The organism is Allomesorhizobium aridi, from assembly GCF_043769475.1.
Classification (GTDB): domain Bacteria; phylum Pseudomonadota; class Alphaproteobacteria; order Rhizobiales; family Rhizobiaceae; genus Allomesorhizobium.
On sequence record NZ_CP171729.1, the window covers coordinates 4,937,429 to 4,993,570 of the forward strand.

A 56,142-nucleotide genomic window follows, 5' to 3' on the forward strand; every position below is an offset into this window, starting at 1 on the left:
TCTCGACCGCGCCGGCCAGAAGGGTACCGGCAAGTGGTCCGTCATCGAAGCGCAGACGCTCGGCGTGTCGGCGACCGCGATCGAGGCCGCCGTTTCGGCGCGCATTCTCTCCTCGATCAAGAACGAGCGGGAGGCGGCGGAGAAGGTTTATGGCACAGGCGGCTTCTCGGGCTTTGCCGGCGAGCGCGAAACGGTGCTGCGCGACCTCGAACTGGCGCTGTTTGCCGGCAAGATCGCCGCCTATGCGCAAGGGTTTGCGGTGATGGACGCCGCCTCACGCGAATTCGGCTGGAACCTGCCGCTGCCGACAATCGCCAAGATATGGCGGGCCGGCTGCATCATCCGCTCCCAGTTTCTGGGCACCATCGCCGAGGCTTTCGATGGCGGGCCGGTCTCCAATCTCCTGATGGCGCCGGCCTTCATCGGCATGATGAAGGAGGCGCACCCGTCGCTGCGGCGTATCGTGGCGCGAGCGTCAGAAGTCGGCCTGCCGATGCCGGCCCTGTCGTCGGCTCTCGCCTATTTCGACCTTTATCGCCAGGGCCGCGGCACCTCGAACCTGATCCAGGCGCAGCGCGACTTCTTCGGCGCGCACGGTTTCGAGCGCATCGATGCGCAAGGCGCGCATCACGGCCCCTGGGGCAGCGGCGGCTAAACATCATTCCGGGTGCTTTCTCGTCAGGGGACGCTGAGGCCCTGAATCGGTCTAGTCTTTTGTATAGTCAGGCCCAAAACGGGTCGGCAGGTTGTCGGCGAGTTTCAACCAAGGGAGCTTCTCCTCAAAAGCGACATGCAGCGTAGGTGCAAATTTTTCTGGCTCCTCCATCGCTGCCGAAAAAAAATGCATGACACCAGACATTTTCTTTGAGCGGAAGGACAGCGGCGTGCCACAGTGATCGCAAAATGTTCTTTCCACACCGGGAGAAGAGTTGAATACTTTCGGTAGCTTGCCCAGCCATCGCCATTGGCCGTTCAAGACGCCAATATAGGTGGTCATCGGCGCAGAACATTGCCGCCGACAACTTTCACAGTGACAGACCACGCAGGCCTGTGCCGGGCCATCGACCTCAAAAGCAATAGCGCCACATAAGCAATGACCACGCATGCAAGTTCTCCTTGAGTCAACAAGGACAGCTTCATGCCTGGGCGTGAGGGAGGCGCCATGAAATGCGCCGAGCTGGCGCCCAATTCCGACATTCGGCGCTAGCGATTGTCCTCGCGTGCGCGGCGTTGCCTCCAAGCTGCCTTCACTACCGCCTTTGCGGCATATTGAATGTTAGTAGAGTTTCTCCGCCGGGCCGCTGGCGCCAAAGCCCGTCATACCGACGAAAGTGCCAGCGGCGCCTTCTTGTCGAGCCCGGCCTTGGCGGTCATCAGATCGTCGCTTCGCTTTTATGAGTCCGCGGCCTAGGTTGAGAACTCATACAATCGACTGATTTCCATTGGTATTCTTCGCCTTCAATGAGTCGCTGGAGGCAGGACTGATGTCGAAGAGCTTATTTTGGTTGTCGGATGAGGCGTGGAGGGCGATGGAACCGCATCTTCCTCGCGGCAAAGCGGGGAAACCTCGGGTTGATGACCGCAGGGTGATTTCGGGCATCCTGCATGTTCTCAAGACCGGCTGCCGCTGGCGCGACGTGCCTACGGCTTATGGTCCGCCAACCACAATCTACAATCGCTACAACAGGTGGTCGCAGCGCCGTATCTGGCAGCGTATCTTCGAGAAGATGGCGGCTGCCGGGCCCGTTCCGGATGAGCTGTCCATCGATAGCAGCCACGTCAAGGCGCATCGCTCTGCGGCAGGCTCAAAAAGGGGGAATTCTCGGAAGCGATTGGCCGCTCGCGTGGTGGAAGAACGAGCAAAATCCATGCTTTGGCCGATGATCGCGGCCGACCGGTCGCCTTCGCGCTGACGCCGGGCAACATCGCCGACATCACCATGGCCATTCCCTTGATCGGCATGGTGGCCAAGCCCAAAAGGCTACTGGCCGACAAAGCCTATGATGCCGACAGTCTGCGCAATTGGCTGAAACGGGCCAGGATCAAGGCAATCATTCCATCAACCGCCGCACGGCGCACGCCCTATCCGCTCGATCACAAGGCATATCGCCGACGAAACCTTATCGAGCGCATGTTCTGTAAGCTGAAAAACTGGCGCCGCATCGCAACACGATACGATCGCCATGCACAGAACTACCTCTCAGCCCTCGCTCTCGCTGCAATCATTTCAGCCTGGATCTGAATGAGTCCTCAACCTAGCTTGGCTGGTTAGCCGCCCCGGCGCTGGATTCGACCGCCGCAGGCGCGCTCAGGCTTTGCAGCGACCGCGGATCCTCCCCGTTGATCCAGCCCAGCACGGAACGCGCGAGTACGCGGCCTGCAAGCCGGAAATCCTCGTGGACGACATAGAGTTCCGGCCGGAACAGATGCAGGATTTTCGACGACTGCTTGGACACCACGTCGACGTCGCGCCCCAGCGTCAGCCCCGCGTCTTCGATGCCGGCGACAAGCGCCAGCGTTGCCGCGGCCGCGCTGCTGACGAAGCCGTCCGGCCGGTTTTCGCGGCGCATAAGCTGCGCGGTGCGGCTGCGGATCTGATCGAGCGAATGATCGATTGAAACCGTGTTGAACGGGATTTCGCTGGCCCCTGTCTCCGACAGCGCATCGGAAAACCCGTCCAGAGTATGTTGATGGTAGGTCAGGCCCTGTGGCGGGGTAAGAAGGGCGAGCCTGCGCCGGCCGAGGCTCGCCAGCCGGCGGACTGCGTCGGCCGCGAAGGCATAGTTGTCGAAATCGTGGAACGGGTGCGCGAGGCCGGTTGCGGTGCGGCCGTGCGTCGCGAACGGGATATTGTGCTCGATCATGTAGCGCACACGCGGGTCGTCCGGCTCCGTGCGCGAGATGATGATGCCGTCGGCGGAACCAGTCTCGACGACATAGCGGACCGGATCCATCGGATCCTGGACATGCGAATAGGGCGTCACGATCAGGTGGTACGGCGTGGCGGCCAGCGCTTCGGAGACACCGTAGATGATGTCCGATACGAAGCTCATGATCTGCTCGTCGGTGTCGAGCACCAGGCTGATGACGTTCGTCTTGCCGGTCCTGAGGCGCACGCCAGCCCGGTTCGGGCGGTAGCCGACCTGGCGCGCGACGAGTTGCACGCGCCGCCGGGTCTCCTCGCCGATCTCGGGTGCGTCCTTGAGCGCACGCGAAACGGTGGTGACGCCCAGCCCAGTCATGAAGGCGATCGTCTTCAGGGTCGGCCGGCCGGCCTCTTCAGCCCGCGATGTCTCTTCGTTCGGCTTGTCCATTGCCTCGCCTGTTCAGCCGTCCGGAAAAACAATACGGCGCCACCCGCTCGCACATTGGACCTGAAAAACCAAGCCTGCAAGCATCTGAAACGTTACAGAATGTGAAGCGATTATTCCAGAGGATGGAGCGGCCTTTGCCGAAACGCCGACGACGTCGAAGCTGGACGGGTCGGATAGTGCAGCGCAAAAAGAAACGGAATCAGCAGCTTGGCCGGCGGAAATAGCCGACTAAGTTGCATTGCAGCACGGAAAATTGCGCGGCAAAGGAGCCCAGAAACCTCTCTCCGTTTAATTCGCGACTCGAAAAAAATGCGCACAGGTGCCGGTTTGGGATTGCGGAGTCCTGCCAATTCCAATATCAAAAAATCTGTAACGTTTCAGATTCTGGGAGGAAGCCAAATGCGTTATCAGTTTATGACCGCCGCGTTCGCGGCGACAGTCGCACTTCAGTTTACCGCCCCGGCCGCGGCCGTGGACCTCGAGGTCACCCATTGGTGGACCTCCGGCGGTGAGGCGGCCGCCGTTGGCGAATTCGCCAAGGCGTTTGATGCCACCGGCAACAAATGGGTCGACGGCGCGATTGCCGGCGGCGGCAACACGGCTCGTCCGGTCATGATCAGCCGCATCACCGGCGGCGACCCGATGGCCGCCACCCAGTTCAACCATGGCCGCCAGGCGGAGGAACTCGTCGAGGCGGGCCTGATGCGCGACCTCACCGAGCTCGCCACCAAGGAGAAGTGGGCGGAGATCGTCCGGCCGAAAAGCCTGCTCGACGGCTGCACGCTCGACGGCAAGATCTACTGCGCGCCGATCAATATCCACTCCTGGCAGTGGCTGTGGCTGTCCAACAAGGCCTTCGAGGAAGCCGGCGTGCCGGTGCCGAAGAACTGGGATGAATTCGTCGCGGCCGCGCCGGCGCTCGAAAAAGCCGGCAAGATCCCGCTCGCCATTGGTGGCCAGCCCTGGCAGAACTCCGGCGCCTTCAACGTGCTGATACCGGCGATCGCCGGCAAGGATGTCTTCCTGAAGGTTTACCAGGACAAGGACGAAACAGTGGCCGCCGGCCCCGAGATCGCCAAGGTGTTCAAGGCCGCCGACGACGCGCGCAAGATGGCCGCGAAGTCGAATGTGCAGGACTGGAACCAGGCCACTAACCTCGTGATTACCGGCCAAGCCGGCGGTCAGATCATGGGCGACTGGGCGCAGGGCGAGTTCCAGGTCGCCGGCCAAGTGGCCGGCAAGGACTACACCTGCCTGCCGGGACTCGGCGTCAACGAGCTCATCTCGACGGACGGCGATGCTTTCTACTTCCCGAAACTCGACGATCCGGAACAGTCCAAGGCCCAGGAGGTGCTTGCCTCGACCATGCTCAACCCGAAAACGCAGGTTGCCTTCAACCTGAAGAAGGGCTCGGTGCCGGTGCGCGCCGACGTTGACCTCACGGCCGCCAACGACTGCATGAAGAAGGGTCTCGACATCCTCGCCAAGGGCAACGTCATCCCCGCTGTCAACCAGTTGAACACCGAGGACACCAACAATCAGCTAAACGATCTGTTCGTCGAATTCTTCAAGACGCCATCGATGACGCCGGAAGACGCGCAGAAACGCTACGCCGATATCATCGCAGCCGCCGAATAAAGGTCAGCCAGGGGCCCGACCCCGCCTGGCGGGGTCGGCTCTTGCGCGTCAGGAAAGCCGCATGACGACCAGACAAAACGGCCGCCCGAGCCAGCTTTTCAGGAATCTGAACGCCAAGATCGCTTCGATTCCTATGGTCCTCACCGCGCTCGTCGTCTTTCTCGGCGGCACCGCATGGACCGTTCTCTACTCCTTCACCAGTTCGAAGCTGCTGCCGCGCCTGAATTTCGTCGGGCTCGATCAGTATGAGCGCCTGTGGGCGGCGCCGCGCTGGATGACAGCGATCGAAAACCTGGCGATTTACGGCTGTCTGTCGCTCATTTTTTCGCTGGTGATAGGCTTTCTGCTGGCCGCGCTCCTCGATCAGAAGATCCGTTTCGAGGACACGTTCCGCACGATCTTCCTCTATCCCTTCGCGCTGTCCTTCATCGTCACCGGCCTTATCTGGCAGTGGCTGCTCAATCCTGATTTCGGCTTCCAGGCCGTGGTCCGCGGGCTTGGCTGGGAAAGCTTCGCGTTCAATCCGCTCTACAATGCCGATATCGTCATCTACGGCATCCTGATCGCCGGGTTGTGGCAGGGCACCGGCCTCGTCATGTGCCTGATGCTTGCCGGCCTGCGCGGTATCGACGAGGATATCTGGAAGGCCGCGCGGGTGGACGGCATCCCGATGTGGAAGACCTACCTGTACATCGTCATCCCGATGATGCGGCCGGTCTTCATCACCACGCTGGTGATCATCGCGTCAGGCATCGTCCGCGTCTACGACCTTGTCGTCGCACAGACCAGCGGCGGGCCGGGGATCGCATCCGAGGTGCCGGCAAAGTACGTCTATGATTACATGTTCGCAGCCCAGAACCTTGGCCAGGGTTTCGCCGCTTCGACCATGATGTTGCTGACCGTGGCGATCGTGATCGTGCCCTGGGCGTATTTCGAGTTCGGGAGGCGCCGGCATGTCTGATCACGCTGCCCTCAATGTTGCCGCGGCCGGGTTCGACGCCGTCGCCAAGGAAGTCTCCGGTCCACGCGGTGCGAAACCGCGCCGCATTCTTTCGCGCCGAAACATCTTTCTCTATGGCACGCTGATCCTGATCGCGGTCTATTACCTGCTGCCGCTCTACGTGATGTTCGTGACGTCGCTCAAGGGCATGCCGGAAATCCGGCTCGGCAACATTTTTGCGCCGCCGGTCGAGATCACCTTCGAGCCCTGGGTCAAGGCCTGGGCCACCGCCTGCACGGGTTTGAATTGCGACGGCCTTTCGCGCGGCTTCTGGAACTCCGTGCGCATAACAGTGCCGTCGGTGATCCTCTCGATCGTCATCGCTTCGGTGAACGGCTACGCGCTCGCCAACTGGCGCTTCAAGGGCGCAGACATCTTCTTCATCATCCTGATCGTCGGCGCCTTTATCCCCTATCAGGTGATGATCTATCCGATCGTCATCATCCTGCGCGAGATGGGGCTGTACGGCAGCCTGTGGGGTCTCGTCATCGTGCATTCGATCTTCGGCATGCCGATCCTGACGCTGCTCTTCCGCAACTATTTCACCTCGGTGCCGGAAGAACTGTTCAAGGCGGCGCGCGTCGACGGCGCGGGCTTCTGGGCGATCTATTTCAAGATCATGCTGCCGATGGCGCTGCCGATCTTCGTCGTCGCCATCATCCTGCAGGTGACCGGTATCTGGAACGATTTCCTTTTCGGGGTGATCTACACCAAGCCCGAATTCTATCCGATGACCGTTCAGCTCAACAACATCGTCAACTCCGTGCAGGGGGTGAAGGAATACAATGTCAACATGGCCGCGACCATCCTGACGGGCCTCGTGCCGCTCATCGTCTACTTCGCGTCCGGCAGACTTTTCGTGCGCGGCATCGCCGCGGGCGCGGTGAAAGGCTAGCAGTATATGACCAGCGTTTCCGTCAAGGACCTGTCGCTCAATTTCGGCCACATCTCGGTACTGAAGGACCTGAACCTCGACATAGCGGAGGGCGAGTTCCTGGTGCTGCTCGGGCCTTCGGGCTGCGGCAAGTCGACCCTGCTCAACTGCATCGCCGGCCTGCTCGACATCTCCGACGGGCAGATATTCATCAAGGGCAAGAACGTCACCTGGGAAGAGCCCAAGGACCGCGGCATCGGCATGGTGTTCCAGTCCTACGCGCTCTATCCGCAGATGACGGTGAGGGCAACCTGACCTTCGGTCTGAAGAATGCAGGCGTCGCCAAGGACGAGATCGAACGGCGCGTCGCGCGCACGGCCGACATCCTGCAGATCCAACCGCTGCTCGAACGAAAACCGTCGCAGCTCTCCGGCGGCCAGCGCCAGCGCGTCGCCATCGGCCGGGCTCTAGTGCGCGACGTTGACGTATTCCTGTTCGACGAGCCGCTGTCCAACCTCGACGCCAAGCTGCGTTCGGAACTGCGCGTCGAGATCAAGCGGCTGCACCAGAAGCTAGCCAACACCATGATCTACGTCACCCACGACCAGATCGAAGCCCTGACGCTGGCCGACCGCATCGCGGTCATGAAGGGCGGGCTGATCCAGCAGCTCGACACGCCGCATGCGATCTACAACCACCCGGTCAACCGCTTCGTCGCCGGCTTCATCGGCTCGCCGGGCATGAACTTTCTCGAGGGCCAACTGGAGACCGGAGCGGGCGCCGTCGTCAAGATCGGCAATTTGTCGGTGCCGGCCGACCGCTATACTTTCAATGGAAGCGGCCAGCACGCCGGGCCGGCGGTACTCGGCATCCGGCCAGAACACATCGCCTTTGGCGACAGCGCCGGCGCGATGCCGTTTTCCCACGAGGTCGACGTCGAGATCGTCGAGCCGATGGGATCTGACACGCTGGTCTGGACAAGGCTCGACGGCCAGAACCTCTCGTTCCGCGTCGAGGCTGAACGGCCGCTGCGAACCGGCGACCGCGTCAGGATCGGCTTCGATCCCGCGCGCGCCTCGCTGTTCGACAGCGCCACGGGCAACCGCATCTGACATTCACCCCAAAACCAAAGCAGCACACGGAAAGCCAAAATGGACTGGTCATTTCAACTCTACAGCGCGCGCAATTTCCAACCTTGGAGCGGGGTTCTCAAGACTCTGGCCGAACTCGGCTACAGGCACGTCGAAGGCTTCGGAGGCGTCTATGACGACCCGGCCGGGCTGCGCGCCGAACTCGACCAAAACGGGCTGACCATGCCCAGCGGCCACTTCTCCATCGACATGCTGGAGAATGATTTCGACGGCGCGGTGGCGCTCGCCCAGACACTGGGCATGGATATCATGGCGTGTCCCTATCTGATCGCCGATCAGCGGCCTTCGGACGCGGCCGGCTGGCAGGCGTTCGGCAGGCGCCTCGGGGCCGTCGGCAAGAAGGCAACCAAGGCGGGCTTCCAGTTCGCCTGGCACAATCATGATTTCGAATTCGCGCCGCTGGCCGACGGAAGCATTCCGCAGCAGCACATACTCGACGCCGCGCCTGATATCGGCTGGGAGATGGACGTGGCCTGGGTCATTCGCGGCGGCGCCGATCCATACGAATGGATCGACCGCTACGCGTCGCGGATCGTAGCCGTGCACGTCAAGGACATCGCGCCAAATGGAGAGGCCGCCGACGAAGACGGCTGGGCCGATGTCGGTCACGGCACAGCCGGCTGGCGCAACCTGATGGCGGCATTGCGAAGCAAGACCAAGGCTACGGTCTATGCCATGGAACACGACAATCCGAGCGACTTCCGGCGCTTTGCCAAGCGCTCGATCGACGCTGCAAAGACATTCTAGGAGCATTCGGAAATGGCAAGAAAACTGGGGGTCGGGGTCATAGGCTGCGGAAACATTTCCAAGGCCTATTTTTCCCTCGCGCCATTGTTCAAGGGCGTCGAGATGCGTGCCTGCGCCGATATCAATCAGGAATCGGCCAAGGCACGCGCCAAGGAATTCGGCGTGCGCATGGAAACGGTGGACGGGCTCTTGAAATCGGACGATGTCGATATCGTCGTCAATCTCACTATTCCCGCGGCGCATTACGACGTGTCGAAGCAGATTCTCGACGCAGGCAAGCACGTCTATTCCGAAAAGCCTTTCGTGCTTTCGGTCAAGGACGGACTGGATTTGAAGAAGCGCGCCGAGAAGAAGAACCTCCGCATCGGCTCGGCTCCGGACACCTTTTTCGGCGGATCGCACCAACTCGCGCGAAGCCTCGTCGATTCCGGAAAGCTCGGGAAGATCACCAGCGGCACCTGTCACGTGATGAGCCACGGCATGGAGCACTGGCACCCCAATCCGGACTTCTTCTTTGTCGAAGGCGGTGGGCCTATCCTCGATCTCGGGCCGTATTACATCTCAAACCTGATCCAACTCATCGGCCCGGTGAAACGGGTCGCGGCACTGACCTCCATTCCCGCCACCGAGCGCACGATTACTTCGAAGCCGCGGGCCGGCGAGAAAATTCCAGTCACCACGCCGACGACAATTCACGCCCTGATGGAGTTTGCCTCCGGCGCTGCAATAACCTTCAACGCCAGCTGGGACGTCTGGCTGCACGGCCACTCGCCGATGGAACTGTATGGGGAACTGGGCACCATGCACGTGCCTGATCCGAATTTCTTCGGCGGCGACGTGCGCTTCAGCAAAGGTGCGAAACCGGTCCAGAAATTGCCGAAGTGGGAGCATCCGTTCGGCGTACCGAACCAGATGCACTCGATGGGCATGATGGCGAACTACCGGACGGTCGGCTTGGCCGACATGGCCATCGCCGTCATGGAAGGCCGGCCGCATCGCTGCTCGCTGGACGCCGCCCTGCACGCCATCGATGTAATGACCGGCATCCTGAAATCGGGGGAAACAGGAAAATTCGTCGAGATGCAGACGAGTTGCGAACGCCCGGCTGCGGTCGGCATAAAGGAAGCGAAGGCGCTTCTCGCCAAGCCGAAATAGCGCTATCGGAGGGGGCGCAAACGCGCTCCCTCCCCGCTATTTACCGAGGACACAACCATGACATGGCATCCCGCCGAAAACCGCTATGAGACCATGCGCTACAATCGCTGTGGCCGGTCGGGACTGAAGCTGCCGGCGATCTCGCTCGGCCTATGGCACAATTTCGGCGGCGACACGCCGCACCGGACGAAGCAGGCGATCTGCCGCAAGGCCTTCGACCTCGGCATCACCCATTTCGACCTCGCCAACAATTACGGCCCGCCTCCGGGCTCGGCCGAGACCGCCTTCGGTGAAATACTGCGCACTGATTTTGCCGGCTATCGAGACGAGATGATCATCTCCACCAAGGCCGGCTACGACATGTGGCCGGGTCCCTACGGGGAATGGGGCAGCCGCAAATATTTGCTCGCGAGTCTCGATCAGAGCCTGAAGCGAATGGGCCTCGACTATGTCGATATCTTTTATTCGCACCGTTTCGATCCCGAGACGCCGCTGGAAGAAACCATGATGGCGCTGGACCGGGCGGTCCGGTCCGGCAGGGCGCTCTATGCCGGCATCTCATCCTACAATTCGCAGCGCACGCGCGAAGCGGCCGCGATATTGCGCGATCTCGGCACCCCCCTGCTGATCCACCAGCCCAGCTATTCCATGCTCAATCGCTGGGTCGAGGATGACGGGCTGCTCGACACGCTGGACGGGCTCGGCGTCGGGTCGATCGTGTTCTCGCCGCTGGCGCAGGGCATGCTGACGTCCAAATATCTCGACGGCGTTCCGCAGGAAAGCCGCGCTGCGCAGGGCAAATCGCTCAGGCAGGCCTTCCTCAACGACCAGACGCTCGCCAATGTCCGCGCGCTCGACGCCATCGCCAGCCGGCGTGGCCAGACGCTGGCCCAGATGGCACTGGCCTGGGTGCTGCGCAGGGGCCGCGTCACCTCCGCGCTGATCGGCGCCAGCCGCCCCGAGCAGATCGACGATTGCGTCGGCGCGCTCAAGGCTCCGGATTTCAGCGATGCCGAACTCGTCGAGATCGATCAGCACGCGCGCGACGCCAACATAAATCTCTGGGCAAAATCAGCCGAGCGGGAAGGACCGCCCCGGAAATAGCGCGGGCTGCCTTGCAGCCTGCCGCCGTGCGTCAGGCGGGAAAGCGCCGCCTGTAATGCTCGACCGCCTCGGGATTGCGCAGATTGACGGGCAAAAGCCCGCCGAGCACCCGGATCGCTTCGTCGGCCGCGCCGACGCCCATGTGCATCATGCTTTCCTCGGTGAGGCCGGCCTGATGCGGCGTCACGATCACATTGTCGAAGGAAAAATACGGGTGGTCGGGCGGCAGTGGCTGTTGGGCGAACACGTCCAGCGCCGCGCCGCCGATTTGTCTGCCGGCAAGCGCCCTGAGAAGCGCGGTGTCGTCGATGACAGGGCCGCGCGCAACATTGACGAGCAATGCGTCCGGCTTCATCTGCGCGATGCGATCCTCGCTGATCAATCCGGTCGTTTCGAGAGTCAGCGGGCAGCAAAGCACGATGATGTCGCTTTGCCGGACCAGATCGTCGACGGGGGCGAAAGCCACGTTTTCGGGCAGGTTTCTCCGGTCGCGGGTGTTGCCGATCACCTCCAGGCCAAAGCCGAAGCGTGCGATCCGCGCGACTTCCTTGCCGACATTGCCCATGCCTATGATGCCCATGGTACGGCCGGCAAGTTCATGCCCCGAATTGGCGTGGTCCCGCCCGGCGGACCAGCCTTTTGCCCGCAGGTCGCGGTCCATGGCGCGAAACCGCCGAAGCAGGGCCAGCGTCACCAGAAAAACGTGCTCGGCGACGGAACGCGCATTGACGCCCGGCACATTGGCGACCAGCACGCCCGCTTTGGTAGCGGCCTCGATGGGGATCATGTCGAACCCCGCGCCGTGCCGGATCGCCGCGCGCAGCCTCGGCGTATGTTCGAACAATTCGGGCGGCAGCGGCGCGCGCACGACGACGATCTCGGCGTCCGCCGCTTCCCGTACAAGCGTCGCGGCGTCCAACGCCGAAGCGACGACGAACTCGCCGGCATTCGCCAGCAAGGCGGTCGCCCGCGGATGCAACTCGTGCGTTGAGAAAATCACGGCCACAGGCTTATGCCGGTTCCTTCGTCGGGTCGGGCTGTTCGGCTCCCATACCGCTGATCAGGCCCTTCCAGTAGCTCTCCGCGCCCTGCAGGTGGGCGCTCATCAGCGCCTGCGCCAGGTTTCCGTCGCGCCTGAGCAGCGCGTCGAAAATCTGCAAGTGCTCGGCATGCGATCTGTGCCCACGCGCCGGATCATTGAAATAGATCGGCAATCTCTGCTCGCCCATGACGTAGTAGACGCTGCAGACTTTGTGGAAGACGCTGTTCTTGGTCGCGCGCACGATCTCAAGGTGAAAGTCGCGGTCCTCCTTGGCAAGACCCTCGCCTGCGGCGAGCCGCTCCTCGGAGGCGCGCAGGATTTCGCGCAGACGCTCATAGTTCTCCTCGGTCGCCCTGCTGCAGGCGAGCTCCGCCGCCTTGATCTCGTGGATCTTGCGCAGCTCCACCGTCTCGTAGATCTGGATCGGATCGAGCGGCAGGCCCGCCTTGGCAAACAGCGCCATGGCCTCGACGCTTGCCTGGCGCGTCGTCAGGTAGATGCCGGATTTGGCGCGCCTTTCGACGATACGCATGGCCTCCAATATCGCCAGCGCTTCGCAGATCTGGCCGCGGCTCACCGAAAAATGGTCTGCGAGTTCCCGCTCCGAAGGGGTGCGTCCGGTCTCGGCCCTCGAGCAGGAGAACAGGTAGGCGGCCAGTTCGGCGAGCAGGTTCTTGTCTTTCATAACCGGGCATCCTGTGCATGAGCCTGCAGGAACCCTTCGCGAATGGTGAATCCCAACCCCGGCGAATCCGGAATGGCGATCATGCCGTCCTGCGGACGAACCGTCTCCTCGATCAGGTCGTGAATCATCGGATTGGCGCCGAGCGAATATTCGATGGTGAAGCTGGCGGGCGACGCGGCGCAGACATGCAGTCCGGCGAAGAAGCACGGCGCGCCGGCCCAGAGATGCGGCGCCAGGCGCAGATTGAAGGCGCTGGCGATCGTCCCGATCTTCATCGCCTCGCTTATGCCCCCGCAGAAGGCCGGGTCGGGCTGGAAGACGTCGGCCGCCTTCATGACAGCCAGGTCGCGGAATGCGTAGCGCGTTGCCTCGCTTTCCCCGGTGGCGACTGGAACGCTGGAGGCGGCGCGTACCTCCGCCATGCCGGCCTTGTCGTCGGCGATCACCGGCTCCTCGAACCAGGCCAGATCGCAGTCCGACACCAGTTGGATGAAGCGCTTTGCCTCGGCGACCGTGTAGGTGCCGTGGGCGTCGACCATAAGCTCGATCTCCGGTCCGAGCGCGGCTCGGGCGGCGCGCACCCGTGCGGCCGACACTTGCGGCGCGCCGTCCATCGCGCCGACACGCATCTTGACGGCCTTGAAGCCGGCCTCGTCGATATAGGACTGAAGCTGGTTGCCAATCGTTTCGGCGGGAGCCCAGCCGCCGGAAGCGTAAACCGGCATGCGATCCAGCTTGCGCCCGCCAAGCAATCGCCACACCGGCTGGCCGAGCGACTTGCCGAGAATGTCCCAGAGCGCGATGTCGACGGCGCTGATCGCAGCGATCGAGAGACCGCGCCGCGCGAGTTGCGGCATGGCATGACCCGACGCCGCCGCAGTCTCGTGGCGCGTGCCGTTGTAGAGCATCTCCCAGATGACGCCGATGTCGCCGGCGTGCCGCCCGATAAGCTGGGGACCAACCTCGTGGTTGAGCATATGGACGAGCGCGCCGTACGACCCGGCGCTGCCCGCGGCATTCTTGCCCTCGCCCCACCCGACCAGCCCGTCATCGGTTTCGATGCGCAGGATGGCGGCGTCGAACGTCCGCACCTGCCCGAAATCGCTCCGGTGCTGGCGGCTGGCTTCGATGGGTACCCTGACCCACCAGGCTTGGACCTGCTTGATGCGCATCCCGGATGCCGGACCCTTCGGCCTTACCTGATCAACGGCAGGATCGTTTCCGCCGTGATGCGCATCTGGTCGGTGTAGAACTCTTCCGTCAGCACGCTGGAGCCGTGGTCCTGGATGAACTTCAGCTGCTCGGGCGAGATGTCAACGGGATTCCGCTCGACCATGTCCGGGTAGCGGTTGGCCGGTGTACGATCGACCGGAGCGACGAATTCGTTGGTGAGGGCGCCGTCGTAGCCGACGTCCTTCAATACGCCGACGATCTTCTTCCAGTCGATCGTGCCGAGCCCGGCGGCAAAACGGTTGTTGTCGGCGATGTGGAAATCGTACAGCCGCTTGCCCGCCTTGCGGATGGCCTCCTCGACGTCGAACTCCTCCATGTGGAGGTGGTAGGCGTCGAGGCAGACGCCGCATTCAGGGCTGACCGCGTCGGCCAGCGCCAGCGCCTGTTCGCCACGGTTGAAGAGGTAGGTTTCGAAGCGGTTGAGCGGCTCGACCGCGACGCGCACGCCGACCTTTCTGGCATGGCCAAAACACTCGCGGGTGGCGTCCACCACCCACTTCCACTCTTCTTCCTCGGTGCCGTCGGGCACCACCTTGCCGACGGTGGCGGGCACGAGCGTGATGATCTCGCCGCCCAGTTCGCTCACCATGGTCAGCACGTCCTTGACATACTGCACCGAACGCTCGCGCTGGCCCTGATCCCTGGCGGCAAGGTTGCGCTCACCGAGCATCAGCGTGACTGCGCCCCAGCAGCGTATGCCGTGTTCCTTCAAAAGTTTGCGCGTCTCGGCCGGCTTGTACTGTTCGGGCTCGCCGGAAATCTCGATCGACTCGTAACCGAACTTCTTGATCCGCTTGAGTGTCACTTCCAGCGGTTCGGCTCGCATCCAGTTGTGCGTCGAAAGATGCATGGTAATTCTCCCAGAATTCGGCTGCCATCGCTTCACCTTGCGGTGAAAGCATGATTTCCTCCCCGAACGGCGCGCCAGCCGGTCAGACGAACTGGTTCTACCAATTGGGTATGCGGCGATATCTAACGTATTTCTAATGCTGCCGCAAGGAGAGCCAAAGCCGGCTGCTAGCCTATCATCAAGTGCCTGATAACAAAGGCAAAGAGTCCAGCGGCGCTTATCGCTGTGGCGTAATTTTGGAACAGCAGCCGGCTTGACCGGCACGCTGGATTTGGTATTACCAGAGAGGTAATCGAGAACGGCATTTAATCTCATTGTTGCGAATGGTCCGGCCTGTTGCGGCCGTCAAGGAAATTCGCTGGCTTGATTTGGAAGGGAGCGAGACATGGCGGCGACGATGAAGGGTCCGGGGATTTTTCTGGCGCAGTTCGCGGGTGACGCGGCCCCCTTCAATTCTCTGAAGAGCATAACCAAATGGGCCGCAGGGCTGGGCTACAAAGGCGTCCAGATCCCGACTTGGGACGGGCGGCTTTTCGACCTGAAGAAGGCGGCCGGTTCGAAGGATTATTGCGACGAGGTGAAGGGCGTATGCGCCGAGGCCGGCGTCGAGATCACCGAACTGTCGACGCATCTCCAGGGCCAACTCGTTGCCGTTCACCCGGCCTATGACAGCCAGTTCGACGGTTTCGCCCCTGCCGAGGTGCATGGCAATCCGAAGGCCCGCCAGCAATGGGCCGTCGAGCAGATGCTGTTCGGAGCGAAGGCCTCGAAAAATCTTGGCCTAAAGGCGTCGGTGTCGTTCACCGGCGCGCTGGCGTTTCCCTATCTCTATCCCTGGCCGCAGCGTCCGGCCGGCCTGATCGAGGAGGCTTTCGCCGAACTCGGCAAACGTTGGAAACCGATCCTCGATGCCTATGAAGATGCCGGCGTCGACATCGGCTACGAGATCCATCCCGGGGAGGACGTGTTCGACGGCGCGACGTTCGAGATGTTTCTCGATGCGGTCGGCGGCCACAAGCGCTGCAATATCAACTACGATCCTTCGCATTTCCTGCTGCAGCAGCTCGATTATCTCGCTTTCATCGACATCTACCACGAGCGCATAAAAGCCTTCCACGTCAAGGATGCCGAGTTCAATCCCGACGGACGGCAGGGTGTCTATTCGGGCTATCAGGGCTGGGTCAACCGCGCCGGCCGTTTCCGCTCGCTCGGCGACGGACAGGTGGATTTCGGCGGCATTTTTTCAAAACTCGCGCAGTACAATTACGACAGCTGGGCGGTGCTCGAATGGGAATGCTGTCTGAAGCATCCCGAGGACGGCGCGGCTGAGGGAGCGCCTTTCATCCAGCATCACATCATCCGGGTAACGGAAAGAGCGTTCGACGATTTCGCCGGCGCGAAGCCCGACCGGGCGGCGCTGAGAAAAGTGATGGGTATCGAAGGCTAGGCGAGGGGGCGCCGGGCGGCGGATGAGGAGGTTTGCCGGGGGGCGCCTCCTCATCCGGCCCTTCCGGTTGGGGGATTCTTTCGAGGGAAATCGATTGCAGCAGGCTGCAGCTTTCGGCCGAGATAGGTCGGGGATAAGAAGCAGCGAACAGCCTTACTGAGAGGGAACACCATGGTCGGCGCATCCAAGACTGAAACCGCATCCGGACCAATCCGCTACGGCATGGTCGGGGGCGGGCAAGGCGCCTTCATCGGTGCGGTGCATCGGATAGCGGCCAGGATGGATGGCGAGTTCCAGCTCGTGGCCGGCGCGCTGTCTTCCGACCCGGAACGTGCAAGAGCCTCCGGCGCCGAGATCGGCCTCGATCCGGCGCGCAACTATGCCTCGTTCCAGGAGATGGCAAAGGCCGAGGCAAAACGGCCTGACGGCATCGAGGCCGTCGCCATCGTCACGCCGAACCATGTCCACTATCCGGCTGCGAAGGCGTTCCTGGAAGCCGGCATCCATGTGATCTGCGACAAGCCGCTAACCTCGACGCTGGCCGATGCGAAGAAGCTCGCGGCGCTGGTGGAAAAGACCGGCAAGGTGTTCGTGCTGACCCACAATTACACCGCCTATCCGATGGTGCGGCAGGCGCGCGAGATGGTCCAGAAAGGCCTGCTCGGCGACATACGCGTCGTCCAGGCGGAATATCCGCAGGACTGGCTGACCGAGGATCTTGCCGCGACCGGCCAGAAGCAGGCGGCATGGCGGTCGGACCCCAAGCAGTCGGGCGCCGGCGGCGCGACCGGTGACATCGGCACGCACGCCTACAATCTGGCCCGCTTCGTCACCGGGCTCGAACTCGACAGCCTGTCGGCCGATCTCGACGCATTCGTGCCTGGCCGCAAGCTCGACGACAACGCCCATGTCATGCTGCGCTTTGCATCCGGAGCCAAGGGCATGATCTGGGCGAGCCAGGTCGCGCCGGGCCACGAGAACGGGCTGAAGCTGCGCGTCTATGGAACCAAGGGCGGCATCGAATGGGTGCAGGCCGATCCCAACTATCTCTGGTACACGCCGTTCGGCCAGCCCAAGCAGCTGATCACCCGCGCCGGCGCCGGGGCGAGCCCGGCGGCAGCGAGGGTCAGCCGCATCCCGTCCGGCCACCCGGAAGGCTACCTCGAAGGTTTTGCCAACATTTATGCGGAAGCAGCCAGGGCAATTCGCGCCGCGCGCAAGAAGAACGGCAAGCCGCCCCGCGACGTGATTTTCCCGACGGTTCAGGACGGCGTCGAAGGGGTCGCTTTCGTCGAGGCTTGCGTCAGGTCCTCGAAGAAGAACGCTGCCTGGACAAAGCTCTAACAGATCCACAGGGGGTGGGCGGGCGGACCGGGGCGGGAGCGATCCCGCTCCGGTTTGTTTTTTGCCTATGGTTTAACTTTCAGCTGCAATCGCCCTGCAAAAAAACCGGCTTGCCTAACCGATAAGTAAATGCTTATCTGTCGGCATGAGCGAGACAGATATCTTCCGGGCTTTGGCCGATCCGACCCGCCGAGAGATGCTCGAGCGGCTCGCCGGCGGCGAACTCAACGCCACGGAGATCCGCGACGGGCTCGACATGTCGCAGCCTGCCGTGTCGCAGCATCTTGCCGTTCTGCGCCAGGCCGGACTGATCAGTGAAGAGCGCAGCGGCCGCACGGTCCGCTACCGGGTCCGCGCCGCGGGCCTCTCGCCCCTGCATGACTGGCTCGGACGGCACCGCGCGTTCTGGCCGGAGCGCATCGACAGGCTGAAGACGCTGCTCAAGGAGATGGACCAATGATGCCTGCGCGCAAGCTCGAGGAAGCCGTGACGTTCGAATGCGAACTAGAAGCGTCTCCCGAAAAGGTCTGGCGGGCGCTGACCGTGCCCGAACTTCTCGCTGAATGGCTGCCTACCAGTGGTTCGGCTGAGGATAACGAGCCAGATGCAGTCCGCTTTTCCGAGATCGAGACGATCGAGATCCAGGCCGCACGAAATGCTCCGCTATGGCCTGCGCGAGGAAAACGCCGAAGCCGGGCTGGAGGACAGCATCGTCACCTTCGAACTGCGCCCGACGGCAAATGGCGGCACCTGGCTTAGGCTGGTCCACGTCGCTGCCGACGCCCGTCCGCGTATTCGCGCTCCGGCCGCCAACGGCAATGTGCTAATGCGCGCCGCCGCCTAACCGACAATCAAATCGCTATCTCGAAAGGAATTCGCGCATGCGCGACATGATGAATCTCGTCCCCATGGTCGTCGAGCAGTCGAACCGCGGCGAACGCTCCTTCGACATCTTCTCGCGGCTCCTGCGCGAGCGCATCGTCTTCGTGACCGGTACGGTGGAGGACGGTATGGCCTCGCTGATCTGCGCGCAGCTTCTGTTCCTGGAATCGGAGAACCCGAAGAAGCAGATTTCGATGTACATCAACTCGCCGGGTGGCGTCGTCACCAGCGGGATGGCGATCTATGACACCATGCAGTTCATCTCAAGCCCGGTCGCAACGTTGTGCATGGGCACCGCGCGGTCGATGGGCGCGTTCCTGCTGATGGCCGGAGAGGCCGGCCTGCGCTCGGCTCTGCCCAATTCGAGCATACTGGTTCACCAGCCTTCAGGCGGTTTCCAGGGCCAGGCCTCGGACATCGAGCGCCACGCCGAAGATGTTGTCAAAACCAAGCGCCGGCTGAACGAGCTTTATGCCAAGCATTGCGGCAGGAGCTATGACGAGGTCGAACGTAAGCTCGACCGCGACCACTTCATGACCGCCGAGGAAGCGAAGGAGTGGGGCATCGTCGACCAGATCCACACCAGCCGCGACGTGCCTGTTTTGCCGGCCTTCTGAGCCCTTACGCCGCCTCGCGCACCTGATAGTCCTTCACCGCAGTGAAGCGGATCGCCTTCCAACGCTCCGCTTCATAGTTCAGCGAAAACGCGTGCTGGGCCAGAAAGACAGGGTCGTTGTCGAGGTCGCGAGCGATGTCGCCGCGGTGCGCTTCGATGAAGCGGGTGAGTTCTGTCGCGCTGTCGGCATCGATCCAGCGGCAGATCGAAAAGCGCGACATCTCGAAATCGACCGGCAGCGTGTACTCGATGTTGAGCCGCTCCTTGAGCACGTCGAGTTGAAGCGCGCCGACCACGCCGACGATCGCCGGCGAGCCGTCTTCCGGCGAAAACAGCTGGACCACGCCCTCCTCGGCCATCTGGTGCAACGCCTCCTTCAGCTTCTTGGCCTTCATGGCGTCGCCGAGGCGCACGCGGCGCAGTATTTCCGGCGCAAAGTTCGGCACGCCGCGGAAAAGGATATCCTCGCCCTCAGTCAAGGTGTCGCCGATGCGCAGCGTTCCGTGGTTGGGAATGCCGACCACGTCGCCGGCATAGGCCTCGTCGGCGGTGACGCGTGTGCGGGCGAAGAAGAATTGCGGCGCCGAAAGGCTCATCGGTTTGCCGGTGCGCACCAGCTTCGCCTTCATGCCGCGCTCAAGCTTGCCCGAACAGACACGCACGAAAGCGATGCGGTCGCGATGGTTGGGATCCATATTGGCCTGGATCTTGAAAACGAAGGCCGACATGTCCTTTTCGGTCGCCTCGACCTTGCGGGTGTCGGCCTCCTGCGCGCGCGGCGCCGGACCGTAATCCGCCAAAGCCTCGATCAGGTCGCGCACGCCGAAATTGCGCAGGGCCGAGCCGAAATAGACAGGCGTCAGATGGCCTTCGCGGAAAGCGTCGTTGTCGAACGGCCGGCAGGCATCGCGGGCAAGCTCGAGCTCCTCGATGAAGGCTTCTCGTTCGTTGTCGGGCAGCAGGCCTGCGGCGCGATTGGAATCCGGGCCGTGGACGGGAGTGCGCTCTTTCTCGGCATCGCCGCGGCGCACTGCGTTCTGCGCCAGATGGTAGGTGCCCGAAAACGTCTTGCCTTGGCCGATCGGCCAGGTGATTGGGGCGGTGTCAAGCGCCAGCTTCTGTTCGATCTCGTCGAGGATTTCGAACGTATCCCGGCTTTCCCGGTCCATCTTGTTGACGAAAGTGACGATCGGGATGTCGCGCAGCCGGCAGACCTCGAACAGCTTCAGTGTGCGCGGCTCGATGCCCTTGGCGGCGTCGATGACCATGACGGCGCTGTCGACCGCCGAAAGCGTGCGATAGGTGTCATCGGCGAAGTCCTCGTGGCCAGGCGTATCGAGCAGGTTGAAGACGGTGTCTTCATACTCGAAGGTCATCACCGAAGTGACCACGGAGATGCCGCGCTCGCGCTCGATCTTCATCCAGTCGGAACGCGTCTGGATGCGGTCCTTCTTGGCTTTCACCTCGCCGGCGAGCTGGATAGCGCCGCCGAACAGCAGCAGCTTTTCGGTCAGCGTCGTCTTGCCGGCGTCCGGGTGCGCGATAATCGCGAATGTGCGGCGGCGCGCGACCGCCTGGTTGATATCTTCAGCCAATTGTGTGGAATCCTGTCTTTCGCGGCCTTATAGCCGCGCCGTCCGCCGCTGTCGACTACGCCGTCAGGCGGGAATGACGAGGTCGAAGCCGCTTTCCGCCACCGCCTCGCCATTGACCATCAGCTCGACGCGGTGGAAGCCGGCATTGTGCTTGCGCGTAGTTAAATCCTTGACAGTCTGGCTGATCGCGAGCTCGCACTCGCCGTTCGGCAGAAGCTCCGTCTCCTTCAGCTTGAAAACCTTTCGCGAGATGCCGTTCTTCTTGGGATAGTGGATCGCATAGTCTATGACGAGCCGCTGCGCCGTTTCAGAGGTCGAAGTCAGCTTCGCTCGGGTCGTGATCCGCTCGCCGATTTTTATACTTGCCGGCTCAACGGCAAAGGCCTCGACCCTGATCTGGGCCTTACCCGTCGAACCAATCAACGCAAGCGCTCGGCTATCGCCCTTCTTGATCAGGGTCCTTAGCGCATGGCGCACGATCCAGGCGGTGTCCTTGTCTCCGAGATCCCAGCCGGACACGCGCTCGACCAGGAGATCCGGATGGTCCTTGCCGACATCGTTCAGGTGGTTGGCAACGGACTTGCGCACATAGAGGCTCGCATCGGTTTTCAGCCGTTCGAGGATGGGGCCGGTGGGAGAAGGGTCAGCGACAAGATTCTTCAGCTGGAACGACCAGGGAAGGCGAGGCCGCGAACCTTCGCTGGCGAGCCGGCGGACATGCTCGTTCTCGTCCTCTGCCCAATCGCGCATTGCCGCGATCGTGCGGTCGAAATCGGCGACGAGAAAATGCCGGATCGCGAATTCCGACGAGCCGAAGCACGTGAACAATTTCAACGCCTCAAGCGACAGATCGAAATGTTTCTGTCCGTAGAGCGCAACGAACTCAGAGAGGGTGATCGCTGCAAAACTGTGGCCGACGCGCGGCGCGAGTTCTTTCAGGATCGGCAGCGCTTCCGGAAAATCATGCGGCAGCGTCTCGTGCAGGCTGACAGCCGTCTGGCGCATCCGCTGCATGATACCCAGATCGTCGAGCCCGGCCGTGGCCAGCTTCAGGAAGCGCTTGCCGTCGAAGCGCGGCCAGACCGCCGAGGTTTCCTTCGCGATGTGGCGGAGCCGCTCGCGGTTGAAAACTTCCTTCAGCGCCGGAGCGGCCTCTGTCGAATCTGCCATCATCGTCCCATTCTTCGTCAGGCGGAAGCTACACGCTCCTGCTGACAAAGCCTGTCAGGAGAATTGGGCAAACAGGAAATTTTCAGGCTTGCGCCGCCACCTTTTCCGCTGAGCCGGTCTGGCCGGGTTTGCGGTTGTACGTCCGCTCGTAAAGCTCGCGGATGATTCGACTTGCCGTAGTTTCGAACAGGAACGGCAAGAATGCATGAACGAGCGCTGCCCCGCCCGCCATGAACAGGCGCGACGCGAACCAGGCGGCAAAGGCCATATGGCCGAAATAGGTCTCTCCGACTGTCTCGGGATGATCGGTGAAGAGCTTTGCGAAACGCGTGGCCATGATGTCCCTCCTGATTCGGTCGATATGCAGTCTCGCAGCGAATTATGATTCAGTTGTCCCAATTTGTCCTTGAGAAATACAGAAAACTGGGACATGCATCCCATCATGGCTGCTGAATTGGACGAAATAGACCGAAGAATCCTCGCCGAGCTGCAGCGCGACGGCACACTGTCCGTCGACCAGCTATCGGAAAGGGTCAGCCTGTCCCGCAACGCCTGCTGGCGCAGGGTCAAGAATCTCGAGGAAAATCGCGTCATCACCGGCCGTGTTGCACTGGTCGACGCGGACAAGCTCGGATTGGGGCTTTCGGTTTTCATCATCATCCGCACGAGCAATCACGACCCCGAATGGCTGGCCAAATTCCGCGCCGCTGTGACCTCCTTTCCCGAGATCACCGGCGTCTACCGCATGTCGGGCGATCTCGATTACGTTCTGCGCGCCCGCGTCGCCGACGTGAAGGCCTATGACCGGCTATACCAGCGCCTGATCGCCAAGGCACCGCTGTCGGACGTTTCGGCTTCCTTCGTCATGGAGGAGATCAAGGAGACGACGGTGGTGCCGGTGGAAATCCGCTGATCGCTTTGTCTTGGCAGTTGACGCGGCAGCATCCCGGCACGATAGAACCGCACCATGAGCAAACCCCGAGAAAGCCGCCCCACCATCGGAATCGTCCGCCTGCCGCATGGCGGCGAGTTGCAACTGCCTGCCTATGAAAGCGCCGGTGCGGCAGGCATGGATTTGCGGGCCGCCGTTCCGGAGGACCGTCCGCTGCTCATCCTGCCCGGCAGGCGCGCCTTGGCGCCGACGGGGCTCATATTCGAGATTCCCGATGGTTTCGAAGGCCAGATTCGTCCGCGCTCCGGCCTCGCTCTCAAGCACGGCATCACCTGTCTCAACACGCCGGGCACGATCGACAGCGACTATCGCGGCGAGGTCATGGTGCTGCTCATCAATCTCGGTGACGAGGCTTTCGCCGTCACCCGCGGCATGCGCATCGCCCAGGTCGTCTTCGCTCCGGTGACCCGGGTCGAGACAGAGGAACGCGGCCTGGCCGGCACGACGGAGCGCGGCAGCGGCGGCTTCGGCTCGACGGGGTCGGCCTGACGGCGGCCCATCGCTGAAGCCTGTCGGGCGGATGTCAGGAGTGAACGGCTCCCGCCAATTCCGACTTTGATCCACGGCGGCTGCGGGATTACGGTCGGCGCTGACTCGGCTGATCGGAGATACGACAATGGACAAAGGCGCGATATTCAGAAAGCTGCATGACAGCGCGTTCGTCATTCCCAATCCCTGGGATATCGGCACCGCGAAATACCTGGCGTCGCTCGGCTTCAAGGCTTTGGCCACCACCAGCGCCGGCTACGCCTTTTCGCGCGGCCTGCCGGACGGCGGTGTCGGTTTCGAGGTGATGATCGACCATTGCCGGGAACTGGCGGCCGCAACCGATCTGCCTGTTTCGGCCGATCTGGAAAACGGCAAGGGCGACAGCCCTGAAAGCGCCGCCGAAACGATCTTCGCGGCTGAAGCGGCAGGGTTGGCCGGATGCTCGATCGAAGATTACTCCGGCGATCCCGGCAAGCCCATCTATGAGTTTTCACATGCAGTGGAACGGGTCGCGGCGGCCGTCGAAGCGGTCCGGGCGCTGAAACGGGATTTCGTATTCACCGCACGAGCCGAGAATCTCCTCCGAAACCGCCCGGATCTCGACGACACGATCCGGCGTCTCCAGGCCTTCGAACAGGCCGGCGCGGACGTGCTCTACGCACCCGGCATCGACGATATCGACACCGTCCGCACCATCTGCTCGGCGGTGGGCAAGCCCGTGAACGTGCTGGCTACCCCGAATTTCACGGTGAAAGCACTGGCCGAAGCCGGCGCGCGGCGCATATCTCTCGGCTCGAAGCTCACGACGGCGGCCTTCGGCGCGCTGCAGGCGGCGGCGCGGGAAATGCTGGACAAGGGAGGCTTCGAATTTTCGAAGCAGGGCGTCGGGTTCGGCGACCTTCAGGCGCTGTTTTCGAAGCGCGATAAAAACTGACCGGACTCGTGAACGAAATCGCTTCGTCGGCGTTTTCCATGACGCCAGGGCGAGGGCGGCGACATCAGGTTCAGCCGCCGAGTTGCGGATCATTCTCGCGGCTGGACGAGGCGGCGCAGGCGCCCGCAAAGGCTGCCGCGCCGCTTTCGCTTGACAATTCGCGCCTTCGCTTGATGCATGCGGCATGGACAAACTGACCGTCGTCGACATGCACACCGGAGGCGAGCCGCTGAGGATCGTCATCGGTGGCTACCCGCCGATCCCGGCCGGCACGATCCTCGAAAAACGCGCCTGGGTGCGCGACAATCTCGATCACCTGCGAAGAATCCTGATCTTCGAGCCGCGCGGCCATTACGACATGTATGGCGCGCTGCTGGTCGAGCCGAACCTGCCGGGCGCCGACCTTGCGGTGCTGTTCATGCACAATGAAGGCTATTCCACAATGTGCGGCCATGCCATCATCGCGCTCGGCCGCTATGCGGTCGACCATGGCATTGTCGCCGCGCGGGAGCCCGTAACCACCGTCAACATCGAATGTCCCTGCGGCATGGTGGTTGCCTCGGTCGAGGTGACGAACGGCAAGGCCGGATCGGTGTCTTTCGAAAGCGTGCCGGCGTTCCTGTTCGCGCGCGACCAGACGGTTCGGCTTCCGGGTTTTGGCGAGATCGTATTCGACATCGCCTATGGCGGGGCCTTCTATGCACTCGCCGACTGCCGACAGTTTGGCCTTGAATTCGGCCAAAACCGTGTGCGCGATTTTGTCGATGCCGCCACGGCTCTGACCGATAAGCTGAAGGCCGAGTTCCCGCTGTCGCACCCCGACCATTCCGACCTCGCCTTTCTCTACGGCACGATCCTGAGCGGCGACGGCTCCGGCGGCCGCGCGACGAAGAACGTTTGCGTGTTCGCTGAAGCGGAGGTCGACCGCTCGCCGACCGGTTCCGGCGTGACGGCGCGGCTCGCTGCAATGCATGCGAAGGGCCAGATCGCCATTGGCGAGACGCGGATTTTCGAGAGCATTGTCGGCTCGCAATTCACCGGCTCCGTCGCCCGCACGACCAAGGCCGGGCCGCACGAGGCGATTGTCGCGCGGGTGGGCGGGCGGGCCTACTATTGCGGCCGAGCGGAATTCATCGTTGAGGAGGACGACCCGCTCGGGCGCGGCTTTCTCGTGCGCTGAATCGTCATGCGGCGCGCCGCTGCGCAGCGGAGGCGGGTTTCGAGAACTCCGGGTCGCTCGCCGACACCATCTTGTGGAGATGCACCATCATGGCGGCGGCGAAGAGCGGCGTCAGGAGGTTGAGCAGCGGCACTGCGAGGAAGGCCGCGATGACCAGCCCGGCCAGGAACACCGTCCCGGCGTGGCGGCGACGCAGCGCCTTGGCCTCGGCCTCGGGCCGGAAGCGCATGGCGGCGAATTCGAAGAACTCGCGGCCGAGCAGATAGCCGTTGACGACGAAGAAGGCGCCGATGTTGACGCCCGGCACCAGAAGCAGCAGCAGCGCCAGCAGGTTGCCGAGGACGACCACGCCGAAGAATTTCAGCGACAGGACGACCGCCGGAAGGATTGGCATGGCGCGACCGGGCGGGTCTGCCGGAAAATCGCTCTGCTCGACGACGGCCGCGACATCGTCGAGGAACAGCCCGGCGATGATCGCGGTCACCGGCGCCACCAGCAGGGCCATTGCCAGCGCCAGGCCGATGCCGGCGAGGATCGCCGCGATCAGGCCGATCCAGCCGGCCCAGTCGGGCAGGCCTGGCAGCAGCACATCGATCCACGGCAGGGCCAGCCAGTCGAACAGTTCCTTCAGCCCAAACCACAGCGCGGCGAGCACGAGCAGCGTCAGCCCGAGCGTCTTGACGAAGACCGTCCGGAACTCGGGGCTGAACAGCCGGCTGAAAGCGGCGCGCGCGGCTTCGATGATCATGCTTTCCCCTCTGCTTCGGTGCTGAGATAGGCGCCGGAACACCGCGCGGCAAGAATCCCGCCACTTCCGGCTTTGCAAAACGGCTGCGAGAGGCTAGACCCGCCCGCGGCCAGCGTGCCAGATGCCGGGAGCGCCGGCCATTCGCGGAGACCTTGATGAGCCAATATGACGTGCTTTGCATCGGCAACGCCATTGTCGATATCATCGCCCAGTGCGACGAGGCGTTCCTGGCCGAGAACGGCATCATCAAGGGTGCGATGAACCTGATCGACATGGACCGCGCCGGCCTGCTCTACAGCCGCATGGGCCCGGCGATCGAGGCCTCGGGCGGCAGCGCCGGCAACACCGCCGCCGGCGTGGCGAGCTTCGGCGGCCGCGCCGCCTTCTTCGGCAAGGTTTCGCAGGACGCGCTGGGCGACATCTACTACCACGACATCCGCGCGCAGGGCGTCTCCTTCGATACGCAGCCGCTTAACGGCAAACCGCCGACGGCGCGCTCGATGATTTTTGTCACGCCCGACGGCGAGCGCTCGATGAACACCTATCTCGGCGCCTGCGTCGAGCTCGGGCCGGAGGATGTCGAGGCCGACAAGGCGCGGGGGGCCAAGGTCACCTATTTCGAGGGCTATCTCTGGGATCCGCCGCGCGCCAAGGAGGCGATCCGGCTGACCGCTTCGCATGCTCACGCCGCCGGCCGCGAAGTGTCGATGACGCTGTCGGATCCGTTCTGCGTCGACCGCTACCGCGGCGAGTTCCTGGACCTGATGCGCTCGGGCACGGTCGACATCGTCTTCGCCAACAGCCACGAGATCAGGTCGCTTTACCAGACCGCGTCCTTCGAGGCCGCACTTGCCGCGATCCGCAAGGATTGCAAGATCGCCGCCGTCACCCGCTCGGAAGAGGGCTCGGTGATCGTGCGCGGCGACGAGACTTTTCTCATCGACGCGATCGGCATCGAGGAACTCGTCGACACGACCGGCGCCGGCGACCTCTATGCAGCGGGTTTCCTGCACGGCTACACGACCGGGCGCAGCCTGAAGGAGTGCGGCGACCTCGGCTCGCTGGCCGCCGGCCTCGTCATCCAGCAGATCGGCCCGCGCCCGCGCCAGAATTTGCGCCAAGAGGCCGAGAAGCTCGGGCTGATGTAGCGGCGACGCTTCTCCTTCTCCCCTTGTGGGAGAAGGTGGCCGAGCGAAGCGAGGTCGGATGAGGGGTGTTGGACGAAGTGCAAGGCAGGTGATTGGCTGCGCTTCGACATCGTAAGGGCCTCATTTCTTCCAACACCCCTCATCCGTCTTGGCGCTTCGCGCCAATCCACCCTGTCCGGCCGGGTCCCCGGTGCTTCGCACCGTCCCGGCGTTCGCCGGCCTTTCATCGTGCCACCGGCACGATGAATTCGCGTTCCGCGAACCGGCTGCTCACCCCACAAGGGGAGAAGGAAGAGACGCGCAGTTCTTCGTTGCCACGCTGCGTTTCCGCCCTGGCCATTGTGGGAAGCGGCGCATGGCAACCACGCCGGATCAATTTTTATTATTTGACGCGCTGCCATGCGCCGCCGGCGTTTTCTCCCCTGACCGCTCCCGGCCCATGCCCTGTCCCGGTATTCTGGGACGGAACGCGGGCGCACAGGTTCGACCCGGGGCCGGAGCGCCCCGCACGACCATGCGGGATCATCTCCGGCGCCACACTTGCCTGGATGCCGGTCGTGCACACCCGTTCCCACCAGCAAGCTGCCGGGATGGAAGTATGCAGGCATTGAGGGAGGGTGTGGACAAAGCTTGGGAAAACATTCCTGACAGATGCTGACAGAGAGGGGCGATGGCCAACCTCCAACGTTGGAATCGCCTGGCCGAGCGAGGCGCACACCACCCACCCAAAGGGTCGGAGGGGGCAGATTCTCTCCGCGCCGGTCACACGGCGCTCACGTTCGCGCGAGCGGCTTGCCGGAATTGCTGTTTCGCCTAGTCTGCAGCCTGACGTTGCGGCAGGGTATGTCACTCTACACGAGGGCCCAGATAAAGGAGTTTTTGCCATGCAATTTTCGCGACGCGACACGCTGCAGCTCGCCGGGGCGGCCGGCCTCGCAGGCCTGGGGGCCACGGTTTTCATGCCGTTCATGGCCCGCGCGCAAGGCCAGGGCGACAGCTACAAGACCGACGGCGGCGAGATCGTCGTCAGCCCGGTCAGTCATGCGAGCTTCGTGATGAGCGTGCCGGGGCTGGTGATCTACAACGACCCGGTGGGCGGCAAGGCGCTCTATGACGGCCAGCCGGCGGCCGGGCTGGTGCTGATCACGCATGAGCACCAGGACCATTTCGACCCGGAGACGCTGGCCGCGCTGGTCGGCGCCGACACCAAGCTGCTGGTGAACCCCGCCGTGATGGAAATGCTGCCGGCCGAGCTGAAGGGGAAGGCGACCGTGATCGCCAATGGCGGGAAGACCACCGTCGGCACGGTCGAGATCGAGGCGATCCCGGCCTACAACACCACCGAGGACCGCAAGAAATATCATCCGCAGGGCCGCGACAACGGCTACGTGCTGACCGTCGACGGACGCCGTGTCTACATCGCCGGCGACACCGAGGACATTCCCGAGATGCGCGCGCTGAAGGACATCGACATCGCCTTCGTGCCGATGAACCTGCCCTTCACCATGGATATCGACCAGGCGAGCTCGGCGGTTGCCGAGTTCAAGCCGGCGGTGGTCTATCCCTATCACTACAAGGGACAGGACCCCGAGGCCTTCGCCGCCAAGATGGCGGAAAGCGCGGCCGAGGTGAAGGTGGTGCAGGGGAAGTGGTACGGGTGAGGAAAGCCGGCGCCTTGGCTAAGCGGTACGGCATGGACGCGGCCGCCAAGCGATTCATAACCGCGGCATGACCGGCTATATCTACATGACCGCGAGCCAGAAGCGCGGTACGATCTATATCGGCGTCACCAATGATCTTGGTCGGCGCATCCCCGAGCACCAGTCCGGCAAGGGCTCGCGCTTCACGTCCCGCTACGGCGTCCAGCGGCTCGTCTGGTATGAAGAGCACTTCGACATACGCGACGCCATACAACGGGAGAAATCGCTGAAGCGCTGGCCGCGACAGTGGAAGATCGACCTGATCGAGAAAACGAACCCTGAATGGTTCGAGCTGTTTCGCGGGACGGGGTGGTAGGGCTCTGCCGCTTCTGCCTTCGTCATCCTCGGGCGTAGCAAGGAGCGAAGCGACGCAGCGCAGACCCGGGGATCCATGCCGTGATGTTGACGCGCTGCCTTGTGATTCAAACAGAGCGCCGTCCTGCCCCGTCGGGCGCACTGCCGTACGGTAACGGCATGGATCCTAGGCTCTCCGCCTCCGCTTCGCTCCGGCTTCCGGCCTAGGATGACGAAGAGGGGGCGATGCATCCTCGTAATCGCCGACGTCAGCCCGAACGATGCCCTTTTTCGCGACGGTGGTCACGGTACGCTCTTATTATCGATACTTCTTTGCCCAATCCCTTAAGTGTTGCGGCACGCCGCTTGGGGCATAAGCGATAGCTGTGGCCAGGCTCTTCAACAGCCGCCGCTCAATCTGCCTAGCGCCAACGAAACGCTTCTCGATTCCGTCCTTCGCTTCAGCGAACCTGCGCTCACCGATCAAACATTCAATTTCCGCCTCATCCGCGTATCGGAACGCTTCTGGGTCGCTGGTGCTTATTTCTCTAATCCTATCAATATCCGATCGCGCGCGCTTAAAATCGCTCGAACGGGCGTACATCTGCGCCCTACGGAAATAGGCCTCCGCGTTGCTGTGTCCGGACGATGATATCACGCTCGTTACGGACGCCAACGCCTCATAACTATTTCTTACATACATTTTCCTTGACGCCCGTACTTTGTGAAACTGGAACCCACCGGTCTCACAAATCACCTCCAGTTCCGTATTAAGCCGAGCGATTTCCTTGCCGTCGACTTTTATGCCTTGCGTCGCCATCCCCTCCAAAGCTTCTACCAGCACATCAAGAATATAGGGGTTATCTGGCGTCCGATTGTAGGCAGCTCGCGCAAACGGCTCAGCTTCTGCAAATCTGTCTAGCCTGCAGAGAACCGCGGAGAGCTCCCTATTAATGTGATAATTCTCCTTGTCCAACTCGGAAGCTTCCCTAAACTTAGCCTCTGCAACATCATAGCGGCCCTTACGGCGCGCTCTAAAGCCCTCGATAAAGAACGCTACCCTCTTTGCAGTCGTGGTGTTGTAGGTTCTCAACCTATTTATCACGCCATTAATTCTGGGATCGTCAGCGTTTAGTCGTGTAAATGCCAAACCGAGCAGCCTGCCCGCCTCAATTCTGGCGTCCATGCTCAATTGCCTTTCGCCCTCCAGCGCCTTCTGACAAAACTCGATGCTTCTCGAAAAGTTGGATTTGTCGTAGTAGTCTCTACCAACTCTCAGAAAATGCGATGGAAGTATTAACGTTGATATGAACTCAATTCTATCGCCGCTGCGAAGTATCTCTGGGATTGCGCTGTCCAAAAATGAAATAGATAAACTTTCCGACGCTTCATATTCCTTAATTGCCTCTACAATTCGCTTGCCGACAACCTGCATCCATCCAGCATCCCGTTGGAACCGTCGGTCACGCCGCACTGCGTCTCGAATTGGCGGAGAAAGCGTTAGCATTCGGTCTTTGCGCCCAATGCAACAAAAGTCCTCCAGCTTCCTGACCGCTTCAGTTAACTCTCCGTGATCCTCAGCCAAAGCCGCGATTATAAATTCAAGATCGCAATACCTATACTCATGGAGGACAGCGACAATGTCACACTCGACGTCGGAAAATTTGATTCTGCGTATAAACTCATGCCCACGTTGTGATTTTATCTCTACTATATCCGACGGATTAGCTAAAAATACATCAAACCCCTCCTCTACAATGAACGATACAACTAGGTTAACATTGTAAGGATGTCCATCCGTGAAATCGCAAGCTTTCCTCACCTCGTTTTCAGTAAAATCGACGTCAAGTTCCTTAAGTTTTAAGCACATCAATTGATAAACCGTCTCGTCAGACAAGCTTGGTATTCTAAGATGGCATGACCTCGGATATTTGTGCTTGAGAGAGTACCGCATCATACGCGCTTGGATGAAGGACAGCGTAGGGCGGGCAATGTCGGCCAACTCGGAAAACAGAGCTGGAAAATGAGAGTGGTAGTCTCCATCGTCTTGGAAAACACCACCATCGTCAATAAAGACGGGCATCGTATCCGTGTCGGCTAATTGGCGGACATAGTGTGCAATCTGAGCAACCTGCTCCGTGGGTCCAAGTTGATTAAACGCAGAAAATACCTCGCTTGCCCTCAGCGGATTGTACACCTCCCATACATCATACAATTTGCGATATAATTCAGGTATTGAGTCATATTCATCAAGAGCGATTTCGACGAAAGTGGCGTAATTTCGAGGCGCAACGGAAGTGAGCGACTTTCGCAAAAAAGTCTTTCTTCCAACGCCATGATTGCCGACAATATGCAGCGCGATAGGCGATGCGTTTTTGGGGCGCGCTAATGCCCGTCTAAGAGCCTGAATCAAAAAGGATGTTTTGATATCAAGCTCTTGCGAGCCTGCGTGTGAGCAGGCGAATGTGGGCGACGTATAACCAGGCTTCTGCGGAGGCGATGGATTTCTCCCAGTCCTTAGCCAGCCTGCGGCATCGCCCCAGCCATGCGAATGTGCGCTCCACGACCCAGCGGCGCGGCAGGACCTCGAAGCCTTTGGCTTTGTCCGTCCGCTTGACGATCTCCAGGGTGAACGTGCCGATCTTTTGCATCGCGCCCTTAAGCTTCGGCCCGGCATAGCCGCCGTCGGCGAAGACGTGTCGCAGCCACGGCCAGCGTTCGAGAATGGTCTTGAGGGCAGCCGGTGCGCCGTCCCGGTCCTGGATATCGGCGGCATGGACGACGAGACCGACCATCAGCCCGATGGTGTCGACAACGATGTGACGCTTGCGCCCGTTGATCTTCTTTCCTGCGTCGAAGCCCCGAATTCCGCCGCTTTCCGTGGTCTTGACCGATTGGCTGTCGATCACGCCCGCCGTCGGACTCGCTTCCCGACCCTCGGCCTCGCGCGCCGCCATGACGAGGCTGTTGCTGATGGTCCGCAACAGGCCCTCCTCACGCCAGCGATAGAAGTACTTCTGCACCGTTGAAAAGGGTGGGAAGTCTTTCGGCAGCAATCGCCACGCGCCGCCCGACGAGGCGAGGTAAAGAAGTGCGTTCACGACCTCGCGCAGGTCCGTCTTGCGCGGCCGGCCGATGCGGTTCGCCGACGGCATCATCGGCGCAATCAGCGCCCACTCCGCATCGGTCAGATCGCTTGCGTAACGGGCGCAACGCCGCTCATAATGCGCACGGGTGATTTCAGTCCAGGCCATCGTGATCTCCATCAGATCTCGCAAATCCGACGGAATCACAACCTGCTGAAATCACTCAACTCTTTTTGGAACGGACACTAAGAGCCTGAATCAAAAAGGATGTTTTGATATCAAGCTCTTGCGAGCCTGCGTGTGAGCAGGCGAATGTGGGCGACGTATAACCAGGCTTCTGCGGAGGCGATGGATTTCTCCCAGTCCTTAGCCAGCCTGCGGCATCGCCCCAGCCATGCGAATGTGCGCTCCACGACCCAGCGGCGCGGCAGGACCTCGAAGCCTTTGGCTTTGTCCGTCCGCTTGACGATCTCCAGGGTGAACGTGCCGATCTTTTGCATCGCGCCCTTAAGCTTCGGCCCGGCATAGCCGCCGTCGGCGAAGACGTGTCGCAGCCACGGCCAGCGTTCGAGAATGGTCTTGAGGGCAGCCGGTGCGCCGTCCCGGTCCTGGATATCGGCGGCATGGACGACGAGACCGACCATCAGCCCGATGGTGTCGACAACGATGTGACGCTTGCGCCCGTTGATCTTCTTTCCTGCGTCGAAGCCCCGAATTCCGCCGCTTTCCGTGGTCTTGACCGATTGGCTGTCGATCACGCCCGCCGTCGGACTCGCTTCCCGACCCTCGGCCTCGCGCGCCGCCATGACGAGGCTGTTGCTGATGGTCCGCAACAGGCCCTCCTCACGCCAGCGATAGAAGTACTTCTGCACCGTTGAAAAGGGTGGGAAGTCTTTCGGCAGCAATCGCCACGCGCCGCCCGACGAGGCGAGGTAAAGAAGTGCGTTCACGACCTCGCGCAGGTCCGTCTTGCGCGGCCGGCCGATGCGGTTCGCCGACGGCATCATCGGCGCAATCAGCGCCCACTCCGCATCGGTCAGATCGCTTGCGTAACGGGCGCAACGCCGCTCATAATGCGCACGGGTGATTTCAGTCCAGGCCATCGTGATCTCCATCGGATCTCGCAAATCCGACGGAATCACAACCTGCTGAAATCACTCAACTCTTTTTGGAACGGACACTAAACTCTTGCTCTTCATTCTCTCTGCCAAAATATAAGTCAGCAAGGATACCTTCTTTCAGGGATAGCTCCATGAGATAGGCATCTATTCGCCTAGCAATTTGCTTTGGCGAACGCAAATGTTGGGCTACATTTATCTCCCGCATCCACTCAGGCAGTGACCTGTACGACGCTCCGTCAATTGAAAAAATAACAACATTTCTTATTCGACCGGCGCTTCGAGCCTCAAGCGCCGAACGTATCTCTTCGTCTACAAAGGTGGACCGAACGGAATTCTCGGACAGAAGGAGCACAAAAAGTTTGCAGCGACGAAGTGCGTTTCTTATAGCAATTGTATTCAGGGTAAACTCGAATGTGTATTCGTCGTACTCACATCTAAGCTCCCCGAGCTCTTCGAAAACCTGGTTGGCAAATGCCTTGTCATTACTGCTATGTGAAATGAATGCTTTCATTACGTATCTCTAACGGATGTTGTTGCCGACCTACACAATGCCGCCGGAACATGCTGTTGTCACGTTGAAGTTTTTAACCGGAGTTGGCGGAGATTGACTCAAGCCCCCGCTGAATACGCCGCGATCGCCGCCATGTTGACGATGTCTGAGTCCTTGGCGTTGAGGCTGACAATCTGGACCGGCTTGTTCAGCCCCACCAGCAGCGGGCCGATGACCATCGAGCCGCCGAGCTCCTGAAGCATTTTTGTCGAGATCGAGGCCGAGTGGAAGGCCGGCATGACCAAGACGTTGGCCGGGCCCGACAGGCGGCAGAACGGATATTGCTGCATCGCCTTGGCGTTGAGCGCGACATCGGCCGCCATCTCGCCGTCATACTCGAAATCGACGCGGCGCCTGTCGAGTATCTGGACGGCCTCCTGGACGCGCTGGGAGCGCTCGCCGGGCGGATGGCCGAAGGTCGAATAGGCAAGCATCGCCACGCGCGGCTCGTAGCCCATGCGGCGCGCGAAGCCCGCGGCTTCCTCGGCGATGTCGGCGATCTCGACGGCGTTGGGCATGTCGTGGACGGCGGTGTCGGCGACGAGGACCGTGCGGCCACGGCAGAGCGCGATCGACACGCCGATGACGCGGTGGCCGGGTTTTTCGTCGATGACGCGGCGGATGTCGTCGAGCGCGGTCGAATAGTTGCGGGTGACGCCGGTGACCACCGCGTCGGCGTCGCCCAGCGCCAGCATGCAGGCGGCGAAATGGTTGCGGTCGTTGTTGATCAGCCGCTGGCAGTCGCGGAACAGGAAGCCCTTCCGCTGCATGCGCTCGTAGAGATAGTCGGCATAGACGGCGTTGCGGCGCGACAGGCGGGCGTTGATGATCTCGATGCCGGGCCGGTCGAGCTCGACGCCGGCGTGGCGCGCGGTCTCCCTGACCTGCTCCTCGCGGCCGACGAGGATGGCGGTGCCGAGCCGCTGGTTGGCGTAGGAGACGGCGGCGCGCATGACCTGTTCCTCCTCGCCCTCGGCGAAGACGACGCGCTTGGGCTGGCGCCGCACGCGGTCGTAGATGCGCTGCAGCGTCGAGGCGATCGGGTCGCGGCGGGCGGAAAGCTCCTGCGCGTATTTGTCGAGATCGAGGATCGGCCGGCGCGCGACGCCGGAATCCATGGCGGCGCGGGCGACGGCCACCGGGATGGCCGAGATCAGGCGCGGATCGAACGGCACCGGGATGATGTAGTTCGGCCCGAATCTCGGGCGGTTGCCCTGGTAGGCGGCGGCGACGTCGTCGGGCACGTCCTGGCGGGCGAGCTCGGCGAGCGCTTCGGCGGCGGCGACCTTCATGGCGTCGTTGATGGTGGTGGCGCGGACATCGAGCGCGCCGCGAAAGATGTAGGGGAAGCCGAGAACGTTGTTGACCTGGTTCGGATAGTCCGAGCGGCCGGTCGCCATGATGGCGTCGGTGCGGATCTCGTGAACCTCCTCCGGCGTGATCTCCGGGTCGGGATTGGCCATGGCGAAGATGATCGGGTTCTCGGCCATGGAGCGGATCATGTCCGGGGTCAGCGCGCCCTTGGCGGAAAGGCCGAAGACGATGTCGGCGCCGTCGAGGGCTTCCGCCAGCGTGCGCTTTTCGGTCTTTACCGCATGCGCCGACTTCCACTGGTTCATGCCCTCCTCGCGGCCCTGGTAGACGACGCCCTTGGTGTCGCAGAGGATGACGTTGTCGGGCGTGAAGCCCATCGACTTGATGAGCTCGATGCAGGCGATGCCGGCCGAGCCGGCGCCGTTGCAGACGAGTTTCGCCGTCTTCATGTCGCGGCCGGTGATCTCCAGCGCGTTGATCAGCCCGGCGGCCGAGATGATGGCGGTGCCGTGCTGGTCGTCATGGAAGACGGGGATGTCCATGAGTTCGCGCAGGCGGCTCTCGATGATGAAGCAGTCCGGGGCCTTGATGTCCTCCAGGTTGATGCCGCCGAAGGAGGGGCCGAGGTATCTGACGCAGTTGATGAACTCGTCGACATTCTCGGTGTCGACTTCGAGATCGATGGCGTCGACGTCGGCGAAGCGCTTGAACAGCACCGCCTTGCCTTCCATGACAGGCTTGGCGGCGAGCGCGCCGAGATTGCCGAGGCCGAGGATGGCGGTGCCGTTGGTGATGACGGCGACCATGTTGCCGCGCGCCGTATAGTCGAAGGCGCGCGAGGGATCCTCGGCGATCGCCTTGACCGGGGCGGCAACGCCCGGCGAATAGGCCAGCGAGAGATCGCGCTGCGTCGCCATCGGCTTGGTCGGGTTGATCTCCAGCTTGCCCGGCCGTCCCATGGCGTGGAATTCCAGCGCCTCCTGCGCGCTGACGGACGGACCGGCGTTCTCGGTTTTCTTCGCCATGGTTCTGAGCCGTTCCCTTCCCCGGGGTATTTTCGTTTCTTTTTGTGGAGCGTTCGGGATTAAGGCTACACTTCGCCGCCGTAAAGCGCCAAGCAGGGGGAAGCTTCTTTTTTCGGGGACACGGTGAACGACGAAACGCCGATACGCATCGAAAGCAGCGCGCCGGCAGCAGTCGGCGCGGCGACGCCGATGTCGGCCGCCGCTGGCGCGACGCCGATGATGGAGCAGTTCGTCGAGATCAAGGCGGCGAACCCGGATTGCCTGCTGTTCTACCGCATGGGCGATTTCTACGAGCTGTTCTTCGAGGACGCCGAGATCGCCAGCCGGGCGCTGGGCATCGTCTTGACCAAGCGCGGCAAGCACCACGGCCACGACATCCCGATGTGCGGCGTGCCGGTGCATGCGGCCGACGACTACCTGCAGAAGCTGATCGGGCTCGGCCACCGCGTCGCCGTCTGCGAGCAGATCGAGGATCCGGCCGAGGCGCGGAAGCGCGGTGGCAAATCGGTGGTGAAGCGCGACGTGATCCGCCTGGTCACGCCCGGCACCATCACCGAGGACCGGCTGCTGGCGCCTTCGGAATCGAATTTCCTGATGGCGCTGGGCCGCGTGAAGGGCGGGGCGGATAATTCCTATGCGCTGGCGTGGATCGAACTGTCGACGGGCGTGTTCCGCGTCGCCGAGACCAACGCCGAGGCACTGGCAGCCGACATCTTCCGGGTCGATCCGCGTGAGCTGATCGTGGCCGAGCCGGTGTTCCATGACGAGGAGCTCAAGCCGCTGTTCGACATGATTGGCCGGGTGGCGAGCCCGCAGCCGCCAAGCCTGTTCGATTCGGCCTCGGCTCCCGGCCGCATCGCTCGCTTCTACGGCGTCGCCACGCCCGACAGTTTCGGCACGTTTTCCCGGGCCGAACTGTCGGCGATCTCGGGCGTCGTCGCCTATGTCGAGAAAACGCAGAAGGCGGAACGGCCGCCGCTGTCGCGGCCTGAGCGCGAGCAGGCCGGCTCGACGCTGTTCATCGACCCGGCGACGCGGGCCAACCTGGAGCTCCTGCGAACCATGTCGGGCGGGCGCGACGGCTCGCTGATCAAGGCCGTCGACCGGACGGTGACTGGGGCCGGCGCGCGGCTCCTGGCCGACCGGCTGATGTCGCCGCTGACCGATCCGAAGGCGATCAATGCGCGGCTGGATTCAGTGGCGTTCTTCGCCTCCGAATCAAGGCTGTGCCAGAGCCTCCGCGCGGCTCTCAAGGAGGCAGCCGACATGCCGCGCGCGCTGACCCGGCTGGCGCTCAACCGCGGCGGCCCGCGCGACCTCGGCGCGCTGCGCTCCGGCTTCGAGGCCGCCCTTGCGCTCAGGACACTGTTTGCCGACGCCGAGCTGCCGGCCGAACTCAAGACGGCGCTGGACGCGATCTCGGCGCTGCCGATACGCTTTGCCGATCATCTGGGCGCTGCACTTGCCGACGAGCTGCCGCTGCTCAGGCGCGACGGCGGTTTCGTCCGCGCCGGCTACAACGCAGAGCTCGACGAGATGCGGGCGCTGCGCGACGAGGCGCGCAAGGTGATCGCGGCGATGGAGCGCGAGCTGATCGAGGAGACCGGCGTCCGCTCGCTGAAAATCCGGCACAACAATGTGCTCGGCTATTACATCGAGGTGACCGCCAACCATCAGGCGATCATGATGGGGTCGGAGGCGGCCAAGGCACGCTTCATCCATCGCCAGACCATGGCGAGCGCCATGCGCTTCACCACCACCGAGCTGGCGGAGATGGAGACCAAGATCGCCAACGCCGCCGACCGCGCGCTGGCGATCGAGCTCGGCGTCTTCGATGCGCTGACCGCCGAGGCGGTAGGCCATGCCGACGCCATCCGCTCCGGCGCGACGGCCCTTGCGGTGCTCGACGTTTCGGCAGCACTCGCGGTGCTGGCCAGCGCCGAGGCGTGGCGGCGGCCGGTGGTCGACGACAGCCTCGCCTTCGAGATTTCAGGCGGCCGCCATCCGGTGGTCGAGCAGGCGCTGCGCCGCACCGCCGGCGCGCCATTCGTGGCGAACGATTGCGACCTGTCGCCGGAAGAGGGCGGCAGGCACGGCGCGATCTGGCTGCTGACCGGGCCGAACATGGGCGGCAAGTCGACCTTCCTGCGCCAGAACGCGCTGATCGCGATCCTTGCCCAGACCGGCTCCTTCGTGCCGGCGAAATCGGCGCGCATCGGCGTCATCGACCGGCTGTTTTCGCGCGTCGGCGCGTCGGACGACCTGGCGCGCGGGCGCTCGACCTTCATGGTCGAGATGGTCGAGACCGCCGCGATCCTCAATCAGGCGGGCGAACGGGCGCTGGTCATCCTCGACGAGATCGGCCGCGGCACCGCGACCTTCGACGGCCTGTCGATCGCCTGGGCGGCGGTCGAATATCTGCACGAGAAGAATTGCTGCCGGGCGATCTTCGCCACGCATTTCCACGAGATGACCGCGCTCGCCGGCAAGCTGGAGCGGCTGCACAACGTCACCATGCGCGTCAAGGAATGGGAGGGCGACGTGGTCTTCCTGCACGAGGTTGCCAGGGGCGCGGCCGACCGCTCCTACGGTGTGCAGGTGGCGCGGTTGGCCGGCCTGCCGGCGACCGTCGTGGAGCGCGCCCGCGCGGTTCTGCACCAGCTCGAAGCCGGCGAGACGTCCGGCAAGGCCGATCGCTTGGTCGACGATCTGCCGCTGTTTTCGGCGGTGGTGAAGCGCGAGGAGCCGAAGCCCGCCAAGACCGACGCGCTGGGCGCAGCGCTGTCGGCGATCAACCCCGACGAGATGACGCCTAAGGAAGCGCTGGAAACGCTGTACCGGCTGAAGGGGTTGGCGGGGAGGTAGGGGTTGGGTGGCCGGAGTGCGCCATTTCTGGACCTACACGGTGGTATCCGATCAGTCGTTACCTTGATCCCAATGCGGACCTTCCCGAGGCGAGACCGACGGGGAGGGACTGGCGATTCGCCACGACGGTTCCGGCGGCGTGGGCTACAATGGCGAGAGAGCCAGATCGACCCGGGAGCCGAGGTGCCAAGCTCCACAGCAGAACGTCGCCTTGCCGCCATCGTCGCGACCGATGTTGTTGGTTACTCGCGCCTGATGGGCGAGGACGAGACGCAGACGCTGGCCGCCCTCAAGGCGCACCGCAAGGAACTGATCGACCCTCTCATCGCCGAGCACAAGGGCCATATCGTCAAGACGACCGGAGACGGTCTGCTGCTGGAGTTTCCCTCCGTCGTTGAGGCGGTGGCCTGCGCCGTTGCCGTGCAGCGCGCCATGCTCGAGCGAAACAGGGCCGTTCCGGAAGGACGGCGCATCGAGTTGCGCGTCGGCATCAACATCGGCGACGTCATCATCGAAGACGGCGATATCTTCGGCAATGGCGTGAACGTCGCTGCGCGTCTCGAACAGATCTCGGAGCCGGGCGGCATCTGCCTTTCCGACGATGCCTACCGGCAGGTGCGGGACAAGCTCGACATTGAGGCGCTTGACGCCGGCGAGCAGCACCTGAAGAACATCGCTAACCCCGTCAGGGTCTACCGGATCGACCCGGCTTCATCAGCAACGGGGATCAAACGGCTTTCGGGTATTCGGGGCGGCAGGGCGAGCAGACTGCGGCTGGCGATGGCCGGTCTGGCCGTGATCGTCATCGCCATCGTAGCCTGGGCCGCCTGGTCCGGCATAGGCCGAGCCCCGGCCCCGGAACAGCAAGCCGCGAGTTCGACGGCAACCAAACCAGACAGCGGCCCTATTCTTCCCGTCGTCGCCGTGCTGCCATTTACAAACCAGACAAGCGACGAGTCGCAGGAGTATTTCGCCGACGGCGTCACCGAGGAGGTGATCAATGCCCTCGGCCGCTTCAAGAACTTGCGGGTGATCGGCCGCAATGCCGTCTTGCGGTACAAGGGACGGCAGGAGCGGCAGGCCGAAATCGCGTCCGAACTTGGCGCAACATACATGGTAGACGGCAGCATCAAAGCATCCAAGGACCGCGTGCGGATCTCCGCGCAACTGACTGAAGCGGACGCCGCTACCGTGTTGTGGTCTGATCGATACGATGGCGACCTGTCAGACATATTCGAATTTCAGGACAGCATCGCACGGCACATTGCTGGCACGCTTGCAGCCAATATCAGTCAGGTAGAGGTGAAGCGCCATTTCAAGGAAGCCAGGCCGGACCAGAATGCCTTCGACCTCTTGTTGCGCGCCCGGGCTGTCGGCCATGCCGCTTCTCGGGCCGCCAACCGACAGGTCCGAGAGTTGATGACCAAGGCGATCGAACTGGATCCGAACTATGCCACCACCCATGCTCTTCTGGGCGAAGCCATCTACTCGCAGGTGGTTCAGGGCTGGACGGAGTTCCCCGACCGCGAGCTTGGCCGTGCCGAGGAACTCGCCCGGCGCGCCATCGCGCTCGCTCCCGATGAGCCTGATGGGCACCGCACCCTTGGTCGCATCCTGCTTATCCGCACCGAATACGATCAGGCGCGCAACGCGCTGCAGCGTGCGATCGACCTCAATCCGAGTGACGCCAATGCGTTGGCGGTACGGGGAGCCCTCCAATCGTTTGATGGGGACCTTCCCGGCGCCATCGAGTCGCTTGAACTGGCCTTGAAATATGATCCGATGCTCCAGCCGAACTACCATTTCGATCTCGCCATCAGCTACTATCTCGCACGCCGGCACGAAGATGCCCTGCGTGTCGCCGAACGTGGCATCTCCCGGTTTCCGAATTTCCCAATGTTCAATGTCCCGGCCGCAGCCGCAGCGGCACAGCTTGGGCGCCAGGAGCAGGCGGACCTCTACGTCGCCGAGATACGGCGACGCCTGCCGCAACTCGATATGAGCTTTGACTTTCTTGGCTCGCGCTTCAGAGATCCGGCCTATCCGGCGTATCTGAAGGAGGGACTCAGGCGAGCGGGCTTGTGAGGCGCTATTGCGGTGGCCATTCAGGAAGATCGGGCAATCGCGGATAGTTCGCGTCTGCGTTGCTCGCCATAGCCGCCGGATCGGCAGCAAATTTCCCTGGGCCGGCCGGCCCTCCGAAAACGTACAGGCGGCCTTCGTGAATCACCCAATTGTTCGGATCGGCAACCAACCTATAGCCCCTCGACAGCGCCGCAGTGCACCAGTTTTGGTACTGCGGCAGATATCGATCGGGGTCGGCCTTGAAGAGATCGAGGTGGCGCGTCGAGGCGAAGCGGTATAAGGCGCCATCCAATTCGTACTGATACTGCGGATCGCCGATCATCGGCTTGGCCTCGGTGAAATAGGCCACAGGGTCGTAGCCCTTGATGGCGAGGCGGTCTTCCTCGCTATGGGCAGCGGTGTCGAAAGCGAAAGACAAAGCGCCAGACAGTCCGATCAGGACGGCCAACGCATCGCGCCTGTTCATTGACGTTAACTCCCTTGAACGTGAGCAGCAACAGCCGGCCGCAGAGGCGGTGGGGGACTTGTGCTCTCGTCACATTCGGCACGTGCGGCCCCGCTCAAAGGGCCGGCCGCTATCGGCATGGCTGGGAGATTACGCCTCGCGTTCGCCCGTGGCAACGTGCATATATGCACCCCAACTAAAATAAGCTTACGCGAAAGTCGCCTTCGGATCAGAACCAGCCGCTAGATCGCCCTTCAGGTCACCCCACCGCATCGCCCCAACCCACCCGCCTTGCAGCTTTGTACGCCGCGCCCTCGCGGCGGGTGACGAGCTTTTCGGCGGCCGTGCCGTCGGCCTGGCAGAGTTTCAGCCGGACGGTTCCGCTCGCTGTCTGGGGTGGCGCCAGCACGCGGGCGGCGGGGGTTTCGGCGGGCGTTCTGGATGCGGCGACGTAGATGAATTTCTCGTCCTCCCACGGCACGTCGCCGCTCTTGGCGAGGCGGTGCAGCCTGGAGCGCGCGACGCGGCGCGAGAAATGGCACCAGTCGGGCGCGGCGAGCGGGCAGGCGGCGCTGTGCGGACAGGGGGCGGCGAGATGCGCGCCGGCCGCGATGAGCCGCGAACGGACCGCGAGGATGCGCCGCCAGCCGGCCGGGGTGCCGGGTTCAACGACGAGCAGCGTGTCTTGCGTCAGCGCCCACAGCCGGTCGACCAGCGGCTCGATTGCCGACGGCGAAAGCTCGTCCAGCACATAGGCGAGCGTCACCAGGTCGGCGGGCGCAACGCCGGCAAGCCCGGTTGCGAGGTCGGCGGCGATCCATTCGACGCGCACCGGGGCCGCGGCGTCGGCGAGCTGGTTTCCGACTTGGCGGATCGCTTCGCTGGTCTCGACCAGCGTGGCCGTCTCCAGACTGTCGAAGCAGTCGGCGGCGGCGAAGAGCGCCGTGCCCGGGCCGGCGCCTATGTCCAGCAGGCTTTTCGGCTGAAGACCGGGTAGCGCTTCGGCTGTCACGGCGAGGCTGGCACGGACCGCCGCATAGGTGGCGGGCAGGCGCGTCGCCAGATAGGCCTTTGCCGCGAGGTCGCCGGAGATGTGCAGCCGGCCGTCGCGGACTTCGCCGCGGTAGCGCAGCGACAGCGTGACGGCCGCTTCCCTGAGCACCGGCAGGGTGACGCCCTCGAGGAGCTGGTCGACCGCGCTTCGGAGGGCGGGAGGGAGTTCCATCGGTGGCTCAGGCCGCGCCGAATTTCCGGCTCGCGTCGAGCGCCAGGCCGAGGCCGACGCTGCCGAACATGTCGCCCTCGACCGCGGTGGCGTTGGGGAACATCGAGAGCACGGTTCGCTTCAGGAGCGGGATGGCGGTCGAGCCGCCGGTCAGGAACAGGGTGGTGATCGCCGAGTGATCAAGCTGCGCGTCGCGGAGCGTGCCGGAAATGACGTCGGCGATCTTCCCGACGGCTTCCTCGATCGTCGCGTTGAGGCCGGCACGGGTCATGGGCAGGGCGAGCCGCTCGTGGGTCAGGCGCAACTCCATCGCCGTCTCGGCCAGGTCGGTCAGCTCGATCTTGGCGCGTTCAACCCTCGATGCCAGCAAATGCCCCTGCCTGTGGCTGACGATGTCGATCACCCGGTCGACCAGTTCCGGCCGCGCCGCCTCGTAGCGGATCTGGCGAAGATCGGTCATCGCCCTGTTCGAGTAAAGCAGGTTGATGCGCTGCCATGTGGCGAGATCGAAGAAATAGCCGGCCGGCAGGTTGCGCTTGCCGTCGGCGGTCGCGGTCTTGTAGCCGAGTTGGGGCATGACATGCGCCATCGACAGCAGCCGGTCGAAATCGGTGCCGCCGATATGGACGCCGGTGCTGGCCAGGATGTCGTCCTTGCGGTCGGCGGCCGTCGCGCGCTGCGGCGAGACGCGCACGATCGAAAAATCGGAGGTGCCGCCGCCGATGTCGACGATCAGCGCCAGCTCTTCGCGTGTGACGCTCTGCTCGTAATCGAGCGCGGCGGCGATCGGCTCGAACTGGAAGGCGATGTGTTTGAAGCCCTGGGCGCGGGCGGCCTTTTCGAGCTGCGCCTGCGCGTCCGCGTCGGCCTGCGGGTCGCCGTCGACGAAATGCACCGGCCGGCCGAGCACGACGGTGTCGACGGATTGGCCAAGCTCGGCGTCGAGCCGGCCCTTGAGGTAGCCGATGAACGATCCGATGATGTCGGAGAAGGCGATCGAGCGCGCCTTGACCCGCGTCTTCTCGTGGATCAGCGACGAGCCAAGCACGCTTTTCAGCGCCCTGAGCAGGCGGCCCTCGGCGTGTTCGGTATAATCCTCGATGGCGCGCCGGCCGAAATAGGTGCCGTTGTCCTCGAAATTGTAGAACACCGCGCTGGGCATGGTGATGTGCCCGCCTTCCAGCTGCACGAGCCGCGGGCGGCCGCCTTCCATCACCCCGACGGTGGAGTTGGATGTGCCAAAGTCTATTCCGCCGCTGACCGGTCGCATGGTGGTATCCTGAGATCGTGGAGATCGCCCGAAGGGAGCGGCGCTGTTACACAAGCAAGCCGGCAATGTCGATGCCATATCGGCCCGCTGCGCCGATTTGCCTTCTGGGCCGAGCCCCTGTTGTCGAAAGGCGGGCGAACGCTCTAAAAGGCCACGACGTGTTTAGCAGGAGCAGGATTGAGCCATGAGCGATTACGCAAGCCCACCCGCTGAGGGCGCCTATCTCGGACGCGCCATGGCAGACGGCTGGGCGCATCCAGCGGTGGTCACCGTGCGGGACGGCGAGGTGCTCGACATCACCTCGGCCGCCGCGCCGACGGCGCGCGACATATGCGAGATGGACGATCCGGCGGGCTTCGTGCGCACGGCACAGGGCAGGAGCGTCGGCGCGCTGCGCGACGTGCTTCGCGACAGCTTTGAGAATCGCGGCGCGGGCCGGCCCTATCTGCTGTCGCCGGTGGACCTGCAGGCGGTGAAGGCGTCCGGCGTCACCTTCGTCGTCAGTCTGCTGGAGCGGGTCATCGAGGAGCAGGCGCGCGGCAATCCGGAAAAGGCGGACGCCATAAGGGGCGACATCGCCGGCCTGATCGGCGACGATTTGTCGAAGCTGAAGCCCGGATCGGCCGAGGCGCAGGCGGCCAAGGCGAAGCTGGTGGCGCGCGGCGTCTGGTCGCAATATCTGGAGGTAGGCATCGGTCCCGACGCCGAGATATTCACCAAGTGCCAGCCGATGGCATCGGTCGGCTTCGGCGCCGATGTCGGGCTGCACCCGGTCTCGACCTGGAACAATCCGGAGCCGGAGATTGCGGTGATCGCCTCGAGCGGAGGCAGGATCGTCGGCGCGACGCTCGGCAATGATGTCAATCTGCGCGATGTCGAGGGCCGCTCGGCGCTGCTGCTCGGCAAGGCCAAGGACAACAACGCCTCCGCCGCGCTCGGTCCGTTCATCCGGCTGTTTGACGGGACGTTCTCGATGGACGACGTGAAGAATGCGCGCGTGGAGCTAAAGGTCGAGGGCGAGGACGGGTTCTCGCTGGAGGGCGCGAGCTCGATGGCCGAGATCAGCCGCTCTCCCGAAGAGCTGGTGGCGGCCGCGATGGGGCCGCATCACCAATATCCGGACGGCATGGCGCTCTATCTAGGCACGATGTTCGTGCCGTCGAAGGACCGCGGCGAGGCTGGCAAGGGGTTCACGCACAAGGTAGGCGACATGGTCACGATCAGTTCCGAAAAATTCGGGGCGCTGGTCAACCGCGTAAAACTTTCGCCGGACTGCCCGCCCTGGGCCTATGGCGCGAGCCACCTGATGCGCGATCTCGCAAGGGCGAAGCTCATCTGAGTACCCACGCCGGTCGAAACGCGCTATAGACGCCGCGCTGAAAGCGGAGATTCCACCCGGCGCGATGGCAAAGATTGCCCTGAAACTCGACGAGCTGATCGACGGCGCGGCACTGCGCCGCGACCTGACGGCGCTGACCGCGGCCACCGAAGGCGACGGCGGCAGCCCCGCGGTGCGGGGAAAGGTGCTGGCGACGCTGAAGGACCGCGTAGCGGCCGGGCGGGCGGTGGCCGAACGGATGCTGACAGAGGATGGCGGCGGCACGGCCTGCGCGGCCCGGCTATCGCACCTGATGGACGAGGCGATCCGCGCACTCTACGACTTCGCGGCCACGCACGTCTACCGCGCCAAGAATCCGTCCTCGGCCGAGCGCATGGCGGTGATCGCCGTCGGCGGCTACGGGCGCGGCACGCTGGCGCCGGGCTCCGACATCGACCTCCTGTTCCTCCTGCCCTACAAGCAGACGCCGTGGGGTGAGCAGATTGTCGAATACATGCTCTACATGCTGTGGGACATGGGGCTGAAGGTCGGCCATGCCACCCGCAATATCGACGAATGCCTACGCCTTTCGCGCTCCGACATCACCATACGAACCTCGATCCTGGAAGCGCGTTTCCTGTGGGGCGAGCGGAAGCTCTTCGACGAGCTGCTTTCGCGCTTCGACAAGGAAGTGGTGAAGAATACGGGCGCGGAATACGTCCAGGCCAAGCTTGCCGAGCGAGACGACCGCCACGCCAAGGCCGGCGAAAGCCGCTATCTGGTCGAGCCAAACGTCAAAGACGGCAAGGGTGGCCAGCGCGACCTGCACACGCTGTTCTGGATTGCCAAATATTTTTACCGGGTGCGCACCGGCGAGGAGCTGGTCGAGCAGGGCGTGTTCACGCGGGCCGAATACAACCAGTTCCTGAAGGCCGAGGATTTCCTTTGGGCGGTGCGCTGCCACATGCATTTCCTGACCGGCAAGGCCGAGGAGCGGCTGCACTTCGACATACAGCGCGATATCGCCGAGCGGCTCGGCTATACCAGCCATCCCGGCCTGTCTGCCGTCGAACGCTTCATGAAACACTACTTCCTGATCGCGAAAGACGTCGGCGACCTGACCCGCATCTTCTGCGCCGCGCTCGAGGAGGAGCAGGCCAAGCACGTGCCCGGCTTCAACCGGATTTTCCTGACCTTTTCCAGGCGTCGGCGAAAGCTTGCCGGCACCAGAGACTTCATCGTCGACAACCACCGCATCAACATCGCCGACGACCAGGTGTTCGTGCGCGATCCCGTCAACATGGTGCGGTTGTTCTGGTTCGCCGACCGCCACGGGCTGGAATTCCATCCCGACGCGCTGAAGCTTCTGACGCGCTCGCTCGGGCTGGTCGACAAGAATTTGCGCCGCGACGCCGAGGCCAACCGGCTGTTCCTCGAGGTGTTGACCTCGGACCGCAATCCCGAGCTCAACCTGCGGCGCATGAACGAGGCCGGACTGCTCGGCAAATTGATCCCCGATTTCGGCAAGATCGTCGCCATGATGCAGTTCAACATGTATCACCACTACACGGTCGACGAGCATCTCCTGCGCTGCATCGGTGTGCTTTCGGAAATCGAGAGCGGGGCAGGCGAGAAGATCCACCCCCTGGCGCACAAGCTGTTGCCGGGCCTGAGGGGCAAGCGCGAGGCGCTTTACGTCGCGGTGCTGCTGCACGACATCGCAAAGGGCCGCCCGGACGACCATTCCGAGGTGGGCGCCAGGATCGCGCGGCGCATCTGCCCGCATATGGGGCTGTCGGCCGCCGACACCGAAACTGTTGCCTGGCTGGTGGAGAACCATCTGGCGATGTCGATGACGGCGCAGACCCGCGACCTGAACGACCGCAAGACGATCGAGGATTTTGCCGCGCTGGTGCAGTCGGTCGAGCGGCTGAAGCTGCTCCTGGTGCTGACCGTCTGCGACATACGCGGCGTCGGTCCGGGCGTATGGAACGGCTGGAAGGGCCAGTTGCTGAGGACGCTCTACTACGAGACCGAGCTTCTGCTGACTGGCGGCTTCTCGGAAGTGGCGCGCGTCGAGCGGGCGGCGCAGGCGCGCGAAGCGCTGGCCGAAAACCTTGCCGGCTGGCCCGAAGCGGCGCGCAAGCGCACCGTCGGCCTGCATTACGAGAATTACCTGCTGGCGGTCGATCTGAAGGACCAGCTGCGCCACGCCGAGTTCATCCGCCAGGCGGACGAGGCGGGCAAGAAGCTCGCCACCATGGTCAAGACGCACGAATTCGAGGCGGTGACTGAAATCACCGTTCTGGCGCAGGACCATCCGCGCCTGCTGTCGGTGATCGCCGGGGCGTGCGCTGGAGCCGGCGCCAACATCGTCGACGCGCAGATTTTCACCACCTCTGACGGGCGCGCGCTGGACACGATCCTGATCTCCAGAGAATTCGACCGCGACGAGGACGAACGGCGCAGGGCCGAGCGGGTTGGAACGCTGATCGAGGATGTGCTCTCGGGCAAGAGCTGGCTGCCCGAGATGATCGCGCGGCGGACCAAGCCGAAGCGCGGCGCCAAGGCGTTCCGCATCGAGCCGCGCGTGGAAATCCGAAACACGCTGTCGAACCGATTCTCGGTGATCGACGTGTCGGGACTGGACCGGCCGGGTCTGCTGTCGGAAATCACCGGCGCGCTGTCGGACCTTTCGCTGGACATTGCCTCGGCGCATATCACGACGTTCGGCGAAAAGGTCATCGATACCTTCTACGTCAGCGACCTGACAGGCCAGAAGATCGACAATCCGGCGAGGCTCCAGGCCATCCGCGACCGGCTCATCGCCACGCTGGACGGCGAAGCCAGCCAGCGCGCCGCGAAAGCCCGCGTCTCCGCCGCCGCCGAATGACAACGCATCCGGAAGCCTGCATCCAATGAGTCTCGTGAAAAAATTCGCCACCGTCGGGTCGGCGACGCTCGCCAGCCGGATATTGGGCTTCGGCCGAGAGGCGCTGATGGCCGCCGCCCTTGGGGCAGGCCCGATCGCGGATGCCTTCTATGCGGCCTTCCGCTTTCCGAACCTGTTTCGCCGGCTTTTCGCCGAAGGCGCGTTCAATGCGGCCTTCGTGCCGCTTTTCGCCAAGGAGATCGAGGCCAACGGCACGGACGGGGCGCGGCGCTTCTCGGAAGAAGTGTTCGGCATCCTGTTCACCGTTCTCCTGGTGCTGACGATTGCGATGGAATTGTCGATGCCGCTTCTGGTTCGCACCATCATCGCGCCCGGCTTCGTCGACAATCAGGAGAAGTTCGACACCACGGTGGCGCTGTCGATCATCATGTTCCCATACCTGATGTGCATGTCGCTGACCGCCATGATGAGCGGTATCCTGAATTCGCTGCACCGCTATTTCGTCGCTGCGATTGCGCCGGTCCTGCTGAACGTCGTTCTAATCGGCGTGCTTCTGCACGCGATCATGACCGGTCGTGACGGCCTGGAGACAGGCTACAATCTTGCATGGGGCGTTCTGGCTGCGGGCTTGCTGCAGCTTTTGCTGGTGCTTGTCGCCGTCCGCAAGGCGGGGATCGTCATCGGCCTGCGACGTCCGCGCATGACCCCCAATGTCAAGCGCCTGCTGATCCTGGCGTTTCCAGCCGCAATCACCGGAGGCATCACCCAGATCAACCTCGTCATCGGCCAGATGATCGCGTCGGGAAAGGAAGGTGCGATTTCGGTGCTGCAATATGCCGATCGCATCTATCAGTTGCCGCTCGGCGTGGTCGGCATTGCCGTCGGTGTGGTTCTGCTGCCGGAGCTGTCGCGCGCACTGAAAGCCGGCCATCTCCGGGACGCTGCAAACCTGCAGAACCGCTCGGTGGAGTTCGCGCTGTTCCTGACGCTGCCTGCGGCGGCCGCCCTTCTGGTGATGTCGGAAGAGATTGTGCGCGTGCTATTCGAGCGCGGGGCGTTTTCGCCGATGACCACCCAGTCGGTTGCTGGCGCGCTCGCAATATTCGGACTGGGACTTCCGGCATTCGTCATGATCAAGGCGTTCACGCCGGGCTTCTTTGCCCGCGAGGATACGCGCACGCCGATGATCTTTGCCGGCGTATCAGTGGTGGTAAATGTCGCGCTGGCGCTGACGCTGTTTCCGAGCATGGCGGAAGCGGGCATCGCAACGGCCGAAACCGCTGCCGGCTGGGCCAACGCGATGCTCCTGCTCGGCACGTTGATCTGGCGTGGACATTGGGGACAGGACAGGGCGCTGCTGACGCGGTTGCCGCGTCTGGTGCTTGCCGCTGGCGTCATGGGCGCTGCGCTATATTTCGCTCTCGGCCACCTGGAGCCGTGGCTTGCCCCGGCATCGCCGCTGCTCGTCCAGCTCGCCGCGCTTTGCGTGCTGATCGCCGGCGCAATGGCTATTTATTTCGGCACCGCCTTCGCGATCGGCGGCGCGGATTTCGGCATGATCCGCCGAAACATAAGGCGCTCGCAGGCCGCCGCTGCGACACCGCCAGACGTCGAATAGCGGACGTGCTAGGCCGCCCGGGGTTCGATCCGCTCCAAAACGTCGCCCAACGCTCTCTTGCGCTCGCAGAATCTCGAAATCGCTCTGCAGGCCAAGGAAGAAGCCTTCCGACATTCCGAAATAGCGGGCTAGCCTCAGATCGGTGTCGGCCGTGACGGCGCGTTTACCCAGCACGATCTCGTTTATCCGGCGCGGCGGCACCCCGATCGCGCGCGCCAGGGCATTCTGGCTGAGGTTCATTGGCCGAAGAAATTCCTCGAGCAGAATTTCCCCGGGATGCGGGTTGTGCAGATAATCGTCAGTGGTAGTCATGGATTTCGACATCGGACATCCTCCCTTGACCCACCTGAAGCATTATACGCCATTGATCGTTGATCCTGATGGAGTATTGCCCTTTTCTGTCGCCCTTCAAAGCTTCAAGCCGGTTTCCGGGCGGGACACGAAGGTCGTCCAGCCTTCTTGCCTGATTGAGAAATCGCAGTTTTACCAACGCTTTGTTCTGCATCTCAGGCGGCAGTTTCCGGCTTCGGACGCCGAACCAGATCTTTTCAGTCTCCCGTTCGGCGAAGCTCAGGATCACGCCGGCAATTTATAACGTGTAACGTTATACGATTCAACATGCCTTTGTGCACCGAGCCACATCGAATGTATTCAAATGGCGGCTTTCCCGCACCGGTTTTTTAACAAAATGCGTCCAGAAGGATGATCTGCCGGCTGGTGCGCAAGCGCCGGCCGCCTTGTCGGGTGGGACGCATACAGATGAGCGGCAGACTCTACTATGTCGACTGGCTGAGGGTGATCGCCTTCGCCATTCTCGTTATTTACCACTGTTCCGTCGCGTTCTTCCCGGACATGTCCTGGCTGATGAAGAGCGTCGAGGGCAGCGAAACCCTTTCGCTCGTCATGAAATTTCCGCGCGCCTGGCGGCTGGCGCTGCTGTTCTTCGTCTCGGGCATGGGCACGTGGTTTGCGTTCCGCTCGAATACCGGCCTGACCTTCCTGAAGGACCGCATGGTTCGGCTGGCGGTGCCGCTGCTGTTTGCCATGTGCGTCATCATCGTGCCGCAGGTCTGGTACGAGCGCGTCTACGAGGACGGCTATGACGGTTCGCTGATGAGCTTCTGGCTGACCCGCTACTTCACCGAAGGCAAGTACCCGCAAGGCAATTTCACCTGGGCGCATATGTGGTTCGTCGCCTACCTGCTGGTGATGGCGTTCCTGTGCTATCCGATCTTCCGGCTGATAGTCGACCCGAGGATGCGCCGGCTGACCGGCTGGTTCGAGAGTGTCGCCCGCTCCAACGCGATCTATCTTCTGTTCCTGCTGCCGCTGGTGCTCAATGTCGCGCTGTCGCCGATATACCCGCGCCAGACCAATGCGCTCTACAATGACGGCGCCTGGTTCGCCGCCTGGGCGAGTTGGTTCGGGCTGGGCTTCCTCGTCGCGCGCCATCACCATGCGGTGATCGAGGCCATCGTCGATCGCCGCTGGCTGAGCGCAACGTTTGCGCTGACGCTGACCGTGACGCTCTACCGCCATTCCTGGGCGGCCGGTCCGGGCGATGCCTTCATGGGCGACTACGACAACATGACGGTGCTCTACAAGACGGCGCTTTTTGGCCTTGCATGGAGCATGATCCTGACCGCAGTGGGCTTCGCCGCGCTCCATTTGAACCGCAAGAGCGCCGCACTCGCCTGGCTGAACCGCAAGATATTCCCGCTCTACATTGTGCACCAGACGATCATCATCGCGGCGCTGTTCTACATCCTGCCGCTGGAAGCCGGCGTGGCGGCGAAGATGTCGCTCGTGCTGTTGGCGACAATCGGCGGGTCGCTGGCCCTGTGCCTTCTGTTCGAGCAGCTTCCCTGGCCGTTCCGCGCCCTTGTCGGCCTGCCCGAGCAGCCTGCCGGCAGGCCTGTGCCCGAAAAGAGCACGGTTCCACTGCGCTATTAGCATTCTCGCCGCCGAGAGTTCGCCCAGGCGCGAGGCTTGATCGCGCCCGCGCCTTCGTTCATAAGCGCAACTCGATTTTCGCCGCCTACTTTCTCAGCCGCATGATCCTTCCCGAAAAGTCTGCAACTTTCGGGATCATGCTTAGAAACGGCCCTCCACAAGCCACGAGGAAAACCATGACCGCCTTCAAGCCGCTCGTCTTTTCGGGCGTCCAGCCCACCGGAAATCTCCATCTCGGCAATTATCTCGGCGCGATCCGCCGCTTCGTCGCTCTTCAGGACAGCCACGACTGCATCTACTGCGTGGTCGACCTGCACGCGATCACGCAGTGGCAGGAGCCTGCCGAGCTGATGAAGGCGACGCGGGAAGTGACGGCGGCCTTCCTGGCGGCCGGCATCGATCCGAAGAAGCACATCGTCTTCAACCAAAGCCGCGTGATGCAGCATGCCGAGCTCGCCTGGGTGTTCAATTGCGTGGCCCGCATGGGCTGGCTCTCGCGCATGACGCAGTTCAAGGAGAAAGCCGGCAAGGACCGCGAGAATGCGTCCGTTGGCCTGTTCGCCTATCCGACATTGATGGCTGCCGACATTCTTGTCTATCGCGCCACCCACGTTCCGGTGGGCGACGACCAGAAGCAGCATCTGGAGCTGACCCGCGACATCGCCCAGAAGTTCAACAACGACTTCTCCGACCGGATCGCCGACCTTGGGCTGGGGGTCGAGATGACTGTGGGCGAGGAGATGATCAACGGCTTCTTCCCGCTGACCGAACCGCTGATCGAGGGTCCGGCGCCGCGAGTCATGTCGCTGCGCGACGGACTGAAGAAAATGTCGAAGTCCGATCCATCGGACCTGTCGCGCATCAACCTGACCGACGATGCCGATGCGATCTCGAAGAAGATACGCAAGGCCAAAACCGACCCCGCAGGCCTTCCTTCCGAGATCGAAGGCCTGAAGGACCGGCCGGAAGCCGAAAATCTGGTCGTGCTCTACGCGGCTCTCGCCGAAACCTCGAAGGAAAAGGTGCTCGCCGAGTTCGGCGGTCAGCAGTTTTCGGCCTTCAAGCCGGCGCTGGCCGATCTGGCGGTGGCGAAGCTCGCGCCTATCGCCGCCGAGATGCGGCGAATTTCCTCGGACGAGACCTATGTCGACGGCGTGCTGAGGGACGGCGGCGAACGCGCCGGCGTGATGGCCGAAGCGAACATGAAGATGGTGCGCGACATCGTCGGCTTGCTGAACGGCTGATGGGCGGTTCAGCAGTTCGCTCCGGCGGGCACTGGAGCGAACTGTTGAAGGCTTGTCCATGCGATGCCTCTGCAAGCCCACTTGCCGACGCCCGGCGCGGGTGACAGATTGCGCCGAAACGGCGTCTCGTCTCAGCAGGGTTAGAACATGGTCTCCAAACGACTGATACGGGAAGCCGGCCACCGCCGGAAATTCCTGGCGATCATCGACGATACGCCCGAATGCGAGCGCGCCGTCGCCTATGCCTCGACGCGCGCCAAGACCACCGGCGGCGTGCTGGTGCTGCTTTACGTGATCGAGCCCGGCGATTTCCAGCACTGGCTCGGCGTCGAGAAGATCATGCGCGACGAGGCCATCGCCGCGGCCAATGCGGCGCTCGACGGCTATGCCGTGACGGTGCGCGCCAAGCTCGGCATCGAGCCGGAACTGGTGGTGCGCGAGGGCAAGCCGGCCGATGAAATCCACAAGCTGATCGAGGAGGACCAGGACATCGCCATCCTGGTGCTGGCGGCCGGATCCGGCAAGGAAGGTCCGGGTCCGCTGGTCACGTCGATCGCCGGCAAGGGCGCGGCGTTCCCCATTCCGGTGACGGTGGTGCCGCAGAACCTGTCCGACGAAGATATAGCGAGCCTTGCCTGAGCCATCCGGCTCGACAAAGCGGATGCTTCGGGAGAAAATCATTTCCGGGCGCAGCCGAATGCGCGGCGCATTTGGCTTGAATGTCGCCGGAAGCAGGCTTATTTAGAACTATTCCAAAGTTGAGCCCACGGAGATGCGGCCATGTTTATCCAGACCGAGGCGACCCCCAATCCCGCCACGCTGAAATTCCTGCCCGGGAAGGAAGTGCTGCCCGTGGGCACCGCCGATTTCCGCGACGCTGACACGGCTCGCGCGGCCTCGCCGCTCGCTGGCCGGCTGTTCGACATTCCGGGCGTCACCGGTGTTTTCTTCGGCTACGACTTCGTCACCGTCACCAAGGACGGACCCGACTGGCAGCATCTGAAGCCGGCGATCCTCGGCGCGATCATGGAGCAGTTCATGTCGGGCGCGCCGGTCATGGCAAGCGGCGGCCAGGCCGCGACCGATCGTGCCGACCAGGCGGGCGAGTTCTACGACAAGGCCGATTCGGAGATAGTCATCACTATCAAGGAACTGCTCGACACGCGCGTCCGTCCCGCCGTCGCCCAGGATGGCGGCGACATCACCTTCCGCGGCTACGAGAACGGCACCGTCTTCCTGCACATGAAGGGCGCCTGCGCCGGCTGCCCGTCCTCGACCGCGACGCTGAAGCACGGCATCCAGAACCTGCTGCGCCATTTCATTCCGGAAGTAGAGCACGTCGAACAGATCGGCTGACAATCCATCCAATCGATCAACAAAAAACCGGGCCATGTGCCCGGTTTTCTGTTTGAGGACGTCCGTTGTTGCCGAGACGGTCCGCGTATAAATCGTCGGGAACTACCTGACGATGACTTTGGCGCCGACGTCAGCGCGGTTGTAGAGATCGATGATGTCCTGGTTCATCAGCCGGATGCAGCCCGACGACATCGCCTTGCCGATAGAGGCCCATTCAGGCGTTCCGTGCAGGCGGTAGCCGGTGTCGCCGCGCTTGTTGTAGAGGTAGAGGGCGCGCGCGCCGAGCGCGTTGGTGATGCCCGGCTTCATGCCGCCCCGGAATTTGGCGAGTTCCGGCTGGCGCCTGATCATCTCAGCCGGCGGCGTCCAAACCGGCCATTCGCGCTTCGCCGCGACACGCGCGGTGCCCTTCCATTCGAAGCCCTCGCGGCCGACGCCGATGCCGTAGCGCACCGCCTCGCCGTCGGGCAGCACGAAGTAGAGATGCTTCTCGCCAGTATCGACAATGATCGTTCCGGGCTTCTCGCCGCCGTCATACGCCACGATCTGGCGATGGTATTTCTTGTCCACCTTGTAGATGGGGATGCTCGGCAGACGATAACCGGCGTCGGTCCGGCTGCCATAATCGGACGAAAACACCTTGTACGGGCCGAACGTGCTGCACCCGGAAACCGCGGTTGCGAGCGCCAGCCCAACTGCAAGGGCAAGTGTTTTCATCTGCATGATTATATTCGCCGCTCCGGTCCGCAATATCGATTTGCCCCGATTCGGGGCCGCAATTTCGCCTTTATTTACGGGCGCGCATTCCTGCTTGCCAAGAGCTTAGTGATGCAACCGGCTGCTTACGCAAACGTGAGCGGGTTGCTATGGCATTTCGGCAACAGGGTATCACGCGAACGTGACAGCGTGCGCCGGGAGGCGCATTCCACCCGCCAGTCAGTTTGGAACAAAAGGGGTTCATGCCGGCGCCAGGACATGGCATTGTCGGCCCATGCCGATCATCAGCCCGATTCTCGCCAATCCGCTCGTCGATGGCCGCCAGTCCGAACGGGCGATGGTGGTCAGGCGCGGCGTCCAGCGTCTGCTCACGCAAATGGGCGCGCATGTGCTGCCCGAACTCTGCCTGGCCACCGGCCGGCGCGCCGACCTGGTCGCGCTGACGCGGACGGGGGACATCTGGATCATCGAGATCAAGTCGTCGATCGAGGATTTCCGCGTCGATCGCAAGTGGCCTGAATACCGGCTGCATTCCGACCGCTTCTTCTTCGCCACGCATCCGGATGTGCCGGCCTCGATCTTTCCCGAGGAGTGCGGCTTCATCCTCTCCGACGGCTATGGTGCCGAGATCATGCGCGACGCGCCGGAGCACCGGTTGGCGGCGGCCACCCGCAAGGCGCTGATGCTGCGCATGGCGCGTGCCGGCGCGGCGCGGCTGCTGGCGGCGGAACTGGCGGGCGTTTCGGTGCCGGCGTTGGATGGGGA

The 56,142-nt window shown here is 62.9% G+C and carries 50 protein-coding genes and 4 pseudogenes (2 of these 54 only partly in view); 33 read left to right on the forward strand and 21 right to left on the reverse strand.

The annotated features are described in order from the left end of the window. On the forward strand, nt 1-655 hold the 3' end of the coding sequence (gene gndA, locus ACG873_RS26350; RefSeq protein ID WP_394888709.1) for an NADP-dependent phosphogluconate dehydrogenase. 764 nt of this gene lie to the left of the window's left edge; only the last 655 of its 1,419 coding nucleotides appear in the window; its start codon lies beyond the left edge, outside the window; its stop codon occupies nt 653-655. Nucleotides 656-706: 51 nt separating this feature from the next. Here gndA and ACG873_RS26355 read toward each other — a convergent pair whose 3' ends face one another. After that, complete coding sequence (locus ACG873_RS26355) at nt 707-997, reverse strand: GFA family protein (RefSeq protein WP_394888710.1); 291 nt, start codon at nt 995-997, stop codon at nt 707-709. Between the two features lie 487 nt (nt 998-1,484). On the opposite strand from ACG873_RS26355, the gene ACG873_RS26360 reads away from it, so the two are divergent. After that, a protein-coding gene (locus tag ACG873_RS26360; protein ID WP_394893710.1) for an IS5 family transposase occupies nt 1,485-2,242 on the forward strand; the annotation gives its coding sequence in 2 pieces (ribosomal slippage) (nt 1,485-1,812 and nt 1,812-2,242; 759 coding nt in all). Nucleotides 2,243-2,255: 13 nt separating this feature from the next. Here the strand turns inward: ACG873_RS26360 and ACG873_RS26365 are convergent. Beyond that, nucleotides 2,256-3,314, reverse strand: coding sequence for a LacI family transcriptional regulator (locus ACG873_RS26365; protein ID WP_394888711.1), 1,059 nt, complete (start codon nt 3,312-3,314; stop codon nt 2,256-2,258). Nucleotides 3,315-3,713: 399 nt separating this feature from the next. Here ACG873_RS26365 and ACG873_RS26370 point away from each other — a divergent pair, with 399 nt between their 5' ends. The 7 genes and pseudogenes from ACG873_RS26370 to mgrA all read left to right on the forward strand — a co-directional run bounded on the left by ACG873_RS26370 (nt 3,714) and on the right by mgrA (nt 10,983). Continuing rightward, entirely contained in the window at nt 3,714-4,952 is a 1,239-nt protein-coding gene (locus ACG873_RS26370) for an ABC transporter substrate-binding protein (RefSeq protein WP_394893712.1), read from the forward strand. 61 nt (nt 4,953-5,013) lie between these two features. Further along, the gene (locus tag ACG873_RS26375; RefSeq protein ID WP_394888712.1) at nt 5,014-5,913 is read left to right on the forward strand and encodes a carbohydrate ABC transporter permease; all 900 of its coding nucleotides are present in this window, start codon (nt 5,014-5,016) and stop codon (nt 5,911-5,913) included. Further along, on the forward strand, nt 5,906-6,847 hold the full coding sequence (locus ACG873_RS26380; RefSeq protein WP_394888713.1) for a carbohydrate ABC transporter permease: 942 nt from the start codon (nt 5,906-5,908) through the stop codon (nt 6,845-6,847). The genes ACG873_RS26375 and ACG873_RS26380 overlap by 8 nt, the downstream gene beginning before the upstream one ends. A 6-nt stretch (nt 6,848-6,853) precedes the next feature. After that, nucleotides 6,854-7,938 (forward strand): annotated as a pseudogene (locus tag ACG873_RS26385) (ABC transporter ATP-binding protein). A 39-nt stretch (nt 7,939-7,977) separates the two neighbouring features. Beyond that, entirely contained in the window at nt 7,978-8,724 is a 747-nt protein-coding gene (locus ACG873_RS26390) for a sugar phosphate isomerase/epimerase family protein (RefSeq protein ID WP_394888714.1), read from the forward strand. A gap of 12 nt (nt 8,725-8,736) precedes the next feature. Next, nucleotides 8,737-9,879: a Gfo/Idh/MocA family protein gene (locus ACG873_RS26395; protein ID WP_394888715.1), complete on the forward strand. Its 1,143-nt coding sequence runs from the start codon at nt 8,737-8,739 to the stop codon at nt 9,877-9,879. A gap of 57 nt (nt 9,880-9,936) precedes the next feature. Continuing rightward, a complete protein-coding gene (mgrA, locus tag ACG873_RS26400; RefSeq protein ID WP_394888716.1) occupies nt 9,937-10,983 on the forward strand; it encodes an L-glyceraldehyde 3-phosphate reductase in 1,047 nt (348 codons plus the stop codon). A gap of 31 nt (nt 10,984-11,014) precedes the next feature. Here mgrA and ACG873_RS26405 read toward each other — a convergent pair whose 3' ends face one another. Genes ACG873_RS26405 through ACG873_RS26420 form a run of 4 tightly spaced genes read right to left on the reverse strand, consistent with a single transcriptional unit; the run spans nt 11,015 to nt 14,793 of the window. Continuing rightward, nucleotides 11,015-11,989: a hydroxyacid dehydrogenase gene (locus tag ACG873_RS26405; protein ID WP_394888717.1), complete on the reverse strand. Its 975-nt coding sequence runs from the start codon at nt 11,987-11,989 to the stop codon at nt 11,015-11,017. Nucleotides 11,990-11,993: 4 nt separating this feature from the next. Further along, nucleotides 11,994-12,710: a FadR/GntR family transcriptional regulator gene (locus ACG873_RS26410; RefSeq protein WP_394888718.1), complete on the reverse strand. Its 717-nt coding sequence runs from the start codon at nt 12,708-12,710 to the stop codon at nt 11,994-11,996. After that, the gene (locus ACG873_RS26415) at nt 12,707-13,882 is read right to left on the reverse strand and encodes a mandelate racemase/muconate lactonizing enzyme family protein (RefSeq protein ID WP_394888719.1); all 1,176 of its coding nucleotides are present in this window, start codon (nt 13,880-13,882) and stop codon (nt 12,707-12,709) included. Before ACG873_RS26415 ends, ACG873_RS26410 begins: the two co-directional genes overlap by 4 nt. Before the next feature lie 23 nt (nt 13,883-13,905). Further along, nucleotides 13,906-14,793: a sugar phosphate isomerase/epimerase family protein gene (locus ACG873_RS26420; RefSeq protein ID WP_394888720.1), complete on the reverse strand. Its 888-nt coding sequence runs from the start codon at nt 14,791-14,793 to the stop codon at nt 13,906-13,908. Nucleotides 14,794-15,178: 385 nt separating this feature from the next. On the opposite strand from ACG873_RS26420, the gene ACG873_RS26425 reads away from it, so the two are divergent. The 6 genes and pseudogenes from ACG873_RS26425 to ACG873_RS26450 all read left to right on the forward strand — a co-directional run bounded on the left by ACG873_RS26425 (nt 15,179) and on the right by ACG873_RS26450 (nt 19,083). Further along, nucleotides 15,179-16,240, forward strand: a complete 1,062-nt coding sequence (locus tag ACG873_RS26425) for a sugar phosphate isomerase/epimerase family protein (protein WP_394888721.1) — start codon at nt 15,179-15,181, stop codon at nt 16,238-16,240. Between the two features lie 171 nt (nt 16,241-16,411). Beyond that, the gene (locus ACG873_RS26430; protein WP_394888722.1) at nt 16,412-17,584 is read left to right on the forward strand and encodes a Gfo/Idh/MocA family protein; all 1,173 of its coding nucleotides are present in this window, start codon (nt 16,412-16,414) and stop codon (nt 17,582-17,584) included. 145 nt (nt 17,585-17,729) lie between these two features. Next, entirely contained in the window at nt 17,730-18,044 is a 315-nt protein-coding gene (locus tag ACG873_RS26435; protein ID WP_394888723.1) for an ArsR/SmtB family transcription factor, read from the forward strand. Beyond that, nucleotides 18,044-18,139 (forward strand): annotated as a pseudogene (locus ACG873_RS26440) (SRPBCC domain-containing protein); the annotation flags it as partial. The gene ACG873_RS26435 and the pseudogene ACG873_RS26440, both read left to right, overlap by 1 nt. Nucleotides 18,140-18,239: 100 nt before the next feature. Further along, nucleotides 18,240-18,428, forward strand: coding sequence for a hypothetical protein (locus tag ACG873_RS26445; RefSeq protein ID WP_394893826.1), 189 nt, complete (start codon nt 18,240-18,242; stop codon nt 18,426-18,428). Between the two features lie 37 nt (nt 18,429-18,465). Further along, nucleotides 18,466-19,083: an ATP-dependent Clp protease proteolytic subunit gene (locus tag ACG873_RS26450; RefSeq protein ID WP_394888724.1), complete on the forward strand. Its 618-nt coding sequence runs from the start codon at nt 18,466-18,468 to the stop codon at nt 19,081-19,083. 4 nt (nt 19,084-19,087) lie between these two features. Here the strand turns inward: ACG873_RS26450 and ACG873_RS26455 are convergent, their stop codons facing one another. The 3 genes from ACG873_RS26455 to ACG873_RS26465 all read right to left on the reverse strand — a co-directional run bounded on the left by ACG873_RS26455 (nt 19,088) and on the right by ACG873_RS26465 (nt 22,184). After that, nucleotides 19,088-20,677, reverse strand: coding sequence for a peptide chain release factor 3 (locus tag ACG873_RS26455; RefSeq protein ID WP_394888725.1), 1,590 nt, complete (start codon nt 20,675-20,677; stop codon nt 19,088-19,090). 63 nt (nt 20,678-20,740) lie between these two features. Further along, nucleotides 20,741-21,850 carry a DNA alkylation repair protein gene (locus ACG873_RS26460; protein ID WP_394888726.1) on the reverse strand — a complete coding sequence of 370 codons (1,110 nt, stop codon included), beginning with the start codon at nt 21,848-21,850 and terminating at the stop codon, nt 20,741-20,743. Between the two features lie 79 nt (nt 21,851-21,929). After that, nucleotides 21,930-22,184, reverse strand: coding sequence for a DUF6356 family protein (locus ACG873_RS26465; RefSeq protein WP_394888727.1), 255 nt, complete (start codon nt 22,182-22,184; stop codon nt 21,930-21,932). Between the two features lie 105 nt (nt 22,185-22,289). On the opposite strand from ACG873_RS26465, the gene ACG873_RS26470 reads away from it, so the two are divergent. The 4 genes from ACG873_RS26470 to ACG873_RS26485 all read left to right on the forward strand — a co-directional run bounded on the left by ACG873_RS26470 (nt 22,290) and on the right by ACG873_RS26485 (nt 25,402). Then, the gene (locus ACG873_RS26470; RefSeq protein ID WP_394888728.1) at nt 22,290-22,760 is read left to right on the forward strand and encodes an Lrp/AsnC family transcriptional regulator; all 471 of its coding nucleotides are present in this window, start codon (nt 22,290-22,292) and stop codon (nt 22,758-22,760) included. Nucleotides 22,761-22,814: 54 nt separating this feature from the next. Continuing rightward, a complete protein-coding gene (gene dut / locus ACG873_RS26475) occupies nt 22,815-23,288 on the forward strand; it encodes a dUTP diphosphatase (protein ID WP_394888729.1) in 474 nt (157 codons plus the stop codon). A gap of 127 nt (nt 23,289-23,415) precedes the next feature. Further along, nucleotides 23,416-24,222, forward strand: a complete 807-nt coding sequence (locus ACG873_RS26480) for an isocitrate lyase/PEP mutase family protein (protein WP_394888730.1) — start codon at nt 23,416-23,418, stop codon at nt 24,220-24,222. Nucleotides 24,223-24,406: 184 nt separating this feature from the next. Next, nucleotides 24,407-25,402, forward strand: a complete 996-nt coding sequence (locus ACG873_RS26485) for a proline racemase family protein (protein WP_394888731.1) — start codon at nt 24,407-24,409, stop codon at nt 25,400-25,402. A 4-nt stretch (nt 25,403-25,406) separates the two neighbouring features. Here ACG873_RS26485 and ACG873_RS26490 read toward each other — a convergent pair whose 3' ends face one another. Further along, entirely contained in the window at nt 25,407-26,150 is a 744-nt protein-coding gene (locus tag ACG873_RS26490) for a sulfate transporter family protein (protein WP_394888732.1), read from the reverse strand. A gap of 155 nt (nt 26,151-26,305) precedes the next feature. Between ACG873_RS26490 and ACG873_RS26495 the strand changes: the two genes are divergently transcribed. The 3 genes from ACG873_RS26495 (at nt 26,306) to ACG873_RS26505 (ending at nt 29,314) form a co-directional block, all read left to right on the forward strand. Further along, complete coding sequence (locus ACG873_RS26495; RefSeq protein ID WP_394888733.1) at nt 26,306-27,298, forward strand: adenosine kinase; 993 nt, start codon at nt 26,306-26,308, stop codon at nt 27,296-27,298. Between the two features lie 884 nt (nt 27,299-28,182). Next, entirely contained in the window at nt 28,183-28,959 is a 777-nt protein-coding gene (locus tag ACG873_RS26500; protein ID WP_394888734.1) for an MBL fold metallo-hydrolase, read from the forward strand. Nucleotides 28,960-29,026: 67 nt separating this feature from the next. Then, nucleotides 29,027-29,314 (forward strand): GIY-YIG nuclease family protein, encoded by a 288-nt coding sequence (locus ACG873_RS26505; protein WP_394888735.1) that lies wholly within the window; start codon nt 29,027-29,029, stop codon nt 29,312-29,314. A 297-nt stretch (nt 29,315-29,611) separates the two neighbouring features. Here ACG873_RS26505 and ACG873_RS26510 read toward each other — a convergent pair whose 3' ends face one another. From ACG873_RS26510 to ACG873_RS26530, 5 genes are all read right to left on the reverse strand, one after another. After that, nucleotides 29,612-31,189, reverse strand: a complete 1,578-nt coding sequence (locus tag ACG873_RS26510; RefSeq protein WP_394888736.1) for a tetratricopeptide repeat protein — start codon at nt 31,187-31,189, stop codon at nt 29,612-29,614. Nucleotides 31,190-31,721: 532 nt separating this feature from the next. Beyond that, nucleotides 31,722-32,546, reverse strand: a complete 825-nt coding sequence (locus tag ACG873_RS26515) for an IS5 family transposase (protein WP_394885740.1) — start codon at nt 32,544-32,546, stop codon at nt 31,722-31,724. Between the two features lie 110 nt (nt 32,547-32,656). Beyond that, the gene (locus ACG873_RS26520; protein ID WP_394885740.1) at nt 32,657-33,481 is read right to left on the reverse strand and encodes an IS5 family transposase; all 825 of its coding nucleotides are present in this window, start codon (nt 33,479-33,481) and stop codon (nt 32,657-32,659) included. A gap of 55 nt (nt 33,482-33,536) precedes the next feature. Continuing rightward, the gene (locus ACG873_RS26525; RefSeq protein ID WP_394888737.1) at nt 33,537-34,010 is read right to left on the reverse strand and encodes a toll/interleukin-1 receptor domain-containing protein; all 474 of its coding nucleotides are present in this window, start codon (nt 34,008-34,010) and stop codon (nt 33,537-33,539) included. Nucleotides 34,011-34,108: 98 nt separating this feature from the next. Continuing rightward, nucleotides 34,109-36,388 carry an NADP-dependent malic enzyme gene (locus ACG873_RS26530; RefSeq protein ID WP_394888738.1) on the reverse strand — a complete coding sequence of 760 codons (2,280 nt, stop codon included), beginning with the start codon at nt 36,386-36,388 and terminating at the stop codon, nt 34,109-34,111. A gap of 216 nt (nt 36,389-36,604) precedes the next feature. On the opposite strand from ACG873_RS26530, the gene mutS reads away from it, so the two are divergent. The 3 genes and pseudogenes from mutS to ACG873_RS26545 all read left to right on the forward strand — a co-directional run bounded on the left by mutS (nt 36,605) and on the right by ACG873_RS26545 (nt 41,338). Then, the gene (mutS, locus tag ACG873_RS26535; RefSeq protein WP_394893713.1) at nt 36,605-39,253 is read left to right on the forward strand and encodes a DNA mismatch repair protein MutS; all 2,649 of its coding nucleotides are present in this window, start codon (nt 36,605-36,607) and stop codon (nt 39,251-39,253) included. Between the two features lie 255 nt (nt 39,254-39,508). Further along, nucleotides 39,509-39,865, forward strand: a pseudogene (locus tag ACG873_RS26540) (adenylate/guanylate cyclase domain-containing protein); the annotation flags it as partial. Between the two features lie 183 nt (nt 39,866-40,048). Continuing rightward, the gene (locus ACG873_RS26545) at nt 40,049-41,338 is read left to right on the forward strand and encodes a tetratricopeptide repeat protein (protein ID WP_394893828.1); all 1,290 of its coding nucleotides are present in this window, start codon (nt 40,049-40,051) and stop codon (nt 41,336-41,338) included. Nucleotides 41,339-41,342: 4 nt separating this feature from the next. Here ACG873_RS26545 and ACG873_RS26550 read toward each other — a convergent pair whose 3' ends face one another. The 3 genes from ACG873_RS26550 to ACG873_RS26560 all read right to left on the reverse strand — a co-directional run bounded on the left by ACG873_RS26550 (nt 41,343) and on the right by ACG873_RS26560 (nt 44,278). After that, complete coding sequence (locus ACG873_RS26550) at nt 41,343-41,786, reverse strand: YHS domain-containing (seleno)protein (protein WP_394888739.1); 444 nt, start codon at nt 41,784-41,786, stop codon at nt 41,343-41,345. A gap of 256 nt (nt 41,787-42,042) precedes the next feature. Then, nucleotides 42,043-43,008, reverse strand: coding sequence for a small ribosomal subunit Rsm22 family protein (locus ACG873_RS26555; RefSeq protein WP_394888740.1), 966 nt, complete (start codon nt 43,006-43,008; stop codon nt 42,043-42,045). A gap of 7 nt (nt 43,009-43,015) precedes the next feature. Next, nucleotides 43,016-44,278, reverse strand: coding sequence for an Hsp70 family protein (locus ACG873_RS26560; RefSeq protein ID WP_394888741.1), 1,263 nt, complete (start codon nt 44,276-44,278; stop codon nt 43,016-43,018). A 184-nt stretch (nt 44,279-44,462) separates the two neighbouring features. Between ACG873_RS26560 and ACG873_RS26565 the strand changes: the two genes are divergently transcribed. From ACG873_RS26565 to murJ, 3 genes are all read left to right on the forward strand, one after another. Then, the gene (locus ACG873_RS26565) at nt 44,463-45,617 is read left to right on the forward strand and encodes a fumarylacetoacetate hydrolase family protein (RefSeq protein ID WP_394888742.1); all 1,155 of its coding nucleotides are present in this window, start codon (nt 44,463-44,465) and stop codon (nt 45,615-45,617) included. 64 nt (nt 45,618-45,681) lie between these two features. Then, nucleotides 45,682-48,489, forward strand: a complete 2,808-nt coding sequence (locus tag ACG873_RS26570; protein WP_394888743.1) for a [protein-PII] uridylyltransferase — start codon at nt 45,682-45,684, stop codon at nt 48,487-48,489. Between the two features lie 25 nt (nt 48,490-48,514). Further along, a complete protein-coding gene (murJ, locus tag ACG873_RS26575) occupies nt 48,515-50,107 on the forward strand; it encodes a murein biosynthesis integral membrane protein MurJ (RefSeq protein ID WP_394888744.1) in 1,593 nt (530 codons plus the stop codon). Between the two features lie 8 nt (nt 50,108-50,115). Here murJ and ACG873_RS26580 read toward each other — a convergent pair. Beyond that, nucleotides 50,116-50,431 (reverse strand): annotated as a pseudogene (locus ACG873_RS26580) (HigA family addiction module antitoxin). Then, entirely contained in the window at nt 50,406-50,687 is a 282-nt protein-coding gene (locus tag ACG873_RS26585) for a type II toxin-antitoxin system RelE/ParE family toxin (protein ID WP_394888745.1), read from the reverse strand. The pseudogene ACG873_RS26580 and the gene ACG873_RS26585 overlap by 26 nt, the downstream one beginning before the upstream one ends. A gap of 179 nt (nt 50,688-50,866) precedes the next feature. On the opposite strand from ACG873_RS26585, the gene ACG873_RS26590 reads away from it, so the two are divergent. The 4 genes from ACG873_RS26590 (at nt 50,867) to ACG873_RS26605 (ending at nt 54,660) form a co-directional block, all read left to right on the forward strand. After that, complete coding sequence (locus tag ACG873_RS26590) at nt 50,867-52,060, forward strand: acyltransferase family protein (RefSeq protein WP_394888746.1); 1,194 nt, start codon at nt 50,867-50,869, stop codon at nt 52,058-52,060. 176 nt (nt 52,061-52,236) lie between these two features. Next, nucleotides 52,237-53,304, forward strand: coding sequence for a tryptophan--tRNA ligase (gene trpS, locus ACG873_RS26595; protein ID WP_394888747.1), 1,068 nt, complete (start codon nt 52,237-52,239; stop codon nt 53,302-53,304). A 147-nt stretch (nt 53,305-53,451) separates the two neighbouring features. Next, a complete protein-coding gene (locus ACG873_RS26600) occupies nt 53,452-53,943 on the forward strand; it encodes a universal stress protein (protein WP_394888748.1) in 492 nt (163 codons plus the stop codon). Nucleotides 53,944-54,084: 141 nt separating this feature from the next. After that, nucleotides 54,085-54,660, forward strand: a complete 576-nt coding sequence (locus tag ACG873_RS26605) for a NifU family protein (protein WP_394888749.1) — start codon at nt 54,085-54,087, stop codon at nt 54,658-54,660. Between the two features lie 102 nt (nt 54,661-54,762). Here ACG873_RS26605 and ACG873_RS26610 read toward each other — a convergent pair whose 3' ends face one another. Then, nucleotides 54,763-55,383, reverse strand: a complete 621-nt coding sequence (locus ACG873_RS26610; RefSeq protein WP_394888750.1) for a L,D-transpeptidase — start codon at nt 55,381-55,383, stop codon at nt 54,763-54,765. A 268-nt stretch (nt 55,384-55,651) separates the two neighbouring features. Between ACG873_RS26610 and ACG873_RS26615 the strand changes: the two genes are divergently transcribed. Beyond that, nucleotides 55,652-56,142 carry the 5' portion of an MmcB family DNA repair protein gene (locus ACG873_RS26615; protein ID WP_394888751.1) on the forward strand. Its footprint extends 10 nt past the window's final position, so only the first 491 of its 501 coding nucleotides appear in the window; its start codon is at nt 55,652-55,654; its stop codon lies beyond the right edge, outside the window.

What these genes read in the sequence shown, in the direction of transcription:
- ACG873_RS26430 (WP_394888722.1), top strand. Translation starts at nt 16,412, where the DNA reads ATGGTCGGCGCATCCAAGACTGAAACCGCATCCGGACCAATCCGCTAC.
- ACG873_RS26600 (WP_394888748.1), top strand. Translation starts at nt 53,452, where the DNA reads ATGGTCTCCAAACGACTGATACGGGAAGCCGGCCACCGCCGGAAATTC.
- ACG873_RS26515 (WP_394885740.1), bottom strand. Translation starts at nt 32,546, where the DNA reads ATGGCCTGGACTGAAATCACCCGTGCGCATTATGAGCGGCGTTGCGCC.
- ACG873_RS26565 (WP_394888742.1), top strand. Translation starts at nt 44,463, where the DNA reads ATGAGCGATTACGCAAGCCCACCCGCTGAGGGCGCCTATCTCGGACGC.
- ACG873_RS26470 (WP_394888728.1), top strand. Translation starts at nt 22,290, where the DNA reads ATGGCTGCTGAATTGGACGAAATAGACCGAAGAATCCTCGCCGAGCTG.
- dut (WP_394888729.1), top strand. Translation starts at nt 22,815, where the DNA reads ATGAGCAAACCCCGAGAAAGCCGCCCCACCATCGGAATCGTCCGCCTG.
- murJ (WP_394888744.1), top strand. Translation starts at nt 48,515, where the DNA reads ATGAGTCTCGTGAAAAAATTCGCCACCGTCGGGTCGGCGACGCTCGCC.
- ACG873_RS26435 (WP_394888723.1), top strand. Translation starts at nt 17,730, where the DNA reads ATGAGCGAGACAGATATCTTCCGGGCTTTGGCCGATCCGACCCGCCGA.
- ACG873_RS26570 (WP_394888743.1), top strand. Translation starts at nt 45,682, where the DNA reads ATGGCAAAGATTGCCCTGAAACTCGACGAGCTGATCGACGGCGCGGCA.
- ACG873_RS26375 (WP_394888712.1), top strand. Translation starts at nt 5,014, where the DNA reads ATGACGACCAGACAAAACGGCCGCCCGAGCCAGCTTTTCAGGAATCTG.
- ACG873_RS26450 (WP_394888724.1), top strand. Translation starts at nt 18,466, where the DNA reads ATGCGCGACATGATGAATCTCGTCCCCATGGTCGTCGAGCAGTCGAAC.
- ACG873_RS26560 (WP_394888741.1), bottom strand. Translation starts at nt 44,278, where the DNA reads ATGCGACCGGTCAGCGGCGGAATAGACTTTGGCACATCCAACTCCACC.
- ACG873_RS26590 (WP_394888746.1), top strand. Translation starts at nt 50,867, where the DNA reads ATGAGCGGCAGACTCTACTATGTCGACTGGCTGAGGGTGATCGCCTTC.
- ACG873_RS26355 (WP_394888710.1), bottom strand. Translation starts at nt 997, where the DNA reads ATGACCACCTATATTGGCGTCTTGAACGGCCAATGGCGATGGCTGGGC.
- ACG873_RS26530 (WP_394888738.1), bottom strand. Translation starts at nt 36,388, where the DNA reads ATGGCGAAGAAAACCGAGAACGCCGGTCCGTCCGTCAGCGCGCAGGAG.
- ACG873_RS26365 (WP_394888711.1), bottom strand. Translation starts at nt 3,314, where the DNA reads ATGGACAAGCCGAACGAAGAGACATCGCGGGCTGAAGAGGCCGGCCGG.
- ACG873_RS26460 (WP_394888726.1), bottom strand. Translation starts at nt 21,850, where the DNA reads ATGATGGCAGATTCGACAGAGGCCGCTCCGGCGCTGAAGGAAGTTTTC.
- ACG873_RS26495 (WP_394888733.1), top strand. Translation starts at nt 26,306, where the DNA reads ATGAGCCAATATGACGTGCTTTGCATCGGCAACGCCATTGTCGATATC.
- ACG873_RS26390 (WP_394888714.1), top strand. Translation starts at nt 7,978, where the DNA reads ATGGACTGGTCATTTCAACTCTACAGCGCGCGCAATTTCCAACCTTGG.
- ACG873_RS26505 (WP_394888735.1), top strand. Translation starts at nt 29,027, where the DNA reads ATGACCGGCTATATCTACATGACCGCGAGCCAGAAGCGCGGTACGATC.
- ACG873_RS26500 (WP_394888734.1), top strand. Translation starts at nt 28,183, where the DNA reads ATGCAATTTTCGCGACGCGACACGCTGCAGCTCGCCGGGGCGGCCGGC.
- ACG873_RS26395 (WP_394888715.1), top strand. Translation starts at nt 8,737, where the DNA reads ATGGCAAGAAAACTGGGGGTCGGGGTCATAGGCTGCGGAAACATTTCC.
- ACG873_RS26520 (WP_394885740.1), bottom strand. Translation starts at nt 33,481, where the DNA reads ATGGCCTGGACTGAAATCACCCGTGCGCATTATGAGCGGCGTTGCGCC.
- ACG873_RS26410 (WP_394888718.1), bottom strand. Translation starts at nt 12,710, where the DNA reads ATGAAAGACAAGAACCTGCTCGCCGAACTGGCCGCCTACCTGTTCTCC.
- ACG873_RS26445 (WP_394893826.1), top strand. Translation starts at nt 18,240, where the DNA reads ATGCTCCGCTATGGCCTGCGCGAGGAAAACGCCGAAGCCGGGCTGGAG.
- ACG873_RS26605 (WP_394888749.1), top strand. Translation starts at nt 54,085, where the DNA reads ATGTTTATCCAGACCGAGGCGACCCCCAATCCCGCCACGCTGAAATTC.
- mutS (WP_394893713.1), top strand. Translation starts at nt 36,605, where the DNA reads ATGATGGAGCAGTTCGTCGAGATCAAGGCGGCGAACCCGGATTGCCTG.
- ACG873_RS26465 (WP_394888727.1), bottom strand. Translation starts at nt 22,184, where the DNA reads ATGGCCACGCGTTTCGCAAAGCTCTTCACCGATCATCCCGAGACAGTC.
- ACG873_RS26525 (WP_394888737.1), bottom strand. Translation starts at nt 34,010, where the DNA reads ATGAAAGCATTCATTTCACATAGCAGTAATGACAAGGCATTTGCCAAC.
- ACG873_RS26425 (WP_394888721.1), top strand. Translation starts at nt 15,179, where the DNA reads ATGGCGGCGACGATGAAGGGTCCGGGGATTTTTCTGGCGCAGTTCGCG.
- ACG873_RS26380 (WP_394888713.1), top strand. Translation starts at nt 5,906, where the DNA reads ATGTCTGATCACGCTGCCCTCAATGTTGCCGCGGCCGGGTTCGACGCC.
- mgrA (WP_394888716.1), top strand. Translation starts at nt 9,937, where the DNA reads ATGACATGGCATCCCGCCGAAAACCGCTATGAGACCATGCGCTACAAT.
- ACG873_RS26420 (WP_394888720.1), bottom strand. Translation starts at nt 14,793, where the DNA reads ATGCATCTTTCGACGCACAACTGGATGCGAGCCGAACCGCTGGAAGTG.
- ACG873_RS26610 (WP_394888750.1), bottom strand. Translation starts at nt 55,383, where the DNA reads ATGCAGATGAAAACACTTGCCCTTGCAGTTGGGCTGGCGCTCGCAACC.
- ACG873_RS26480 (WP_394888730.1), top strand. Translation starts at nt 23,416, where the DNA reads ATGGACAAAGGCGCGATATTCAGAAAGCTGCATGACAGCGCGTTCGTC.
- ACG873_RS26370 (WP_394893712.1), top strand. Translation starts at nt 3,714, where the DNA reads ATGCGTTATCAGTTTATGACCGCCGCGTTCGCGGCGACAGTCGCACTT.
- trpS (WP_394888747.1), top strand. Translation starts at nt 52,237, where the DNA reads ATGACCGCCTTCAAGCCGCTCGTCTTTTCGGGCGTCCAGCCCACCGGA.
- ACG873_RS26490 (WP_394888732.1), bottom strand. Translation starts at nt 26,150, where the DNA reads ATGATCATCGAAGCCGCGCGCGCCGCTTTCAGCCGGCTGTTCAGCCCC.
- ACG873_RS26555 (WP_394888740.1), bottom strand. Translation starts at nt 43,008, where the DNA reads ATGGAACTCCCTCCCGCCCTCCGAAGCGCGGTCGACCAGCTCCTCGAG.
- ACG873_RS26415 (WP_394888719.1), bottom strand. Translation starts at nt 13,882, where the DNA reads ATGCGCATCAAGCAGGTCCAAGCCTGGTGGGTCAGGGTACCCATCGAA.
- ACG873_RS26485 (WP_394888731.1), top strand. Translation starts at nt 24,407, where the DNA reads ATGGACAAACTGACCGTCGTCGACATGCACACCGGAGGCGAGCCGCTG.